We start from the raw sequence: 57,671 nt of genomic DNA on the forward strand, positions 1-57,671 counted from the left end.
ACCTACACTGAACGTAACTTCATATTCAGGACTCTCAAGTCCATTTTTATCCACAAATTTGTATGTAAAGGTGGTTTCAAAGCCATGAGGATTAGGTTGATTTATAATTAATCGAGCATGAGTGCCCGCCTTTAAATCAGCAATAGGAATAATCAAATGAGGGAAAAAATCTTGGTTTTCAGCACCGTTCTCCCAATGTAGGTTCCCGTCGGAAAGAAAGAAAAGCAAGTCGATCTCTGGCACCGGTAAGTTATTGCTAGCTACACGCTTTGTTTTATCTGTACCCTGATGCTCGACGATATCTTCGTCAATCTGGTCAGCATTGTAATCATCAGGTGAATAGCGATCTGAATTTGTCATAAATAACTCCGTTGGACAATCCGAGTTTGAGTTTCAAACACTCCCTCAGCCCTGAAGTTACGGGACATGTTGTTAAAAAAAAGTTAATGATGCGAAAAAAAATCGATGTTTTTTTCTTTTTTTAAATTAGAAAAATTTAATGTTAAGAGGGGCTTGAGGCGGCTGAAAATATTTATCAGGGCATTATCTGGGCTTTATCTGGTCAACATGAACCAGCACATGCCCAAAGTGCCTGCCCACCCACAGTGCCTGAATGCAAAGTAAATGTTACTTATGAGCGTGAGCAAAAGGGTGATCTGGCATATTTTGCGTGACGCATAGCTATGCTTATGGCTTGTTGATTTGCTGATTTGCTGATTTGCTTATTTACAAGGCACACAGCCATATACGTATGGATTAACTGTTATATAATTATGGCGGAATCATTGTGGTGACATGATTGCCACATGAGCATCACATGAGTATCACATGATTATAATGGGCACATGACTATAACGGGGCCATTAACCGCGTAATACAGCACCACAATTCTTAGCCGCCAACGCAACCACCGATGCCGATATTTTTTCAATCTCTTCATCGGTCAGCGTCGCCTTGGTCGGGCTTAGCGTGATGGTAATGGCAACCGATTTCTTACCCGCATCAATATTATCGCCCTGATAGACGTCAAAGACACGCATATCAGACAGCAAAGACCCAGCACCCGATTTCACCGCACGAAGCAAATCACCCGCCGCTACATCGGCATCAACGATAAAGGCAAAGTCACGTGAAACAGGCTGGAATACCGACATAGACAATAGGGATTTGGCTGGCCCTTTTGATTTTGGCATAGGCACATCTTCGACATGAATTTCAAAGCCAACAACAATGCCACGTAACCCAAATATCTCGGCAATACGCGGATGGAGTTCACCAAAGCTGGCCAGCTTTGTACGTCCCTGAACCAAAGCGCCAGAACGATTGGGGTGAAAATAATCAGGTGCCTCGGCTATAGTCTGAAGACCCGCAGAGCGGACACCAAGTGCCGCGAGCGCCGCTTCGGCATCGGCTTTGGCATCAAACAAATCCGTTTTGCGCATCGTGCCATGCCATTCGCGTGGCGCGGTGGCACCATGCCGGATACCGCTACAGGCTGTTCTTTGTTCATCAGGCTGGTCACCCAAAAACACTGGGCCAATTTCGAACATCGCCACATCGGATTCGCCGCGATCCTGATTACGGGCGGCGGCGGCAAGCAAATTGGGTAGGATAGATGGCCGCATAACAGACAGATCCGCACTAATCGGATTCACCAATTTCAGGTGATCCGCCCCTCCGCCAAAAGCCTGTGCGTGCGATTCGGATAGAAATGAAAATGTCACCGCTTCCATCAAACCGCATCCCGCCAATGCCCGTCGCGTGCGGAACAAACGTGCCTGAGCCGGGGATAATGACGGTTGCGCTATAACATGTTCACGCGGCAGATGCGCCATCGTCAAATTATCATATCCATGAATACGGCCAATTTCTTCGACCAGATCGGCGGCGCCATCAATATCACCACGCCAAGCTGGTGGGCTTACTTGCCAGCCGCCATCACCCGAATCATCATCACAAGCTACAATCGTAAAGCCAAGTGTTTGCAAAATCTGCTGTTGATCGGTGATTGGCACATCCATGCCGGTTAGTTTTTGGACTTTGTCATGGCTCAGGAAAATCTGCCGTTGCCAGTTAGCCCCATCACCAGCGCTGACAATATGACTGGCTTCGCCGCCGCAGATTGACAGAACCAGCCGCGCCACATGCCCCTGCACCCAATCTGGTGAGGTCACATCAAGGCCACGCTCAAAGCGATAACGGGCATCCGAATTGATATTCAGCTTACGCGCCGTGGTTGCCACCGAGATCGGGTCAAAAATCGCCACTTCAAGGAACATTTCGGTGGTGGTGTCACTAACGCCTGTGCGCGCACCGCCCATGATACCCGCAAGATCATCTGCACCATGTTCATCGGCAATGATAAACATGCTGGCATCAAGGCTATAGTGCTTTTCATTCAATGCGGTTAGCGTTTCGCCATCCTTGGCTGGACGAATGGTCAAACTGTCACCATTAATCTTGGCAACATCATAGGCATGTAACGGGCGACCAAGATCAATCATCACATAGTTGGTGATATCAACCAGCGCGCTGATCGGACGCTGACCAACAGCGTTCAAACGTCCCGCCATCCAGCTGGGGCTGTTGCCATTCTTCAGGCCGCGGAATCCACGCCCGGTAACGCGCGGGCAGAATGCCTTTGCGGCTGGATCAATGACCCACTGCACGGGACTGTCATAACGGCCGTCATGCGCCGCAAAATCAACATCTTTCAAACGGCCATAGCCAGCCGCCGCCAGATCACGCGCCACACCCCGCACCCCAAGACAATCAGCACGGTTCGGGGTGATGGCAATCTCAATAACCGGATCATCAAGACCCGCATAAGGCGCAAAGGCCGCACCAACTGGCGCATCATCGGGCAGATCGATAATGCCGTCATGTTCGTCAGATAGCTGCATCTCACGTTCCGAGCACAGCATACCATTTGACGCCTCCCCACGGATTTCGCCCACTTTGAGCGTCAGATCAATACCAGGCACATAAGCACCAGCGGGGGCAAAAACGCCTTTCATGCCAGCGCGTGCGTTTGGCGCACCACAGACCACCTGGATCGGATCACCTGATCCGGTGTTGACCATGCAGACACGTAATTTATCAGCATTCGGATGCTGCACCGCCGATACCACCTCGGCAATGGTGAACGGCGCCAGCGCCGCCGCCCGATCAGTCACCGACTCGACCTCAAGGCCAAGCATTGGCAGAATGTCGAGAATCTCATCAAAGCTACGGTCAGTATCGAGATGGTCAAATAGCCAATCACGGGTGAATTTCATCAGACACTACCTCCGACTAGGCCAGCATGAATCGACGGCGCATCAAAGGGCAAAAATCCATAATGCCGCATCCAGCGCAGATCACTGTCATAAAATGTCCGCAAATCGGGAATGCCATATTTCAGCATCGCGATGCGTTCGATGCCCATACCAAAGGCAAAACCCTGATATTTATCGGGGTCATAGCCACAATTTTCCAGCACCCGCGGATTGACCATGCCAGAGCCGAGAATTTCCAGCCAATCATCGCCAGCCCCTATTTTCAGGCCACCGCCATCACGCGTGCATCCAATATCAACTTCGGCTGACGGCTCAGTAAAGGGAAAATAGCTAGGGCGGAAACGTACTGGCAAGTCATCGACACCAAAGAATGCACGGCAGAAATCAATCAAGCATCCTTTGAGATGCCCCATATGAATGCCATCACCAATCACCAGACCTTCGCATTGATGAAACATCGGTGAATGAGTGGCGTCATGATCCGAACGATAGGTGCGGCCTGGCACGATAATCCGGATCGGCGGTGCGCTCGTTTCCATAGTGCGCACCTGCACCGGCGAGGTATGTGTCCGCAAGACCTTGCGTTTGCCATCAGCATCAGGCGGCAGATAGAAGGTGTCATGTTCTTGGCGCGCCGGATGTTCTTCGGGGATATTCAAGGCGGTAAAATTATAATAATCCGATTCGATATCAGGGCCTTCGGCGACAGCAAAGCCCATTTCGGCAAAGATAGCGACAACTTCTTCGATTGTACGGGATAATGGATGCAAGCGCGCATCAATTTGCGGACGCGACGGCAAGCTCACATCAACACGCTGGGCGGCAAGTTTTTCGGTAAGCGCCGCATCAGCCAAGATTGTCTGGCGCGTCTCAATCGCACGGGCAATCGTATCCTTGAGGACGTTCAGATCCTGTCCCGCCTGTTTGCGTGCTTCGGGTTCCATCCCGCCAAGATCACGCATCATTAAAGACACACGGCCTTTTTTACCCAATGTCTCAATGCGCACATTATCCAGCGCTTCGAGTGATTCAGCCGCATTTATAGCTGTCAGAATTTCCGATGATAGAGATTCCAGATTTTGCATAATATCCGTTCCAGCACAGTTGATATCATCACAGCAAGGGCGATAAATAATCAGTTCAAAATAGAACAGGCCGCCAGCTTGAACCACCAAATAATGATCTGGTTCCGTTCAAAACTGCGGCCTGGATATTCAGGTATGAAGCGTGTTTAGCTTGCCGCGCGTGAACGTTCCACCAGCGCGGTAAAGGCTGCTGGTTCATTCACAGCAAGATCAGCAAGCATTTTGCGGTCAATTTCGATTCCAGCCTTGATCAGACCACCCATCATTTGTGAATAGGTGATGCCATGGATGCGGGCAGCCGCATTGATCCGCTGGATCCACAAAGCGCGGAATTCCCGCTTGCGAACACGACGGTCACGATACGCATATTGACGGGCTTTATCGACCGCCTGCGTAGCTGTCCGGAAAGTATTTTTACGACGTCCATAATAGCCTTTGGCAGCCTTGATGACTTTGCCGTGACGAGCATGGGTTGTAGTGCCTCTTTTAACGCGTGCCATGTATCAGCTCCCTATGCGTATGGAATGAAACGTTTTACAATACGAGCATCGGCATCACTTAGAATCATGGTGCCACGCGCTTTGCGTTTCATTTTCTGGGAACGACGGCGGAGATTATGGCTGAGAAACGCGGCTGAGCCACGAACCTTGCCACTTGCGGTCAGGCGAAAGCGTTTTTTCGCACCGCTTTTGGTCTTCATCTTGGGCATTTTGACCTCTTTCTTCATAAAGGTGACCTGCATATGCCACCCCCATATCACAAAGCGAGGGGCGGTCAGTCAGGCGATAAGCCGGCCGGGCATGCCCTGTTGTTTCAGGCCCGGACGCGACAAGTAACGCGAAGCGGCGTTTATAAGCTGAATACGTCGGGGAATCAACCCCGCTACCACACCTATTTTTGGCGCAATGTTGAACTCTTTATTTCGGGGCGATGACCATAATCATCTGGCGGCCTTCCATCTTTGGATGGGACTCCACCTTTGCCACTTCTTCAGTTTCATCACGGACTCGCCGTAGAACATTCGCACCTAATTCCTGGTGCGCCATTTCACGGCCACGGAAGCGCAAAGTAACCTTTACCTTATCGCCCGAACCAAGAAATTTATTCACAGCCCGCATTTTGACCTGATAATCATGCTCGTCGATATTTGGCCGGAGCTTAATTTCTTTTACTTCAATGATTTTCTGTTTTTTACGCGTCTCGTTGGCGCGTTTCTGCGCTTCATATTTATATTTGCCATAATCGAGAATTTTACATACGGGAGGATCAACATTTGGCTGAACCTCGACCAGATCAAGACCAAAATCTTCGGCCTTATTGATGGCATCACGGGTATCGAGAACCCCTAGCTGCCCCCCTTCGGGATCAATGCAACGTACTTGTGGCGCTCTAATAGCGCCATTCACGCGCGGACCATCTTGTGCGGGTGGCACATTACTATGTGGACGTACTATCTAAACTTCTCCTGTTTTTGTCAAAAGGTTACGGCTTTTGCCGTTTCAATAACTATAGTGATGTTCTGTTACCATCAAAACACGCCGTATTATAGGGTTTTATTAACAAAACCAGCGTAATTTAGCTAGTTTTTTAATTTTTGTCACTTTTGCTTTGCTTTTGGCTATTGCGTTTTGCTGGATCATCCGGCCTTTAGGTCAGGTGCCACGCTTTCATCGCGCAACATTGCCAGGGCTTCTTTCATATCCAGCACGGTCTGGTCATTCGAGCCAAGGCGGCGCAAGGCAACGGTTCCGGCCTCAGCCTCGCGACCACCAACAGCCAAAATGAACGGCACCTTCATAACACTGTGTTCACGCACTTTGTAACTGATCTTCTCATTACGGAAATCACGCTCGACCCGCAGCCCCATCGCTTCGGCAGTGCGGGCAACCTGTTCGGCATAATCATTTGCACTATCGGTAATAGATGCGACAACAATCTGCACAGGCGCAAGCCAATTGGGCATACGTCCGGAATATTGTTCAATCAGAATGCCGATCCATCGTTCCATCGAACCAAGAATGGCGCGGTGCAACATAACTGGCCGATGACGATTTCCATCTTCGCCGACATATTCAGCATCGAGGCGTTCAGGTAGCACAAAATCCACCTGCAAAGTGCCGCATTGCCAGTCACGGCCAATCGCATCACGCAGAACAAATTCCAGCTTTGGCCCATAAAAGGCGCCTTCGCCAGGATTTAGTGTGGTCTCAAGCTTGGCAGCGCTACAGGCATCAGTCAGCGCGCGTTCAGCCTTGTCCCAAGTCGCATCATCTCCTGCCCGCACGTCTGGACGGTCAGAAAATTTCACCCGTATGTCGGTAAATCCAAAATCGGCATATATTGATTGCAAGAGTGCACAGAATTGAACCGATTCTTCGGTAATCTGATCTTCAGTACAAAAAATATGGGCATCATCCTGAGTAAAGGCGCGCACCCGCATGATTCCATGTAAAGCTCCTGATGGTTCATTCCGATGACAGGACCCAAATTCAGCCATACGCAATGGCAAATCACGATATGACTTTATGCCTTGGCGGAAAATCTGAACATGACAAGGACAGTTCATTGGCTTTAACGCCAAAGTGCGCTCATCTTCCGATTGCGCGGTGAACATATTCTCGCGGAATTTATCCCAATGGCCTGATTCTTCCCATAATGTACGATCAACTAGCTGGGGGGTTTTAACCTCGCCGTAACCAGCCTGTTCAAGCCGACGGCGGACATAGGATTCAATTTCACGATAGATGAACCAGCCTTTTTGATGCCAGAATACCGATCCAGCAGCTTCTTCTTGCAGGTGAAACATATCCAACTGCTTGCCAAGTTTGCGATGATCGCGCTTTTCAGCTTCTTCAAGCATATGCAGATAGGCGTTCAGTTCTTTTTCCGTCCGCCATGCCGTACCATAGATACGCTGTAGCATTGGTCGGTCTGAGTCACCACGCCAATAAGCGCCAGCCACCTTCATCAATTTGAAAGCGTGTCCAAGCTTGCCTGTTGACGGCAAATGAGGCCCACGACACAAATCAATAAAATTACCCTGCTTATAAAAAGTAACGGTTTCTTCAGCCGGAATGGCGGCAACAAGTTCAACCTTGAAAGGCTCATTATTCTTTTCGTAGAATGCAACCGCCTCATCGCGTGTCCAGACATCACGTATGATGGCTTCATCTCGATCAACGATCTCGTGCATGCGCTTTTCAATCGATGCCAGATCATCCTCGGAAAATGCCTTTTCACGGTGAAAGTCGTAATAGAACCCGTTTTCGATAGCAGGGCCAATTGTGACCTGTGTTTCCGGATATAGTTCGAGGACGGCTTCGGCCATAACATGCGCGCAATCATGCCGAAGCAAAGCTAGCGCGGCATCATCCTTGGCCGTTATCAACGCCATATTAACGTCAGTATCAACAGCACGCGTCAAATCCCACTCTTCGCCATCGACAACAGCCAACAAGGCTGCCTTGGCAAGACCGGGGCCTATAGCGGCCGCCACATCAGCCGGTGTTACCGGCGCATCAAAGGAACGAACAGATCCGTCAGGAAGGGTAATATTTGGCATGTAACCTTTTCACAATCTTTAATCTGGTGCGCCTGTGCAAGACACATAGCAATTTTACGAGCCAGATGCTAACTGTTGATGTTAGCAAACTCAAGCCAAGAGCGACAATTAGCCATTGGACATTTAGCCATTGTTAGCAAGCTGTGATTTTTGCAGAATCCGACGATATATCTTAACCGTTTCATTACACATTCGCGTTGTCGAAAAGCTACGCTCGATATGCGCACGTGACTTATCTGCCAGCACTTGGCGATTGGCACCTTGCAATTCCAATGCCTGACGGATGCAGTCAGCCAAACTTTCCGCATCCCCCGGGGTTGCCAGCCAGCCGGTCTGGCCATGCTTGATCGATTCAACGGCGCCACCATGATCAAAGGCGACAACTGGTCGTCCCATCGCCTGGGCTTCAAGGGAAATACGACCAAAAGGCTCGGGCGTTATTGAGGGCATCACAACCACATCAGCAACCATCAAGGCAGCGGGCATATCATCAACTGCATGTGCCAGACGAAACCGCCCTTCAAGTCCAAGATCGGTGCCATGTTTGGTAATTCTGTCAATAAAGGCCTGCTTACCATCGGCAGCGCCGACAAACAGACAGATAAAGGGCATATCCTTTATCAAGGCTAAGGCATCAAGCAGGATTTCATGCCCTTTCCACAATGTTGGTCGGGCAGGCAACATCACCACTGGCATTTCTTCGGGTAAGGCAACCGAATCTGCAAAATTGATGATCCGCGTCTGGTTTACTGCTTGGGGATCGAAAACATCAACATCAACACCGCGATGAATAACTGTCATGCGCTCTTCCACGCCAACAAACTGACTGGTAATCAGCTGTTTCACATATTTAGAGATGGCAATGACATGATCTACTTTGATGATTTTTCCATTATAAATTCTCTTGAGAAAGGAATGTGCATGAAACCGGCCATGAACAGTGCTGATGGTCGGAATACGAAGCGCCTTGGCCACTGGCAAAGCGATCCAAGCTGGTGCGCGCGAACGGACATGAACGATATCCGCGTCCTCATCCAGTAAAATCTTTTGTAAGCGACGACGTATAGAACCCCATTTTAAAGGATTCTTTAAATTTACAGGCAATGTATGATGCGTTGCTCCACAGCGCACAATATGTCGTTCAAGCGGCCCGCCAGCTGAAATCACTACAGCACGACCGCCAGCTTTTTCGATAGCTTGCGCCATTTCGATTGTACCACGTTCGACACCCCCGCGATCAAGAGCTGGCAGAATCTGCACAATCACGGGCCGCTGATCCCGAGGCGTATTTGTTTTGCTTAAGCGAGGCGTATTAGCCATAAATTCAATGAACTTTTCGGTCAAAATGTCTAAGATACTTCGAATTCATAACGACGATTAGAGCCAATGACAATGGATGAACCTGATTTTCTGGATATAAATGATAACCAGCGTATAGCTTATCACAAGATAGATGGACAAAAACCAGGTATCATATTTCTGTGTGGACATGGGTCTGATATGCAGGGCACCAAGTCTATTTATATGGAAAACTGGGCACGCACCCACGGACATGGATTTATCCGGTTCGATTATCGCGGCCATGGCGCGTCGGATGGCAATTTTCTTGACTTGGCGATTTCTGACTGGACCGCAGATGCGCTGGCGGTAATTGATCACCTGACTGTGGGGCCACAAATCCTTGTTGGCTCATCGCTTGGAGGCTGGATCATGTTGAACGCAGCTTGTCGCCGGCCAGAGCGCATTGCCGGCCTGATTGGCATTGCCGCCGCTCCCGATTTCACCAAAGAATTGATTTGGGACACGCTGGATAAGGATGCACAATCAGCCATGAAGCAATCCGGATTTCTATCGGTTCCCAACCCATATGCTGATGAGCCTGTCATCTATCCCTATCATCTGGTTGAAGATGGTGCGGCACATTTGCATCTACAAGGCGACACGATCAAGATCACTGCGCCAGTGCGGCTGTTGCATGGTATGCAGGATGAGGAGGTGCCGTGGCAGGTCGCCAGCCGGATTATGGAAAAGCTTGCTTCCGATGATGTGCTTCTGCATCTCGACAAAAACGCAACGCATCGTTTTTCAGAACCAGCTCAGCTTGATATGCTAGGGCAAACAATCACCGATCTGGTGCGCCGCATTCAAGATAACCAAACCAAATGACTGCGCACATAAAGCTGACTGAAACAGCCTAAAAATCGGTGTTGCTATAATAGGCTGGCGGTTTCAGACCAATCACCTGATCCGCCAGCAATTCACGGAATGACGGTCGTGACTTCATCTTAGCATACCATGTTTTGGCTTCTGGATGCTTTTCCCAATTTATGTCGCCAAGATAATCCAGAACAGAAAGATGCGCCGCCGCTGCGAGATCTGCCAACGATAACTGTTTCCCCACCAGCCAGCTTCCCTGTTCAGCAAGCCAGTCAATATATTGCATATGGATGTTCAGATTACTGAGCGCTGCCCGAATAACGGCTGAAGATGGCTGCCCTTCGCCAGAAAACCGTTTTATCACACGCTCAGACAATAAGGGGGTGCCAACCTCATTAGCAAACTTGACTTCAAACCAATGTACAAGCCGCCGAATATCTGCCCGAACCGCAATATCACCCCACAGCAAGGCCGGACTTTCGCTTTCTTCGATATATTCAGCAATGACCATCGCCCCCGCAATCACGCCATGATTATCAGAAACCATAACCGGCACATCACCAGCAGGATTAAGGCGCAGAAAATCTTCATTACGCTCCCATGGTATTTCCAGCTTTGGCAAATAGACCACATCTCGCTCGGCCAGAACCAAGCGGATAAAACGCGATGCGGCGGATAGCTGATAGTGATGCAGTACATGCATGAAATTCAGGACACCTTCATAGTCTGAAACCCGAATGGGCGTGAAGCACGATAAGCTGTAATTTTACATATAGTTATCGATTTCACCAGTTCAAAACCACCTTACAGACCATTCTGTCAAATAGAATACTACCGATGGCATTACCCAACAGGGCGGACTGCTAAATCCTGCCCCGCCAAACTAGCCAAAAAACCATCCTTGAGTTCAAAGAACTGAAGCCTATCTGGCTCTATGAAACCTGGCCATTGAACATCGTATGGCGCCGCTGGAACAAATCCAAATTTCGGATAATAATCAACTTCGCCAGATACCAGAATGGCTGGCCAATTGAAAGATTTGGCATGTGTAAGACCAGCAGACACCAATGCCTTGCCATAGCCTTTTCCCCGCAAATCAGGCCGCACAGCAAGTGGACCAAGCAACAGAATGGGGTGTGTTCCCAGCATCACTTCCCAGAACCGTAACGATCCCACCGCAATACCATTATCACGAAGGACAAAGCACATCTCAGCTATAGGGGCACCCGGACGCAGATTCCATACCGAGCGCGCATGCCGATTAAGGCCAAAGGCCTCATCCATCAAAGCATCGACAATCTTGGTGTCGGCATCAGTCTGTAGCGCAATTTCATACATAGCGACGCTCTATACATAAAAAACGCAACAAAATGCAACAACGTTTGAGACAGGCGCGGCCTAAATCACCATTTAGGCCGTTTGCTCAAGCGACTGCTCATGATCAATGGGCTTGTCCAATGTAGGAATAATCTCGGTCGGCACAACCTGCCAGAAATTTCCAATCTCAGAGTCCCATTCATTAAGTAAGCGCAAGGCAAGGGCTGACTCAGTCTGTTTGGCATGGTCTTCAACCAAGCCACGAAGCTTATCCGCCCAATGGGTATTGGAAATACGGATAATTTCAAGAGTTGCCGGATTAACCCGGTCGCGGAAGCTACCTGCCTTGTCATAAATAAACGCCATACCACCTGTCATGCCAGCCCCAAAATTATTGCCAACTTCACCAAGGATAACAACATTACCACCTGTCATATATTCACACGCATTCGAGCCGCTACCCTCAACAATAGCTGTGGCACCCGAATTACGAACACACAAGCGTTCACCAGCCCGGCCAGCGGCATAAAGTTGCCCAGAGGTCGCGCCATAAAGAACCGTGTTACCAATAATGGTATTTTCACTAGCATTGTAAGTAACTGATCCAGCTGGCCGAACCACGATCATACCGCCAGATAGGCCTTTACCGACATAGTCATTCGCATCACCAATCACATCAAGGCGCAGTCCTTGGGTGGCAAAAGCACCGATTGACTGACCCGCCGACCCACGAAGCCGGACTGAAATATGCCCAGGCTTTAGGCCCGTCATACCGAACCGGCGCACAATATGCGATGATAAGCGGGTGCCAATCGCGCGCTGGGTGTTTTCGATATTATAGGAAAGCTGCATTTTTGATCCATATTCGAGCGCCTGGCTGGCATCCTTTACCATCAAGGCATCAAGTGTGTCCGGCACTTCAGTACGTGGTTTGTCACGGGCACTAATTTCGGCCTTATCCGCATCAGCACGGACAAGAATCGGATTTAAATCCAGATCGTCAAGCGCCGCATCGCCCCGGCTTACCTGGCTTAGCAAATCAGTCCGGCCAATAACATCTTCAAGCGAGGTAAAGCCAAGTGACGCCAAGATTTCGCGCACTTCTTCGGCAAGATGTGTAAATAGCTGGACAACTTTTTCCGGCGTCCCTTCAAATTTCGCCCGCAGATCATCGCGCTGGGTACAGACACCAACTGGACAGGTGTTTGAATGGCACTGTCGCACCATAATACAGCCCATGGCGATCAGCGATGATGTGCCAATGCCATATTCATCAGCCCCCAGCATTGCCGCCATGACAATATCACGCCCTGTTTTCAATCCACCATCGGTACGCAAAACAACCTTATTGCGTAAATCATTCATCGATAGAACCTGATGCACCTCGGACAGACCCATTTCCCAAGGCAAGCCAGCATATTTGATCGAAGATTGCGGGCTAGCACCAGTGCCACCGCCATGACCCGAAACCAGAATGGCATCAGCCTTGGCCTTGGCAACACCAGCGGCAATCGTACCGATACCTGTTGACGCTACCAGCTTGACGCATACTTTTGCGTCGGGATTAATCTGTTTGAGGTCATAGATAAGCTGTGCCAGATCCTCAATCGAATAGATATCATGATGCGGCGGTGGTGAAATCAAAGTTACACCTGGCGTTGCGTGCCTTAGGCGGGCAATCAAGCTATCAACTTTGATGCCTGGCAATTGTCCACCTTCACCAGGCTTTGCCCCTTGCGCAATCTTGATCTCGATTTCCTGACAATTGTTCAAATATTCGGCAGTTACACCAAATCGACCAGACGCAATCTGTTTGATCGCACTTGACGGATTGTCACCATTTTCACGGAGTTTGAAACGGGAAGGGTCTTCGCCGCCCTCACCAGAATCTGACTTTGCGCCAATACGGTTCATCGCAATCGAAAGGGTTTCATGCGCTTCGGGGCTGAGAGCACCTAGCGAAATACCCGGTGACACCAACCTTTTGCGGATATTTGTAATCGATTCTACACTTTCGATCCCAACAGCGTCACCACCAGGCTTAAAGTCTATCAGATCACGTAAATTCACCGGCCCCTGCCCATCAACAAGGCTGGAATATTTCTTCCAGCTGGCAAAGGAACCTGTATCACAGGCATGTTGCATCGCATGGATCAGCTGGCCATCAAAAGCATGTCGCTCGCCCGATTTACGGAACCGGAAAAACCCACCAACAGGCAACGTTACATTATCATGTGCAAAGGCTTTTTGGTGCATGTCCAGAATGCGGGTGCGAATACCTGTCAATCCAAGACCAGACACGCGCGATGTCATGGTTGGAAAATATTTGGCTACCAGCGCACGCGATAGACCCAGAGCTTCAAAGTTATAGCCGCCGCGATAGGAGGCAATAATTGAGATACCCATCTTCGACATGATTTTCAGCAAGCCATCTTCAACAGCTTTGCGGTAATTACCAACCGCATCAGTAACGGTTAAGTTCGGCAGCAGACCACGTTCATGACGCTCGGCGATCGCTTCTTCAGCGATATAGGCATTGACGGTTGTGGCACCAACACCGATCAAAACGGCAAAATGATGCACATCAAGACATTCACCCGAAGCCACATTAACCGAAGCGAATGTGCGTAATTGCTGGCGGACTAGATGCGAATGAACAGCACCTGTTGCCAGTATCATAGGAATCGCAACGCGCGTTTCAGAGGCTGCGCGGTCCGTGAGCATAACATGTTCACAGCCTGACCGAACCGCTTCCTCGGCTTCTGCCTGAATACGTTCAATCGCAGTGGTGAAGTCATCTGCCTCGCCATCAGCGTCAAAGGTGCAGTCAATATGCGACGCCTTCTTACCAAGATGCAGACATAGAGCATCCCATTCAGGAATCGTCAGCACCGGAGAATTAAGTAATAGATGATCACATTGCGTTGGTGACTCATCAAGAATATTGCCAAGATTGCCAAGTCGGGTGCGCAAGCTCATCACATGGCGTTCACGAAGCGAGTCGATCGGCGGGTTTGTGACCTGCGAAAAATTCTGCCGGAAGAAATGATGTAGCCCACGATAGCGGCTCGAAAGCACCGCAAGCGGCGTATCATCACCCATTGATCCAATAGCTTCTTTGCCCGTTTCGGCCATGGGTTGTAGGACAAGTTCCATATCTTCCATAGTCCAGCCAGCCATCATCTGACGGCGGCGAGCATCCATCACCGGCAAGCGTTCTGCACCCTTACCACTAGCCTTTGCCAACACCGTATCCATCTGCTCGGCACGGCCAATCCACTTGCCATAATCATTTTGCTCAGCCAATGCGTCTTTTAATTCATCGTCACGATACAGCTTGCCTTCGGCTAGATTGATACCAATCATCTCGCCTGGACCAAGACCACCACGCTCAAGGACATTGGCGTCAGGCACAACGACCATACCTGTTTCAGACCCAGCAATTACCAGACCGTCATTGGTTACGACATAGCGCATTGGGCGCAAACCATTTCGATCCAGACCTGCAATCACCCAGTTATTGGCATAAGCGGCGATTGCCGCCGGACCATCCCATGGTTCCATAACAGAATTACAATAGGCATAAAGCTGGGCACGCTTGCTGGTACCACTGACATCAATAGCTTCAGGAATCATCATGGTTTTGACCATCGGCAAAGCACGGCCTGCATGTCCCATAAGCTCAAATACGGCATCTAGTGCCGATGAATCCGAACTGCCTTTGGCAATGACCGGTTTCAGATCTTCGATCATATCGCCAAACAGACTCGTTTCCATGCGGTCTTCGTGACATGTCATCCAGTTCTGATTACCCCGGATCGTGTTGATCTCTCCATTATGGGCAAGCACACGAAACGGTTGTGCCAGTTTCCATGTCGGCATGGTGTTGGTCGAATAGCGCTGATGATAGATCGCAAAAGATGACACAAAACGCGTATCAAGCAGATCAGGGAAAAACGCCGTGACCTGCTCGGCAAGGAACATACCCTTATAGATGATCGAGCGACTTGATAGCGAGCAGATGTAAAAGTCGCTGATCAATTCATTCAATACGGCCTTTTCAATCCGGCGACGGACAAGATAAAGCTGAATCTCTGCTTCTTCTTCGGTCATATCTGCAGGCATTGAAAACATAATCTGTTCGATTTCGGGCCGTGTCGCATTGGCTTTGTCACCAAGCGCCTGTATATCAACCGGCACCTGACGCCACCCATAAATGAAATGGCCAAATTCCAGAATTTCCTGTTCAACAATACAACGGCATCGTTCCTGAGCCGCAAGGTCAGTGCGGGGCAAGAACACCATACCAACAGCCAGGCGGCCACCATCATCGTCATGTCCAGTACGGGCGATATGTTCAATAAAGAAATCACGCGGAATTTCGATGTGAATCCCAGCCCCATCACCTGTCATGCCATCGGCATCAACCGCACCGCGATGCCAAATCGCCTGTAAAGCTTCGATAGCGGCATCAACAACAGCACGATTTGGCTTGCCATTGCGGGTTGCTACAAAACCAACACCGCACGCATCATGCTCCATCTCGGGAGCATAGACACCAGCTTCGGTAAGTTTGGCCTCATTGGCCTTGCGACGGGCAATGAAGGCGTCTGCATCAAAGTTTTTATTATCATGTGACATTGTTAGCTCCCTGATCCAACACGGCGTGGCGCATTGGCCTCTGCCTGCTGCATGATCCATGCATCAATTTGTTCAGCCGCATCGCGCCCATCGCGGACACCCCATACAACCAAGGACGCGCCGCGCACGATGTCACCAGCTGCAAATACACCTTGCTGACTGGTCATCATGGTTTTCCAATCAATGCTGATCGTGCCCCATTTAGACACGCTCAATCCATCATCACCGAACATTTTCGGCATATCCTCTGGATCAAAACCAAGCGCTTTGACAACCAGATCAGCTGGCATGTCATGCGAAGATCCTTCAATAACTTGCGGCACTTGGCGTCCAGTTGCATCTGGTTGTCCCAAATGAATTGACTGGGCTTGCACCGCAGAAACCTTATCATCCCCTAAAAAGGCCTGTGGTGCTGAAAGCCATTTGAAAACAACACCTTCTTCTTCGGCATTCTGCACTTCACGCTGCGAGCCCGGCATATTCGCCTTGTCTCGACGATACAGACAGCTGACCGATTTGGCTTTTTGACGGATTGCGGTACGGACACAATCCATCGCCGTATCACCGCCGCCAATAACCACGACATTCTTACCTGCCGCATTCAGCTGGCCATCCTCAAATGCGGGTACATCATCACCAAGGCTTTTGCGGTTTGAGGCCGTCAAATAGTCAAGTGCTGGCACAATACCACCAAGACCGCTTCCCGGCGTGCTGATATCACGGGCTTTATAAACCCCCGTTGCCACCAGAATTGCGTCATGCTTTTTGCGGATATCGCTAAAAGTAATATCAGCCCCAATATCAACATTAAGATGAAAATGCACGCCACCATCACGAAGTAATTGACCACGGCGCTCAACGATTGATTTTTCCAGCTTGAAACCGGGGATTCCGTAAATCAGCAAGCCACCGATTCTGTCGTAACGATCATAGACATGCACTTGATAGCCCCGGTGACGCAACATTTCGGCTGCCGCCAAACCGGCTGGTCCAGCGCCGATGATGCCCACAGATTCGTCAAGCTCGACACGCGGCGCGGCAGGCTTGACCCACCCTTCGGCAAAGGCGGTTTCGGTTATGTGTTTTTCAACCGCACCAATGGTGACTGATTCGAATCCCTTTTCAATAACACAACTGCCCTCACACAAACGATCCTGCGGACAAATACGGCCACAAATTTCAGGGAAATTATTGGTTTGCGACGATAATTCATAGGCTTCCTGCATCCGCCCTTCGGCTGTCATCATCAACCAATCTGGTATGTTATTATGCAAAGGGCAATTTGTTTGGCAGAATGGCACGCCACATTGTGAACAACGCGAAGCCTGTGTTTCTGCCGCCTCCACATTGAAATCATCATAGATTTCGTCAAAATCGGCAACCCGGGCATCGGCTTTGCGCTTTGACGGCATGGCTTTTTCTGTAGCCACAAATTTCAACATTTTTGATGACATCGCTGCCTCCTATAGATACCTGCACATAGATGCCTGCACATAAATTCCGACACAATCGGGCGCCACACTGTGATAGCGCGCGCCTCAGAATAAAAGTCAATAAGTATTACCTTTTTATACCTAGTATTTGACAAAGCGTCAAGCAATGCAGGTGATTAGGCTTGATATTGCTGATTTTAGTCTCAAATCGGTATTATTATGGTGATAATGGCTGTGAATGTGACTGTGAGTGTCGCTGTGAGTTGCGTAATAGAGGCAAGTTCGATAAGAACAATCTCAAAGTCCAGCGTGTCCGGTACGATTACCCGGGACGATTACCCGGGACTTTTACTGTGCAATTGCGTTTCAAACCGCCATCTAGGCAGATATGGCCCTGAAATAGAGAAGCTTAACTAATGCCAATTTTTATGATCATTCTTGTATCGCTTGTGCAGGGCGTAACTGAGTTTCTGCCTATATCATCTTCCGGGCATCTGGTTTTGCTTCCAGTTCTAACCGACCAGCCCTATCAAGGGCGAACAATCGATGTCGCCGCGCATGTTGGCACCTTCTTTGCGGTACTGTTTTTTTTACGCGCGGACATTACGCGCATCATTATCGGCATCCTTAGTTTTGGCAAACATAACCCAAATGATGCCCAGCTTGGTCTGATGCTGATGACGGCCACAATACCTGTTATTGGCGCAGGGCTATATGTTAATTATGCCAACTGGAACTGGCTGATAATGATTGAAACGCTGGCATGGTCTAATCTACTCTTTGCCGTTTTACTGTGGGGTGCTGATCGCTATGGTCTGGCGATGAAAACCATGAATGACATGCGTTTTTCGCCTGCCATATTCATTGGCTTGGCGCAGATTTGTGCGCTGGTTCCTGGCGCATCGCGTTCAGGTGTCACCATGACAGCCGCGCGCATGCTAGGCTTTGACCGCATTACCGCAGCACGGTTTTCGTTGTTATTGTCTTTGCCAACGATCGCAGGTGCCGGCATTCTAAAAACCCGCGACCTCGTCAAAGATGGCGATCTCGCGCTGGGAAGCGACGCAGCGTTGGTGGCTTTGCTTTCGGGCCTTATGGCATTCCTAGCCATGCGGGCAATGATGGCATGGCTGGCGCGCGCCAATTTCAATATTTTTGTCTATTACCGGCTGGTGCTTGGCGCCGCTTTGATTTGGGCAATCCAGAGCAACATGTTCGCATAGGTGCTCATATTCTGGCATCAATTCGCACCACAAATCAGCGCGAAAACTGCCCTCCCGGGCGAAACCGTGCAAGATAGCTTGGCAAAATTGCATCCATACTGGTCGGTGTGATGCCTAAAGCCGCCAAACCACGAGCATTCTTGGTAACAACATTGTCCATCTTCAACAGTTTGACCTGATCGACGGTAATGGGAGGTGATGGCAATAATCCGGCAAAAATAGCCCCAAAAGACATCAAGCTCAGCGGCACCGGTATCAACAAACGCCGACGGCGAATTTGCAACAAGGTAATTTCCATCAACTGTCGAAATGAATAGATGTCAGGGCCACCTAGTTCAAAAATCTTACCACGCGGATTTATCTTGGTCTTGCCTATACCAATGCAGGCTTCAATGGCAGCGACAACATCGCCGACATAAACCGGCTGCATCCGCATGTTACCACCCCCGGGCAATGGCAAGGCTGGTGCTGTCAATGCCATATTCGCAAAACGGTTAAAGAAACCATCGCGGGGGCCAAAAACAATTGAGGGACGCAAAATAACGGCATCTGGAAATGCGGCCAGCAACCCTGCTTCGCCAGCTGCTTTGGTTCGCGCATACAGACTAGGAGAGCCCACATCCGCACCAATGGCTGAAATATGCACAACATCTGCCACATCATTTTGACGCGCCAACATACCAATTCTGCCTGGCAAATCACCCTGCAAAGCCTCAAAGCGCTGGCCACCTGTTTCCGCAAGAATACCCACAAAATTAATAACGGCATCTGCTGGCTTTATGACCGAGGCCAGCGTTTCATCATTTAACGCATCACCAGATACCAGAGTGATCTGACCAACATTACCCATCGGCTTAAGGTATTTGGCGCGCTCAGCATTCCGGCATAAAACGATGACACGCATTTTGGCACGCGCCAGCATTTCAACCGTAGCGCGCCCGATAAAGCCGGAACCACCAATTACTGTTACTGTCTTTTGCATATCATCACTCTTGAACTTAATCACTATAGCCATACTGACAGGCAATGCGCTCGGCTATATTACTAACACATGCGAGCTGAAAATGGTCTACCCCCCATATGTACAATGTCGAGAGCCAATGCAACAAGCAAAAACGAAAGCTGCCATTATACCTTCAAAATCCAACCTATCCTCGGGAAAATTGTTTGACAGTTAGGCTTTTAAGACTATTCTCTCGCTCTTATTCATATCAGAATAATGATGTTAATAAATGCCCAGGTGGCGGAATTGGTAGACGCGCTGGCTTCAGGTGCCAGTGGCCGCAAGGTCGTGGAAGTTCGAGTCTTCTCCTGGGCACCATTTCCAGTTGGAATCTGTATCCGCATATTGATCCAGAAACATCCAGCCGGAATATTTAATGCATAATGAGGCAGGTAAAAGCGATGGCCGTTAATATCTATAAAGACGATCTGCCTGCAGATATTGACCTCGGTTCGATTGTCGCCATTGACACTGAAACAATGGGGTTGAAAACCCAGCGTGATCGCCTGTGTCTGGTGCAATTATCTAGTGGTGACGGCAACGCGCATCTGGTTCAGATTGCCCATCCAGCCAAGCCAAGCCCTGTTTTGGCAGCTTTACTTGCTGACCCTGGGGTAACTAAATTATTCCATTTTGCGCGGTTTGATCTTGCCGCTTTGAACCATTATATTGGCGCTGTCAAAGGCGATATTTACTGCACCAAAATTGCCTCAAAACTAGCCCGTACCTATACCGACCGGCATGGGCTTAAAGAATTATGCCGCGAGCTGTTGCAAATTGATATTTCCAAACAACAACAATCATCAGATTGGGGTGCTGAAACACTGACCATTGATCAGCAGAATTATGCGGCTGGTGATGTTTTATATCTCCATGCGATCCGCGAAAAACTCTCATACATGCTTGAGCGCGAAAATCGCATGGCACTGGCCAATGCCTGTTTTGACTTTTTGCCAGAGCGCGCGCAACTTGATCTAATCGGCTTTGGTGACGTGGATATCTTCCACCATTAAGTCATCATGCCAGATCACCTAATCGTCATTAGGGATCGAAGAGGACGTTGAATGGCATCTGATAATAATGATATATCCGACAAGAAGCTTATGCGCTTTACGCCGAAAAAGCGCGCATCGTCTGCTGAAAAACCCACCCTCTTGCGCCCTAGTGTTCTTTTAACCGGCGCCGGATTAACGGTACTTGCCGCCGCTATCGGATGGTTAGGTCTTTATACCAAAACCAGCGATGTCCGCGTCAGCATTGCAAATATCGAAGTGGCCGACGATGGTGCCACAGAATTGACCGGTGCACGTTACAAAGGCACCACTAAAACTGGTAAGACCTATGAAATCAACGCTACAAACGCTATTGAGCGAAATAACGGCAGTGGCATAATCCAATTATCTGAACCCACGGGCTTTATTACCCAGTCTGACGGCGGGCGTATTAATATTACAGCGTTAAATGGGGCGTTTTCGCAAACCGACAATCTAGTCGATCTCGCAGGCATGGTTGTTCTTGAACAAACCAAACAAAATGTGACAATGACAACCGAGGCGTTGCGCGCCAATATTGATGCTGGTGAAATGCAATCGGATGTGCCTGTCGAAGTTGTTTCGCCTGACGCGCACATAACAGGTCAGAATATTCGCGTCACCGATCATGGAAACGTTATGATGTTCGGCGGCAAAAGCAAAATGGTTTTGCATAATGTGAAGGCAATCAACTAGTCTGGTGAAGCCTCAGTCAGCACATTGACAGGATATGTTATGAAGGTTTTAAATTTTTTATCGCGCCATTTTGCGCTATTTGCGTTGCCGCTTATTATGAGTTCCGGCCTATCATCAACAGCACAAGCACAAGACCAAAAAGCCGAGACCCAAAACGCGCCTGTCACGATTGAAGCCTCAGATTTTCTGGAATGGGATCAAAATAAAGGCCTTTATCTGGCTGAGGGCGATGCCATAGCTGTGCAACGTGATATGCGCATCTCTGCAGATCGTCTGGAAGCGCAATATGACCCAGAACAAGCTGGGCGCGAAATCAATTTAATGACCGCAACAGGCAATGTTTATTTTATCGATGGAGATAACACCGCAACCGGTGCGCGGCTTGTCTATGATCTTGTATCCAGCACTTATTCGGTGTTTGGCAAAAATGCAAAAGTTACCAGCCCACGTGGCATCATGACCGCAACGAAAAAGATTGTCTATGACGAGTCCAACCCAGCAAAGGGAAAAATCAACGGCATTGGCAAAGCTAATTATACAGCTGATGATGGGCGTGTTATTTCTGGCGATGAAATCATCGCCTTTACCAATGAGGCTGGCGACCTACAAACGCTTGATGCCATCGGCAATGCCTATGTTCGCACCGTCGATAATCAGACCGCTACTGGCGACAAGGTTAATTACGATTTCAACACCTCGATTGCCATAGTGACAGGCAATGTTGAACTGATCGAAGGCCAGAATGTCATGCGGGGGTCGCGGGCGGAAGTTGATTTAGACAGCGGTGTCAGTCGGCTTCTATCTGATGGTCAGGGTGGACGCGTGACCGGCATTATGGTTCAATGACAATATTAAATTTTAAATGTGTAATTAATGAATATCTGAAGGCTAAGCATAATGGATAAATGGTCTAACCAAGATGGGTTTTCCCCATCCGCACCACGGCTGGTAAATCAGAATACGGGCTTGCAGGCAACTGGTATAGGCAAAAGCTTTGATCAGCGTCGCGTTGTTCGCAATGTTACTCTTAGCTTGCAGCGTGGTGAGGCTGTTGGCCTGTTAGGGCCAAATGGTGCTGGCAAAACCACAACCTTTTACATTCTGGCAGGATTGCTGGCAGCGGACGAAGGTAGCGTTCAAATTGATGGCCAGAATGTGACAAATATGCCGGTCTTTCAACGAGCCCGGCTTGGCATTGGATATCTGCCGCAAGAATCAAGCATATTTCGTGGTCTGACCGTCGAACAGAATATTCTGGCCGTGCTTGAAACACTTGATGAACCTGAAACTGATCGTGCATCAATGCTTGATGATCTGATGGCTGAATTTGGCATTACGCATCTTCGCAACACACCGTCGATCAACCTATCCGGCGGCGAGCGGCGGCGGCTTGAAATTGCCCGTGCTTTAGCGGCGCGCCCGACATTTCTGCTACTTGACGAACCACTTGCTGGCATTGACCCCATAGCCTTGGGAGAAATCCGCGGCCTTATCCGCCAGCTTCAGGACCATGGGCTTGGTGTTCTGATTACCGACCATAATGTTCGTGAGACGCTGGATGTTGTTGACCGTGCCTATATCATCCATGATGGTGCTGTCATGATGGAAGGCAGTCCTGAAGAAGTTGTTCAGCATAGCGGTGTCCGTGAAGTCTATCTTGGTGAGCGCTTTAGTCGCTAGCATTATAATCAATTATCCGTCTTATGTGACGATTTCAAAACATAGTCTTGACAGGAAACTTTGGCGCCACTAGGTTGCGCGACTTCTGGGATAGCTGATTATCCAGATAAAAATTTCTATGCGTTTTTGACAGGCTAATAGCCGCTTTGTAACCAGACAGGTTTTTAAATGACAGACGGCAGTTTTATCGAGCAGCAACAGATACTTGTTGGCCTAAAAGTGAACAGCAAAAAACACCTAATCGAAGCGTTGTGTGCCGAGGCTGCCAAAGCGCATAAAATCGAATCGCGCGATTTATGTGCGGCGGTGATGAAGCGTGAAAGACTTGGCAGCACAGGTGTAGGTAATGGCGTGGCTATCCCGCATGCCGCGATCAATTCTGTTGATGAGCCAATCGCTGTGATGGCTATTCTTGATAGCCCCATCGACTTTGATTCTGCTGATGGGCGTGATGTTGATATTGCCTGTCTGGTGATTGGTCCAGAAGCTAGTGATCAAGCTCAACTCCAGATGCTGTCATCCGTTTCACAGATCCTTCGCCAAGCGTCAAATTGTTCCAAACTGCGTCAAGCCCAGACAGCAGCTGAGGCGTTGATGGCCATTCAAAACATAGCGCAATCCAAAGCAGCATAATCTTTATTCATTTTTAGGATATAATGTTGCCAAAACAAAACCCCGAACCAGCTTATAACGGCTGAGACGGGGTTTTGTTTTGGTGATTTGGTGGAGCTAAGCGGGATCGAACCGCTGACCTCTACAATGCCATTGTAGCGCTCTCCCAGCTGAGCTATAGCCCCTTATCCAAATCATCTGCCGCAATAGCTTACAGCCGCGCATATGTATCGCAGGCGCTGGTGTTGGCGCAAGCAAAATTTAGCAAATACACGTAAATCATCTGATAAATCAGAAAAACAGGTGCTAGTTCTCATCTCCATCGTCAAGATTTGGAAGCAGCTCGTCACCTTCGGTGATTTCATCCTGAATAATGCCTGGCCCATCAGCGTCTTCGGCGGCGTTATCTTCCTCTTCATAATCAAGAGTTTCATCATCTACGCCAATAACAGCAGCTTGCCCGGTGTTGTCTTCATCACCATCTTCATCATCATGGATGTTATCATCCTGATCTTCCACATCATCAGGCTTTGCTGTGTGCACTTTGCTAGCAGCCGACTTTACGGCGCTTCGTCCTTTGCGGCTGGTAAGCAAATTTTCAATGCTGAATTCAGTGGAACAACCAGGGCAAATGATAGGTGTTCTTTTGAAATCATAGAATTTCATACCGCATGACAAACAAGCACGTTTTATTCCAAGATCTGCTTTAGCCATTCCTACTAACCCTTTGCATATTTTATTACAGATGGTCACACAAATTTTGATCTACGGATTTGATACAATTTACTGAGCCTGTCAAAACAAATTTTTAATCGCCCGGCATTTTTATTCACTTCTAGGCTAAACGGCGTGAACTGAAACGTTCCATGTTTCTAAACACAATTTTCACACTGATCAGAAATTTATATTTTTGCCGTGATCTATGCGGCCATATTTGCGTCACAGCTAAACATGATGCTATATGATGCTTAGTTTGATACTGAGATGGCAACCTGTGCCATACAAGCACATTATCAACCCCCTATTTGGTCGCAGGATAAAGACATGTCGATGCAGACAAATCTTAGCTTATTATCACAAAGAACAGACAATCTTGCTGGCATAGTTGATGTGCCTGGCGATAAATCAATGTCACATCGATCTTTGATACTTGGTAGCCTGGCCATCGGCACGACCAAGGTAACCGGCTTGCTTGAAGGTGCTGATGTGCTGGCAACCGCCGATGCAATGCGCGCTCTTGGTGTCGATATAACCCGCCAAGATGACGGCACCTGGGTGATTGTGGGACAAGGTCTACACGGCTTTGTTGCACCGGAAACGGCGCTGGATCTTGGCAATTCTGGTACCGGCGTTCGTCTGCTAATGGGCGTCGTTGCGGGACAGGCCATCACCGCAACATTTACCGGTGACGCGTCGCTTAGCGTTCGCCCCATGGCACGCATCACCGATCCGTTGCAGCAAATGGGAACCCGTGTCGCGAGCCGTGATGGTGGCCTGCTTCCGGTGACAATTACCGGTCAAAGCGAGCCAATGGCAATCAGCTATGAAAGTCCGGTAGCATCAGCCCAGATTAAATCAGCTATTTTGCTTGCTGGTTTGACCGCGCGCGGTGACACCGAAATCATCGAACCACATGCGTCACGCGACCATACGGAAAGTATGCTTCGTCATTTTGGCGCCACGGTCGATCAGACAGTTCGGGATGATGGCAGACATCATGTTCGGCTTCATGGCGACGCGCAACTGATTGCAGCAGATATTGCGGTACCGCGCGATCCGTCATCCGCTGCCTTTCCCATGGTTGCTGCATTGTTGACCACGGGTAGCGATATTACCCTGCCCTCGATTGGCATGAACCCGCTTCGCACCGGCTTGATTACAACTTTGATCGAAATGGGTGGTGATATCAGCATACACAACCCCCGTGATGAAGGTGGCGAACCCGTGGCAGATTTGAGAGTCCGCCAGAGTGATCTGCATGGCATTAATATACCAGCTGAACGGGCTGCGTCGATGATTGATGAATTCCCGATCCTGTCGGTCGCCGCAACACAGGCACAAGGCACAACGATTATGAATGGCGTTGCCGAACTTAGGGTAAAAGAAACTGACCGGATCAAGGTTATGGCTGATGGCCTCATTGCGGCGGGCGCCATTGTCAGCTATGACGATGACACAATGACCGTGACAGGCTGTTCAATTGCAGGCGGGATAACCGTCAACTCACAACATGATCACCGAATCGCAATGTCATTCCTGACCCTAGGTCTGATTTCAAACGCTCCAGTTAGCGTTGACGGATGCGAAACCATCAATACAAGCTTCCCTGATTTTGCCAGAATCATGCAGAATGCAGGCGCTAACATAACCGAAACTAGTTCATGATTATCGCTGTTGATGGATCAGCCGCTAGTGGCAAAGGCACGCTTGCCAAACGCCTTGCGGCACATTTTGACCTTGCTCATCTCGATACCGGCGCTTTGTACCGCATGGTAGGGCTTGCCGCGCTAGAACAGGGACTTGATGATAAATATATTAATGAAAATCAAGCTGTTAATATAATTAACACCCTTAATCTTTCGGTCACTCCTGACGATAGAATTCGTAATGACAAGGTTGCGAAAATGGCGTCAATTGTCGCGGCTATGCCACCAGTACGTGCCCGTTTGCTTGACCTGCAGCGCCACTTTGCCGCGCACCCCACTGCCGTGGGTGGTGCCATTCTTGATGGCCGTGATATAGGCAGTGTCGTTCTGCCAGATGCGGATTATAAATTCTTTGTTGATGCCAATATTGATATACGCGCAGAACGCCGCACCAAAGAGTTGCATGATAACGGACAATCCGTTATGTTCCGCCACGTTCTAGAGGATATGAAGGCACGGGATCAGCGAGATCGCAACCGCGATATTGCCCCGCTGGTGGCAACATTCGACGCCATGGTCATTGATACGTCTGACAAAGACGCAGATATGGTGCTGGCATTGGCATTGGCACATATAGCTGGATAATCTGGAACATCGTCAGATAGGTTGGCTTCCGAACGCCGCCTGTTTGTAAAAATGGCTTTAACTTTTGCTGGTATGGATCAACTGATCGCCACAAAAACCCGGTTAGAGTTTCATCGAATACCATGCCCTTAAAGCATGGCTAAACGATGGAATTGTTCGGCTAATTCGGCCCTCAAACCAGCTGAGGCACTATACCGGCGTAATTTGTTTCGTGTGTCGAAACACCGGTAGGCGATGGACGGAGATATTTTTGACACCTACAAATGTAATGGCAGCAGACGCTGCAAATGAAAACTTTGCCGACCTTCTAGCTGAAAGTTTTGGTAAAGACACCAATATTGAGGGCTCTGTAGTCCGTGGTTTCATAGTAGAAATCGAAGGCGACGCAGTTCTTATTGATGTTGGACTGAAGTCCGAAGGGCGCATCCCGCTTAAAGAACTTGTTAGCCCTGGACAGGAAGCCGATGTAAAAATTGGCGACGAAATTGAAGTTTACGTTGAGCGTATGGAAGACCGTAATGGTCAGGCCGTGCTCAGCCGTGACAAGGCACGCCGCGAAGAAGCTTGGAGTGTGCTCGAAGCATCATTCGAAAAGCAAGAGCGTGTTACCGGTATTATCTTTGGCAAGGTCAAAGGCGGCTTTACCGTCGATCTTTCAGGCGCAACCGCGTTTTTGCCAGGTAGTCAGGTTGATATTCGCCCCGTTCGCGATCTTGGCCCGTTGATGGGTTCACCGCAACCATTCCAGATTCTGAAAATCGACCGTCGCCGTGGCAACATTGTTGTATCGCGTCGTGCTGTTCTGGAAGAGTCCCGCGCCGAAGCCCGCACCGAATTGGTATCCAACCTTCAAGAAGGTCAGGTATTGCAAGGTGTGGTCAAGAACATCACCGATTACGGTGCGTTCGTTGATCTTGGCGGCGTTGACGGTCTGCTGCATGTTACCGATATCGCATGGCAGCGTATCAGCCATCCTTCGGAAGCCTTGCAGATTGGTGAAACAGTTGAAGTACAGGTTATCCGCTTTAATGCAGAAACCCAGCGTATTTCACTTGGCATGAAGCAGCTTCTGTCTGATCCATGGGAAAATGTCGAAGGCAAATTCCCAATTGGTGCCAAGATGGAAGGCCGCGTTACCAACATCACCGATTACGGTGCCTTTGTTGAGCTTGAAGCCGGTGTCGAGGGTCTTGTCCATGTGTCCGAAATGAGCTGGACCAAAAAGAATGTTCATCCAGGCAAGATTGTATCAACCAGCCAGCAGGTCGAAGTTATGGTTCTGGATGTTGATCTGTCTAAGCGCCGTATTTCACTTGGCCTCAAGCAGTGCACTGGCAACCCATGGGAAGACCTGAGTACCGCATATCCTGCTGGCTCCGAGATCGAAGGCGAGATCCGCAACATCACCGAATTTGGTCTTTTTGTTGGTCTTACTGAAGAAATCGACGGCCTTGTGCATCTATCTGATATCAGCTGGGACGTCACTGGTGAAGCTGCACTTGAAGGCTTCAATAAAGGTGACATGGTCAAAGCCAAGGTTCTGGATATTGATACTGATAAAGAGCGTATCTCGCTTGGTATCAAGCAGCTTACGGATGATCCATTTGCTGGTCAGGCTGACAATTACCGCAAAGGTGAAGTTGTCACATGTATCGTGTCGGCTGTATCCGAGAATGGCCTAGATGTGACCATTGGTGATGCCATGACGGGCTTTATCCGCCGGGCTGATCTTAGCCGTGAGCGGAACGAGCAGCGTGCTGACCGTTTTGCTGTTGGCGAAAAGGTCGATGCTGTTGTTACCAACCTTGATAAGAAGTCACGCAAACTGACATTATCAATCAAAGCCCGCGAATCTGCTGAAGAAAAGCAGGCAATGGCTGACTTTGGTTCATCAGATAGCGGCGCAAGCCTTGGTGATATTCTGGGTGCCGCGCTGGCAAAGCGTGATACCACTGACGATAAGTAAAATAAACGCGCAGGTAACCCCGGTTGCCTGCGCGCTTACTATATTTTCCATTCACAAGCGTTTTTGTTTCAAACATGAGTTGACCCCGCGTGAGTGAACAGGCATCCTAATTCAGTTAAAAATGTATGTATTAACAATGGAGTGGGTGGCGTGACACGGTCTGAACTAATTGCCCGTATGGCAGCAAAAAATCCTGCCTTGTATCACAGAGACATAGAACGTTTAGTCGGAACAATCCTTGATGAAATAAGCGGCGCTTTGGAACGCGGAGATCGCGTTGAGCTTCGTGGCTTTGGTGCCTTTTCGGTTCGTCATCGTAAAGCGCGGATAGGCCGGAACCCAAGAACAGGTACAAGCGTGCAAGTAGCTGAAAAGAAAGTTCCTTTTTTCAAAATGGGCAAGGGAATGCGTGAGCGTCTAAACCGCTAATTGGAAGAAATTTATGAAAATGATTACCCGTTTTTTGTGGGTTGTAATCACCGTCGCAATAGGTTTGTTCGCGGTATCATTTTCAACATCCAATGCTACGCTTGTTAGTCTGGCTTTATGGCCCTTTGATGTAACCTTAACCGCGCCTATATGGCTTGTGTGTCTCATATGCCTTGGTATTGGCTTGGCATTAGGCAGTGCGGTGATATCGCTACAGCTTCTTACGATTCGCGCTCGAAATTGGCGTTTACAGCAAAATTTCAACAAACTTGAAAAAAAATGCCAAGCACTTGTTGAATCACAGACTTCTCACGCCACGTCAGAAACGACTAGTAAAACACCGTTGATGAAAGTGCATAAATAACCCGAACAACCCAAGGATAGTTAGATGCCGCGTATTGATGTAAAAATTTGCGGGATTGCAACAGCTGCTGATTATGATGTCTGCGCAACAGCTGAGGCGCGCTGGATTGGTATGGTGTTTTTTCCGAAATCATCAAGGCATCTTTCCCTTGAAGCGGCCGCGGCTCTTGCCAATCACGCAGATAGTTATGAAGGTGACCGCCCAGAACGCGTAGCCCTGACCGTGGATATGGCAGATGATGCGCTAGATGCTGTCATTCAAGCCAGTCGGCCTGACTATATCCAGCTACATGGCGATGAAACACCCGATCGTGCCAAAGCTATTAAGGCACGTTTCAATGTTCCCATCATCAAGGCCTTGCGTATTGGCACGGCATCCGATCTGGATGTCTGTTCCGCATGGAACACTATTGCTGACTGGCTGCTTCTTGATGCCAAATCTGCTAACAGTGATATGCCAGGTGGCACTGGTCACAGTTTTGACTGGCGATTACTGTCCCCCTATAAAGGCATGCCCAACTGGATGCTGGCTGGCGGGCTGAATCCAGACAATGTTAGCGAGGCTATCAGCATAAGTAGCGCCCAGGCACTTGATGTATCTTCAGGCGTTGAGTCGGTGCCAGGCAAAAAAGACCATAACCTAATTCGCAGCTTTATTCACGCCGCAGAAATGGGCTAAAATAGATAACCATTCAGGAGGCTGGCCATAATGTGCCGGAAAAAAATATGACCGAAGCAAGTATGAATTCCTTTCGCAACCAGCCCGATGATGGCGGCCGTTTTGGCATCCATGGTGGACGCTTTGTTGCCGAAACGCTGATGCCGCTGATTTTGGAAGTTGAAAAGTCTTATAATGAATCACGACAGGATGATTCATTTGCCCGCGAACTGCTCTATTATCAGCAACATTATGTTGGCCGTCCAAGTCCACTATATTTTGCCGAGCGGCTGACTGCCCATTTTGGTGGCGCGAAATTATATCTAAAGCGTGATGAGCTTAACCATACAGGTGCTCATAAAATCAACAATGTTCTGGGGCAAGCCTTACTTGCTAAGCGTATGGGTAAAAAGAAAATTATTGCCGAAACCGGTGCTGGCCAACATGGCGTAGCCACGGCCACTGCCTGCGCGCTATTTGATATGGAATGCGAAGTCTTTATGGGCGAGGAAGATGTCCGCCGCCAAAAGCCTAACGTGGACCGGATGCGTCTGCTGGGTGCTAAAATTCATCCTGTCACGTCTGGCACCGGCACATTAAAAGATGCCATGAATGAAGCTTTGCGGTTCTGGGTGACCAATGCGGAAACACATTTCTACATTATTGGCACGGTTGCAGGCCCGCATCCCTATCCTCAAATGGTTCGTGATTTCCAGTCTGTTATTGGTATTGAGGCTCGTGCCCAGATTCAGGAAGCCGAAGGGCGGCTGCCTGACGCGCTGATTGCATGTATTGGCGGGGGATCAAACGCCATGGGTCTGTTTCATCCGTTTCTGGATGATGAAGATGTTGATATTTATGGCGTGGAAGCGGCTGGCAAAGGCATTGCATCTGGCCTGCATGCAGCGTCACTTACCGGTGGCATACCAGGTATTCTGCATGGCAACCGCACCTATCTTCTGCAAAATGACGATGGCCAAATCGTTGATGCGCATTCAATCTCTGCTGGCCTCGATTATCCAGGCATTGGGCCTGAGCATTCATGGTTACATGATATAAAGCGCGTCAACTATGTCAGCGCTACCGATGATGAGGCGCTGTTAGCATTCCAGCTTTGTTCACGGCTTGAGGGGATCATTCCGGCGTTGGAACCATCACATGCGCTTGCTTTCACAGGCACAATGATTGGCGATATGGATAAGGATTCTATTGTAATTCTGAATATGTGCGGACGAGGTGATAAAGATCTTGGTGCAGTTCTTCCCATTCTTGAAGAGCTTGGCAGGCTGTAAAGCAATCACCACAGATTGCATCAAAGACATAATACGAACAAAGGAAATATAATGACACGTCGTATTGAGACAGCTTTTGCCAAAGCAAAGTCAGCAGACCGGGGCGTTTTGGGCGTCTTTATCACGGCTGGCGACCCCGACCTTGAAACATCAGAAAACATATTACATGCACTTGCAGATACGGGCGTTGATTTTATCGAGTTAGGCATGCCTTTTTCTGATCCGATGGCGGATGGCCCAGCCATTCAGGCGGCGTCACTGCGGGCTTTGAAAGCTGGCATGACCTTGCAAAAGACATTAGCCATGGCCAAACGGTTTCGTGCGAAAAATGCTGACATTCCGATCATTCTGATGGGCTATTACAATCCGATTTATATTTATGGCAATGATGCCTTTTTGAAGGATGCTGTCGATGCAGGTGTAGATGGTTTGATTCTGGTTGATCTGCCCCCGGAAGAAGATGAAGAGTTGTGCATTCCCGCAAAGCAGGCTGGTCTTAGCTTTGTCCGACTTGTAACACCAACGACGAATGATAATCGTCTGCCAACGGTTCTGGCCGAGGCCAGTGGCTTTGTCTATTATGTATCAGTGACCGGCATAACAGGCACCAAAAGTGCCGCTGCCGACTCTATAGACATTGCCTATAAGCGGATTAGCAGCCACACAGATTTGCCGATTGTCACAGGTTTTGGTATCAAGACAGCCAAACAGGCAGCAGAAGTTGCAAAATTGAGTGATGGTGCGGTTGTCGGATCAGCCGTTGTTGATATTATTGCTAGCAATCTTTCACAAGATGGCAGCGGTAATGATGATATCGTCCGTAAAGTTGCCGCATTTGTGAGCGAACTTGCAAATGCCGTTAGCGGTAAATAGTTAGACGACGAAGGGATGTAAACGATGAACTGGATTACAAATTCTGTACTCCCCAAAATCAAAGCATGGGTTCAATCAGATGATGTGCCCGATAATTTGTGGGTGAAATGTAAAGCCTGCGGACAGATGATTTTCCATCGTGAATTTGAGCAAGCCTATAATTGTTGTTCTACCTGCGGTTCACACGCACCTTTACCACCGCAAAGCCGCTTTGCCATGACCTTTGATGATGGGAAGTTTGATATCATCCCCCTGCCGCAAATTATCGATGACCCTCTTAAATTCCGGGATACAAAGAAATATGTCGATCGATTGCGTGATACACGCAACCGTACTGGTCTTGACGATGCTATCGCAGTAGCTGTTGGTAAAATTGGGGGCTATGACACGGTAATGGCGGCCTTTGATTTCCGCTTTATGGGTGGATCAATGGGGCGCATGGTTGGCAACGGAATTGTGTTGGCCGCGCAAGAAGCTGTAAAACGCAAAGCCGCATTAATCACTGTGCCCTCGACTGGTGGTGCCCGTATGCAAGAAGGCGTGTTATCACTGATGCAATTACCGCGAACGATTTCTGCTGTTGATCAGGTGCGTGATGCCAATTTGCCCTATATTGTTTTGCTGGCGCATCCAACAACAGGTGGTGTGACGGCCTCTTTTGCAATGCTTGGTGACATTCAGATTGCCGAGCCTGGTGCCATTATCGGCTTTGCCGGACGCCGCGTCATTGAAGAAACTGTGCGTGAAAAGCTGCCTGACGATTTCCAGACTGCGGAATATCTGCAAGAACATGGAATGGTTGACAGTGTTGTTGCCCGCAATGAGCAAAGCGCCTATATCGGCCGCATTCTTGGATTCCTAATGGGAAATAGCAAGGCGGCCTGATGACCGACATTAATTCTGCTGATCTTGTGTCCAGCTCACGTGATGGCGAGGATGCACATGATGCTATGCGCGCGCAACATGCACTTGACCGTCTTGCCGCGCTTCATCCCAAGCTTATTGACCTAGGGCTTGATCGAACCTTTGCGCTGTTAAACCGGTTAGGTAATCCACATCACGCATTGCCCCCAACAATTCATGTGTCAGGTACAAATGGCAAAGGATCAGTTATTGCCCATATGCGCGCCATGGCCGAGGGGTGCGGGTTACGCGTTCATGTCTATAGCTCGCCTCACCTATGCCGATTTAACGAGCGTATTCGTTTAGCAGGTTCGTTGATTAGTGATGGCGCACTAGCTGATCTTCTTGAAGAGGTTGAAAATATTAATGGTACTGATGAAGTCACCTTCTTTGAAGTGACTACAGCCGCCGCTATGCTGGCTTTTTCACGTTGTGATGCAGATTTGTTATTATTGGAAACAGGACTTGGTGGCACTCTGGATTCGACTAATGTTCTAGATAGGCCGCTAGCCACAATAATCACGCCTATCGCCCGTGATCATGAGCATTTTCTAGGCAATGATCTGGCAACTATTGCATCGCAAAAGTCCGGTATCATGCGGCATAACGTGCCTTGTTTCAGCGCACAGCAAGATAACGTTGTTGCACAGCAGCTAAGCGCGCATGCAGATGAAACCGGCACCATACTTTTTACGGCTGGGGTTGATTTTAATGGGTATAAGGCCGCGGATGGACGCATCAGCATTAGTTATAACAACACTGAGCTGAGTGATGCCACGCTATCCTTGCCTGCACCCGGCCTTGCAGGAGCACATCAAATTGACAATGCCAGCCTTGCCGCCACAGCGCTTATCCATGCGCTTGGGACAAGCCACAAATTAGCACCTGTTAAAATTGGCGCTGGACTGGGCAATGCCACATGGCCAGGCCGGATTCAGAAGCTGGATAAAGGTGATCTGACCGCCCTTATGTCAGGGCAATCAATATGGCTGGATGGGGCGCATAATGCACATGGGGCAAAGGCACTGGTGGCCGCGCTTCCCGACCTTCACGATGGGCAATGGACAGTGATTTGCGGCGCTTTGAACACGCGAGATCCTGTTGAGTTTCTGGCCCCTATTAGCAAAATTGCAGGCCAAATACTGACCTTGACGATCCCAGGTCAACCTGCCTCATTAACAGCCGGTGAGCTTGCCGCTTCGGCAACATCGATGGGGTTGTCTGCCTCACCTACCCGCTCGATACAGGACGCCTTGACGATCGCTGATAGCAACCACCCTGTGATTATTTGCGGTTCACTTTATCTAGCTGGGCACATTCTGAGCGAAAATAAAACGCTACCTGTTTGAACAAGTAGCGTTCATCTGTCTGGAACCGACCAGACATATATGATGCTTAGGCGAAAGCGGGATTGTTAAATCGACTGCTCAATCCAGTTTTCCAACTGTGATTTGGGTAACGCGCCAACTTTTTCGGCCACGACCGCGCCATCTTTAAAAATGAGCAAGGTTGGAATACCACGCACATTATACTGCTGTGGGGTAAGCGGGTTTTCATCAATATTCAATTTGACGATTGAAATGCTGTCACCTTTAACTTCAGATATTTCTTCAAGAGCGGGACCAATCGCCTTGCATGGGCCACACCATTCTGCCCAGAAATCGACAAGAACCGGCTTGTCAGATTGCAAAACCTGCGTCGAGAAATCACTATCAGTCGTCTTTGTTGTCGCCATTGGCTGTTCCTACCTGTGTAAAGTGCTATGTGAATAAATTATAAACTGGTCTTAATATCACCAAACATTCGCGCAAGCGCCGAAGCGCGCATTGACGCTGTTATTTCCTGAAGCCTAGCTGTTTCCGTCCAAATGAGCCAGCACACAATTGGCTTATTAGGAAAAATTTCTCCTATTAAATCTGCATAAAGAGCCATTTGGCGTTGATATGTTTCGGGAGGGGTATCTTCATTCGCAATACCGGTTTTGAAATCTGCAATAATGATGCTGTCATCACCGATAAAAAGGCGATCAATCTGTCCAGATACACCGCGATCACGCACCATACCAGTCACTGGCACTTCGGCAAGCGCATCAGGAGCAAACAGATCGCCAAAACGCGGATCATCCAAAATTGTGAAAACCTCATTTTTAAGCTGCGCACCCTGAGCAGGCGTTAGCATATCTACCGCCGTTATCATGCGGTCTGCAACAACGTTACGCTGATTCTGAGGCACTGTTGGCAATATCTCAAATAGACGGTGCGCTAAACGCCCCCGGGTTAATGCAATGGCTTGCGTTCGGCTATCTGTTACGCCAAAGCCCAACGGATGCGGCGCATAAAGATTGACTGGCTCTGATGGTCGCAATGGACGCGAATCAGGCGGTAAATCGGGTGCAGGACGATGAAGCCAACTTGTATCAGCCGGTTCACTGGCTATTTCTGGAACGCGCATATCTGCGTCATCATCAGACTTTGTAGGGGGAACAGGGTCAGCCTCTGCAACAGTCTTGGTCACATGACGCAATACGCCATCTGCGTCTTCGACAACGTCTTTATGTTCTGCAAAATATGCTTTGATACGGCTATAGGGACTATTTTCAAGCCAGCGCGAATTGCGTTTTTCCCAACCGCCTATGACCAACCCATCGCGGGCCCGCGTTAACGCCACATAAAGCAGGCGGTTATCTTCTTCATCGCGCAGGTCGCTGGCTTTTTGGCGCGCCGTTTCAAGAAATGGTGGCCGCAAATGACTGCCCGCTTCCCAATAGATGAAACGCTGATCTTCGCCTGTTATCAGTGGGGAATAGGGCGCGCTATGCCGCAACATATCTGGCAGAATAACGATTGGCGCTTCAAGTCCTTTGGCACCGTGAATGGTCATGACACGCACCTCATCCACATTGCCAGCATCCATATCGCGCTTTACATCACCGCCACCAGCACGAACCGCTGCCAAAAATGCAGTTAGCGAAACCCCACCAGACTCACCATAGCTTTGGGCGACTGCCAAAAAATGGTCAAGTGCCTCATCAACCGACGAGCCAAGACGGGCGCGGAATTTATCACGGCCACTATCAACAAGAACCTTGCTGTAGAAAGAAAAAACCGAGCCACCATCAACCAATCTGCACCAGTCTTCCAAACGGTCGGCAATATGACCAAGTGGATCATTACTTCCCAGATAGCGCATAAGTTGCCGGAATAGACTGTGCGATCCGCGATCATGGGCAAGATCAAACAGCTGCTCTTCACTGATGCCAAATAAGGGCGATTTCAATAAGGCGGCAAGCTGTAAATCATCGTCAGGCAAAAGCGCAACGTCACCCAATGCCAGCAAATCCTGAATTTCGATCTGATCGACAAGCCGCATCCTGTCAGCACCTGCAACAGCAACACCTTGCTCTTGCAACGCGACCAGCACCTGCTCAAAGAAAACATCGCGTTTGCGAAGCAGAATAAGAATATCACCAGCCATAATCGTTCTTGGCGTATGATCATTGTCCGAGGATGGTAAAGGTCGTTTGCCGATCCAGGATTTTAACGTGCGCGCAAGATGGCTCGCGGCCACAGCAGAGGCGCCTTGCATCGATGCAATATTTGCTGGGGTGAAGCCTTCTGTCTTTTCCTCATCAACCGGCGCGTCAATGATAGGCCAGACTTCAACAAAGCCACCTTTATGACGGCGCGCAAGATCATGGCTCACAAAATCCTCAATGCCGTCAAGGTCAGGGATCAAATCATTGACCAAGCCAAGAATGGGCGCCGTTGACCGGAACGACACCGATAAAGACAAAGCCCTAAAATCAATGTCAGCCGCCACCGCTTTATTGCGAAGCAATGCACGATTCTCGCCAAGCACCTTTGGATCAGCACCCTGAAATGAATAGATTGACTGTTTAAAATCACCAACGGCAAAAACACTGCGCGGTGAGATATCCATATCGGCTGTTTCCGAAAGAACAGAGTTGGCCGCAACAGGCATGTCACTGCCGTCAAAGAATGACTCTACAAGGTGAAGCAACAAAGTCCATTGCGCGGGGCTTGTATCCTGTGCTTCATCGACCAGAACATGACCTATACCATTATCAAGTTTCCACGCGACCCATTGTGCAGCTTCGCTTCGGGCAAGAAGACGGTTGGTCACAGCGATCAAATCATCATAATCGAGCAGACCACGACTTTCTTTCAACCGCTGATAATGACGCTGGAACGCCGCCCCATAAATATATAATGCCGTGGTCAACTCGCGGCACCGATCCGTTGCCATCATATGTAAAATGGGGATCAGAATATCAATGACCGCACACTGAACATCGACAATGGGAGGGTATTCAGCACGAATGTCAGCATTGGACAGACCCCGTTCAGCACGTGGGCCCTTTGCCGTGAACAGCGCATCAACCAGCACATTCAACCTAGCAATGCGCATTTCGTCATCAAGTGCCAACCACGCAAAAAACGCGGCACCACGATCGCGCTGGGTTTCACTTTTGGCATTCTGCAAAGCCGCCGCCGCCGCGCGCAAGGCCTCATCATCGATTTTTGCCAATGCCTCTGCAATGTGCTGTGTTACAGAATCCGTCTCAGGCAAACCAAGATCATCGCGGAAATGTGCCTGTAAGCGGGATAAGATATCGATATCGTCAAGCTCAGGCACACGCCGCAAGAAAGCGGTGAGGATTTCAGTGGCTTGCCCTTCGGAACTTTGGTTGGCAATCGTTGCCACGGCCATCTGTATTGCAGGTTCATGGCTGTTCATCACCACCACTTTGGCAATTGATTTAAGACGATCCTGTTCGGCATCGTCTGCCAGCTTTGCATTGGGTGCAATGCCAGCTTCAATCGGAAAGCGACGCAAAATGGACTGACAAAATGAGTGCACAGTCTCAACACGCGGCCCATTGTCATTATCAAGTATCTTGGCAAACAGCATACGCGCCAGACGAATATTTCCCTGTGATGGCGCAACAATTCCCATTGCTTGCAGATCCTTGGTTAGATCAGCGGTCGAAATAACAGCCCACCTGGCCAGCCGCGCATAAATACGGTTACGCATTTCAGCCGCCGCCGCCCGTGTATAGGTAACGCATAGAATACCGTCAGCTTCAGCACCTGACAAAAGCAGACGCAGAACCCGATCAGTCAATAATTTGGTTTTGCCTGTTCCGGCATTAGCCGAAACAAAGACCGACGCTATCGGATCAGATGCACGCGCCTGTTCGATACTGGCACGCTGAATAAGATCATTCATCATGCCCCTCCTGTTGCCATTCACTTATCCGCGCTAGGTGCCGGTAAGGATTATAGGATAGCTTGAATTTTATGTTTGGCTCAGCCGGATAGGTGGCTTCGGGATCATCAAACAGCGTGATCAGCGACTGCATCATGTCGCGGGTGCTTTCCGGCGACCCATCATCAGGCAACACATCGTAAATATCACCAATCTTGTCTTTACGACCACTTAGTTTCCAATATTGCATCTTGGCAATATCGCAACCTGGCTTATCATCATAACCGCCATCCCATGCGATCAAGGCTTCGACCAGTAGCTGGGTAGCGCGACCTGAAGCAACCTTGGTTTTTGATGGAGCAATACCGGTTTTATAATCAATTATGTGCCATGTGCCGTCCTTGGTTTTTTCTAATCGATCAGCACGCGCCGATAATTCAACTGGGCCTGCTGGCCCCGTCAATATGGTGCTGCCTTTCTTTTCGGCATATATAAAAGCAAGATCATCACGGCGCTGCGTTTCGGTTTCAATGATCCAACCTGCAACCATCTCAAATCTAGGCCACCAGAAATAACGAATATCAGGCGTTGCCCATTGATCGGCAAAATGCGTTTTACCTATGGCTAGTAAGTCTTGATACGCGGTATCAGGCAAAGACCCAGAAGGAAATATACGGGTAAAATCGGCAAGCACATTATGAAATAATGTGCCGCGCAAAGCCGCATCCGGCGGGCGGTCAATATCATCAAGCTGACGAAGCTTTAGAATCTTCTTGGCGTAAAGCGCGTATGGATCATTGATCCACATATCGATCTCGGTAGCCGAAAACTTTCGTGGCCGCGCGCTTAGTGGCGGTTTTGGCGCCGGACGCTTTATGCGGTTTGGTATAGTTTTGGGATTTAATATCGCAAGCCATTCAAACTTTTCATCACCACGATCAAGCGCTTTGGCAATGCCAAGCGCCGATAGCACAACATTCATCCGTTGTAGCCAGCGGCTTGGGATCGTCGCCGCATCATTCTGGCGCTGCGCACGGGTGATCGTGACCTTTGGGTTGCAAATTGCCATATAGACATCATGCGCACTAAGGCTGGTACGCCAGTTATGTGGCGGCAAACCAACGGCTTTGCGCATATCGCTGTTCATCCACGGATCACTATGCGGTTGCGGTGGCCAGTTACCTTCGTTAAAGCCAGCAACTATCAAATGATCGGCGGTTTGCATCCGCGATTCCACTGCCCCCAGAATAGCCAGCCTTGGATGCGATTGCTGGACAGCATGAACTGTTATGTCCTGCATGATTTGCACTAACGTTTGCGCAAAATCCGTGGCGTTCACCGCTTGATCATGCCCATGCTCGACCATATTTTTTAACAGGTCGGCAGCGGCCTTGCCGCCTTGATTGCCCCATAGATGAAGAGCACCGTCATTCTTATCGGCGATTGGCGTTTTTGCATCCTGTCCATCAGATGACAAACACCCATGAGATAACAGACACATAGTCTGCGCTGCCATCATTTCGGCAGTCTGACCTAGCCCGCGGGCAAGGCTTGCCATGGTTGGGGCTGGCGCCTGCCACGCATCTATAAGGGGGGCAAAAGGAGCCGCAATATGGATCGCTATAAAATCCTTTAAGCCTTTGTCATCACCAATGGCACTAGCTAACCCTTCAAGACCGGGGGCTGGCCTTTGACCTCGCAGAAACAGCTTTTCAATGTGTCTAACTTTAGCACGAAAATCGGCCTGTGCCATGCCACCTGCCGCACAAGGATGCTTAAGCACACCAAGCAATGCCAATGGCGCAAAATTTTCCTGCATCGCCTCTACCAGCAACTGCAAAAACGCCCCTGCCCGATGGGTAAGAAGGGTTGTGCCTGCCGAATCATCAATCTTGATTTTCCAGCGCGCCAGTTCAGCGATCACCGCCTCGGCCAGATGTCGATCCGGCGTAATCAGTGCCGCCGTCTGGTCTTCATGCTCAAGCGTTGCCCGCAAATCAGCCGCGATCAAACCCGCTTCGGTGCGCCGGTCATGCGTTTCGATAACTTGTAGCCCTTGCAGAGCATCACGGCCAAGATCGGGCCTGTCCTCGGCCAATTGCCGCCACGTTGCTGTCGTTGATGCGGGGCGGAACACTTCACGCATCAGATCACGCCGTGCGCTTGTTGCAGGCTTGCTTTCGGGATTGGATACCCAGTTCTGAACATCCAATGGTGTGATATCCATAAAATGCAAAAGCTGTGCAAGCTGATATTGTGGATGACCGCTATCATGGCTAATTGCGTCCCATTCAGGCACCGCACCACCATCCAAGCCAGGCAAAACAACATGACCATTTGGCAAATCGGACACACAACGAATAAGTTCACGCGTCGCAATGATCGAACCTGTCGATCCAGCAATAACGATAAGATTTTCGGGTGGATTATCCTGCCATGCTTTTACACGCGCGCGGATCAGCCGGTTACGCCGATCGACACCATCCATAACATTTTCTGAATCCAAAATTGCTGGCCAGTTATCAACCAGAATAGTTAGGAGTTTGATGATATCCTGCCAATGTGCCGAATAACGTTCAGGCAACATGTCACGCAACTGATCGGGTTTGGCATCAACATTATAAAGCTGATCAAGCAATTGACCAAGCGTATGGGCAAGCATCATGGCTTGTGGGTAGGTAGGTGTTTGGCCGCCAAGTTTGAACCCACCCAGTAATTTGGCCAACATCATCTGGCGGCGCAAAGGCGAAATTGCCGGCGGCAACATCACGGTGTCTGCACCCCCATCAAGCTCTGGAAATATGTCAGCTACATCATCTGCAAGATCACCAATCGGTATCATGCGCGGCAATAATGTTGCCTGTCCTGAGGTGACATCGAGAAAAGCACTTCGTAACGCCTGTGCTGCCCGCTGGGATGGCACCATGACAATCGCACGCGCCAGATTAGTTGGGTTAGATGCGAGCTGAACAACACCCTTGGCAAGCTCTTTTGCAAAGGGGGTTCCTGCCGGAATGTTATAGACAGACGAAGCGCGCATAAAAACACTATAAAAGTAAGCGCTCTTAAATGCGAGCAAGCATTGAAAATACTGCAAGAATATTGATTATCTTGGCTTTTCTAAAGCCGTAATCGGTCTATGCGCTAGGCTTTGCAAAGAGCGTGGCAAGAGCATCAATACGAGCATCCCATCTGAGCGGGGCGCCAATCTCAACCTGCCGCATCTGGCTATCCAGCGAATCACCAACGGGATTGATGTGGATCGATAAACAATTATCGGGCAACAAGGTATCAAGCCGTTCAGGCCACTCAATCAGACAGACAGCGTCAAGTAGCGCATCCTCAATACCAAGTTCGAGCGCTTCATAAGGTGATTCTATACGATAGAGGTCAAGATGCCATAGGGGGGTGCCATCAGGCATGTCATAGGTCTGCACCAGCGTAAAGGTAGGGCTTGGAATATCAGCTTCATAGGGGCAAAGCTTGCTAATCAACGCCCGTGCCAAAGCCGATTTACCCGCACCTAGCGGCCCGTATAATGCAATCACATCACCAGCGGCTAAGTCTTGAGACAAAAACTGGCCCAACCTTTCGGTTGCGGCCAGATCTTGCAAGTCAAGTTTTACAATAGCCATCAAGCGACCTTATGAATGTATCAATAACGATATTGTTCGCTTTTGAAGGGCCCTTGCTGTTCAACGCCGATATAGTCGGCTTGATCAGGCCGTAAGGTTGTCAAAGACGCGCCAACCTTTTCCAAATGCAAGGCGGCAACCTTTTCATCAAGGTGGCGTGGCAATGTATAAACCTTGTTTTCGTATTTTTCGGCCTCGTTCCATAGTTCCATCTGCGCTAACACCTGATTGGTGAAGCTGGCAGACATCACGAATGATGGATGACCCGTCGCACAGCCAAGATTTACAAGACGGCCTTTAGCCAGCAGAATCATACGCTTGCCATCAGGAAACTCGATTTCATCAACCTGCGGCTTCACCTCTGACCAAACCATATTGTTCAGAGCTGATACCTGAATTTCATTGTCGAAATGGCCAATGTTACACACAATGGCGCGATCTTTCATTTCACGCATATGATCAACTGTGATGATATCACGGTTGCCAGTCGCGGTCACAAAGATATCTGCCTTAGGGGCGGCCTGCTCCATGGTCACAACTTCATAACCTTCCATCGCAGCCTGCAATGCGCAGATAGGGTCAACTTCGGTTACCATAACGCGCGCACCACCTTGACGAAGGGATGCTGCCGAACCTTTGCCAACGTCACCAAAACCAGCAACAACAGCAACCTTGCCAGCCAACATCACATCGGTAGCACGGCGAATAGCATCAACCAGAGATTCGCGACAGCCATAAAGATTGTCGAATTTTGACTTGGTAACCGAGTCATTCACATTGATGGCTGGAAATGGCAAGCCACCTGCTTCAGCCAACTGATAAAGGCGCAAGACGCCAGTGGTTGTTTCTTCGGATACACCTTTGATGGCATCACGCTGCTTGGTAAACCAGCCCGGGCTAGCGGCCAAACGTTTTTCAAGCTGTGCCTTTAGGTATTCTTCTTCTTCAGTTGCTGGATGTGCAAGCACGGTTTCACCTGCCTCAGCGCGTGCACCAAGCAGGATATACATGGTTGCATCGCCGCCATCATCCAAGATCATGTTGGCTGTTTCGCCATTCGACCATTGGAATGTGCGGTCAACATACTCCCAATATTCAGCTAAGGTTTCACCCTTTTTGGCAAAAACGGGAACCCCCGCTTCAGCGATAGCCGCTGCGGCCTGATCCTGAGTTGAATATATATTACATGAAGACCAGCGTACATCGGCACCAAGGGCGACCAAGGTTTCAATCAATACACCTGTTTGAATCGTCATATGCAAACAACCAGCAACGCGCGCACCTTTTAGTGGCTTTGCAGCACCAAACTCGTCGCGTAATGCCATCAGGCCAGGCATTTCAGTTTCTGCAATCGAGAGTTCTTTCCGACCCCAATCAGCCAAGCTGATATCAGTAATAATATAATCTTGCGGCATGTTAAACATCCTTTGATAAATGATTGGTTAGGATGTAACCTAATTGGTGATTTTTTAAAAGAGGTATGCTTGATTAATTGCCTAAGTATTTGTTCAGAGCGTCATTAATAAGCGTATTATGAGTGGGCATGAAGTTCACGATGTATTATCGATGCTTGATGACCATTTTCAATCAGCCACTGCCTAATATGCTCTGCTGCCCAGACAGATCGGTGTCTGCCGCCAGTACATCCGAATGCGATCGATATTTGTGCGCGACCTTCGGCCGACATCCGCGCTAGCATAGGTGCCAACATCGCCTTGAAATGCTTGATAACAGTTTGCACAGCTTCATCAGCTTTTAAAAATGAATCAATGTCATCATCCATACCTGTTTGCATACGAAGCCCTTCAGCCCAGTGTGGGTTTTGAGCGAAACGCATATCCAAAACAATATCAGCGCTTTCAGGAACACCATGTCGATAGGAAAAGCTCTGAAGCTTCACAGGTATCGGGCTATTGCTTTCAATCTCCAGTGAGATCAGCAACTGTCGCCGTAGATCAGCTGGCGCAAGGCCGGTAGTGTCAATTGAAATGTCAGCCAAAGTGGCCACCGCCTGCATGCGCTTAGCGTCATGATCGATGGCATCAGCAAGATCGAGATGCGGGGCAAGATCGAGATGCGGGGCAAGTGGATGTTGTCGCCGCGTCGCATTATAGCGCCTATTTAAATCCTGAGGCGAAGCAGTGAGAAATACCAGCCTTACAGCGTTACCAAGACGACCGCGGACATTTTCCACCAAACGTTTAACAGGATCAATATCAAAGCCGCTAGTGCGCGCGTCTAGCCCAATAGCTAGTTTCCGTCCAGCCGTTTCAACTTCCATAGCTATCAAAGGATCGATCAATGCCAAGGGTAGATTATCAACAACCGCCCATCCACTATCTTCAAGAATTTTCAGTGCCGTCGAATTGCCTGCGCCCGATACGCCCGTAACCAGAACAAGGTGAATATCAATGGATGTTTCATTCATGAGTTAAGTCTATACCAATGGCAAGGTCAGCGTAAAGCAGGCACCGCCTTTATCGCTATTTTTAGCGGTTAATGTGCCAGCATGTGCTTCGGCAATCTGCCGTGCAATCGACAAGCCAAGACCTGAATGCTCGCCAAAAACCTCACCTGATGGCCGTTCAGAATAAAAGCGGGCGAAAACGGCATCGAGCCGGTTTTCGGGAATGCCTTGTCCCTGATCGCGAATTGTTATGGCAACCTTGTTTGACGCAACAGGTGTGACAGTGATGAATATCTCGCCTTTAGGCGGGCTGAAAGACACTGCATTGGCAAGAACATTATCAATGACCTGCACAATCCGGCCTTCATGAATACGCGTCATTAATGGTTCATCATGTAGGTCAAGATGAATGCTGTGATCGGCAAAACTTTGGCGGCGCATCTGAACAAAATTCTCAACAAGCTCAATAATATTGATTTCGTGCCCCTGTCCATCAGCTATTTCTGTATCAACGCGGCTGGCTTGTGAAATATCAGTGATCAGGCGGTTGAGTCGCTCTACATCCTGCAAGATCACATTCATTAATTTTTGCTGTTGTACCGGATCAGAAATACGACTGATCGTCTCGGCGGCACTGCGCAAGGACGAAAGTGGATTTTTCAGCTCATGCGCCACATCGGCTGCAAACCCTGCTGTCGCCTGCATACGTTTTTGCAACTCATCTGTTAAATCGATAAAGGATTCGGATAATTGCCCGATTTCATCTTTGCGTTCAGGCAAGCGTTGCAAACGTGCCGACAGATTGCTACTGCGCCGTAGATTTTCAGCCGCATTGGCAAGCTGGGTTATCGGCGTCGTTATCGACCGTGCCAAATATGCACTGAGGCCTATAGTGACAAGCAGAACCGCAATGAATAGTTCAAGAAAGACAATATGCACATCGGCAAGTTCTTTTTCTATTTTGCCGCCGCCAATCGACACCAATAGAGCACCACGAACCAGACGGACATCCTGAATAGGTACAGCAACTGACAGCACCATATTGCTACGCCGATCCAGACGAAGCATCCGCATGGGTTCACCCCGCAAGGCAGACTGCACTTCACGATAATGACCAGCGTGTTGTTTGACCTGTTCAGTATAACGTGGCAACGCGCTTGAATTGTTCATCATAGCTGTCACATGCGTCATCATGTGATGGATCTGGCGTTTCATTTTTATACGCCAAGGGGTGCCATCGCGACGGCGTAAATTAGTCTGCACGCGCGCAGACCCACGTCTTACCGTATCCGCCAAAAGCGAACCATCCGGCTGAAAAACGCGCGCCCGTAATTCAGAGCCAAAACCAACCAAAGGAATAAGATGATTCATGGTGCGACGTGATAACTTGCGCCGCGCCACACCGACATCAAGCTCAGCTTCGGCAAGGGCAAGTGATCGTGCCAGCGTAAAGCCTTGACGTTCTAGGGCCGTAAATTCGGACATGATGAGCGTCGTTCGATATTGGTCAATCGAAAGTAACCCGACCAGAAACACCGCTAGCGGGAATAGCATTATGGCCATAATCCGAGCGCTCAGGCGGCTCATTCGGAACGGTGCCAAACAGAGTTTACCTAGTCGTTTAAAACATGTCTTTGCTAGACCTATTATGCTGTTCATTAAAATGAACTTACTCCCGCTCACATATTCCACACATCCAATCGCCAAAGCAAAAGTAAGCCCCTATTTGCAGGCCATAGAGCTTGGTTTCGATTCGTACTAAGCTATCTTATATTTATAGCCGATACCATACAGGGTTTCGATCCCGTCAAACGCGTTATCATGTGCCCTAATTTTACGGCGAAGTCTCTTTATGTGGCTGTCAATGGTGCGGTCATCGAGAAAAATGGATTCGCCATAAGCTGCATCCATAAGTTGATCACGGTTTTTAACCATACCAGGGCGTGATGCCAGTGCCTGCAAGATCAAAAATTCAGTAACTGTTAATTTGACCTCTTCCCCTTTCCAGCTGCACAAATGACGGTCAGGATCCATGATCAGATTGCCCTGATGAATGACATTGGGGCCGGCGGTATCCATCACACCTTCGGTTGCACGGCGCAATACCGCCCGAATACGCGCAAGCAATAGGCGCTGGGAAAAAGGCTTGGTGATATAATCGTCAGCCCCCATTCCGAAACCAAGTGCTTCGTCAAGCTCGTCATCTTTGCTGGTCAGGAAAATCACTGGAAGTTGGGAATTTTTGCGTATTTTCTGCAATAATTCGACACCATCCATACGCGGCATTTTTATGTCAAGAACAGCCAGTTCAACAGGCTGGCGCGCCAACCCCTGAAGAGCTGCTTCGCCATCATTATAACAATCAACATCAAAGCCTTCCGACTCAAGCATCAGCGAAACTGATGTCAGAATATTTTGATCATCATCAACAAGTGCAATCCGATTAGCCATCACCCACTCTCCATGCGCTCCAGTTTAGCCTCATTCCGGTCAGATATCAGCCTATCTTGGCTTGCCGGCATCTAGAAGACTTTACAGATAGCAATCGATCAAGGCTAATATGGGGCAAGTTAACAGCAGAATCAGCCTAATTTACGCCTTAATCTGCCCATTAATGCGCATCAGCCCAGCTATCGGCAATACCCGCTTCGGCAACCAATGGCACTTTCAGATCAACCACCGGTGCGGCAGCAGCTTCCATGATGCGGGTGATATGTTTCACTGCATTGTCAGCATCAGCCGCTGGCGCTTCGAAAATCAGTTCGTCATGAACCTGAAGCAGCATATCGGCCTTAATACCCGCAGCCTGCAAGGCTGGCGGGATGCGTATCATGGCGCGTTTGATAATATCCGCCGCACTGCCTTGAATAGGTGCGTTGATCGCCTGCCGTTCGGCAAAACCACGATGCGCCGCACTGCCACCTGCCATTCCGGTAATATGTATCCGGCGTCCAAATAGGGTTTCGACAAACCCGTCTTCGCGCGCTTCGGTCTTGATACGTTCCATATAGGCGCGAATACCCGGGAAATTTTCAAAATAAGAGGCTATATAATCACGTGCCTCACCTTGCGGAATGGATAATTGACGCGCTAAACCAAATGCCGAAATACCATAGATTATGCCAAAATTGATTGCCTTTGCCCGGCGGCGTGTTTCCGAATCCATATGATCCAGAGGAATGCCAAACACTTCAGACGCTGTGCGGGCATGAATATCGATACCGTCCTTGAACGCCTCAATCATACTTTGCTCGCCCGCCACATGCGCAACCAGACGTAATTCGATCTGCGAATAATCCACCGAAATCAGCTTACACCCCTCTGCCGCGATAAAGGCTGTCCGAATTTGACGCCCTTCATTGGTCCGAATTGGAATGTTTTGGACATTCGGATCAGACGAGGACAACCGGCCCGTTGACGCGCCTACCATTGAAAATGATGTATGCACGCGACCTGTTTCAGGCAGAATACATTCGACCAACGCATCCGCATAAGTTGATTTGAGTTTGGCTAGATGACGCCAATCCAAAACTTTGCTGGCAATTTCAACACCTGATGCCGCCAGGTCTTCAAGCACATCTGCCGAGGTTGAATAAGCGCCGGTTTTGGCTTTTTTACCACCTTGCAATCCCATTTTATCAAATAGAATTTCACCCAGCTGTTTAGGTGATGCGATGTTAAAATCTTCGCCAGCCAATGCCAGAATATCCTGTGCCAGCACTTCCATACGTGTGGCAAAATCATTCGACATGCGCGCCAGAATAGAGCGATCAACCCTGATGCCGTAATTTTCCATCTGCGCCAATACCGGAATAAGCGGACGTTCAAGGCGTTCATATACCGAAGCCACTTTTTCGCCTGCAAGGCGAGGTTTCAAGATCATCCATAACCGCAAGGTGATGTCAGCATCTTCAGCCGCATAATCAAGCGCCGCTTCGGGGGCGAGGTCGCTAAACAGTATCTGTTTAGCACCTTTGCCACAGACGTCAGAAAATTTAATCGTTGAATGGTCAAGCCAGTGACCTGCCAGATAATCCATCGAATGACGTTCAACACGCCCCCCATCCAGCACATATGACAGGCACATCGTGTCGTCAACAGGCGCCAGATTTATGCCGCCATTACGAGGGCGCATAAGCACATGAGCATCATATTTCAAATTATGCCCGATTTTCAGCACTGCCGGATCTTCAAAAAGAGGTTTGATTTCGGCCATGGCGGTCTCGAAATCAAGCTGCGGATAATTGGCTGGCGCATCTTCATCCGAAAAATCAAGACCACCTTGCACAGCCACGCCATTGCCCATCACGCTGTCATTTGTCGCCCCATGCCGCAACGGGACATAACAAGCCTGACCTGGTGCTATTGCCATCGATATACCAACCAGATCAACCGCCGACGCATTCAAACCCGTGGTCTCAGTATCAACTGCCAGAAAACCCTGCTTGCGCGCTTTACCCAGAAATGCCACCAAGGCTTCGCGGTCAGTGACAAGCGTGTAATTAGCCTCACTATTTCGCAAATTCTGCGCATCATGTATCGCCTCAATGGTGCTATGCTTGGCTGTCTCATCTTGATTCGCATTTGTTGGCAAGGTCCCGCCCATTGACCGCACTGCCGGAGTTGACGCCTTGTTTGTGGCATCGACGGAAGCACCAATCCGGACAAGCAGACGCTTAAAATCCTGTTCAACCAAAAACGCTTTCAGCACATCCATATTACGTGGCGGCGTTTTCATTGCGTCCATTTCTAATGGTGTTGGTGCATCTTCACGTAGCAAGACAAGCTGTCGCGAGATGCGCGCCTGTTCGGCAAAAGCAATCAAATTTTCGCGGCGTTTGGGCTGTTTTATCTCGTCTGCACGTGCAAGAAGACTTTCAAGATCACCATAGATATTGATGAGTTCGGCAGCGGTTTTCACACCGATGCCCGGAACACCAGGAACATTATCAGACGTATCACCTGCCAAGGCCTGTACATCGACAACTTTATCCGGCGTAACACCAAACTTTTCTTCGACCTCAGCTACACCAATGCGGCGCTGTTTCATCGGGTCAAGCATGGTCACATCACCGCGCACCAGCTGCATCAAATCTTTGTCAGAAGACACGATGATGGTTTCCATATTGGCATCTTCGGCTAGCGCCGCATAGGTAGCGATAAGGTCGTCAGCTTCAAAGCCAGACGCTTCCATCATTGGCAAGCTCAGCGCGGTGGTTGCCTCGCGAACAAGAGCAAATTGCGGAATCAATTCTTCAGGTGGTGCCGAGCGGTTGGCTTTATACTCTGGATAGATGTCTGAACGAAAGGTCTGCCGTGAAGTGTCAAACACCACCGCCACATGATCTGGCATCATGTCATCGACCAGCTTCATCAGCATAGAGGTAAACCCATAGACAGCATTAACCGGCGTGCCGTCAGCGCGGGTCATCATTGGCAAGGCATGATAAGCACGAAAAATATAGCCCGAACCATCAATCAGCAAAAGTCGTGCTTTCTGACCGCCTATATCATTCACTGTCCCCGTGTCATCATTCATCATCATATCCCCAGATACCGTATCTGCTGTGTGGGTTTGCCCTGTAGCGCTTAGCTATTCTCAGCCGTTGATTTTACAAAGGTGCGCGAACAATAAGGACACACGACCTTATCATCTGTGCCAAGCGTTAACCATACTAGCGGATGCCCAAGTGTACCCCCACCACCATTACAGGATACACGGTTCTGACTTGTTGGGATTACAGCCATATCTTCGGCTGTAGCTTCGGACATATTTTCTTGGTTTGACATTATAATCCTTTTCACCAGCGCAGACAGAAAATCTGGCGTGGGTATGTTTATGGAGCCTAGACCAGGCAACTGCCCTTACCACGCATGTGATGAGTGAAATCTATCGCGCGCGCCGCAACGATGCAATCACTTCACCCTGCATGACCCAATTTATTTGCAAGACCCGCATATCAAATACACAAATATAAAGGCTCAAATATAAAGGCTCAAATATAAAGGCGTCTTTGATCATATTGATCAACCCTGTTTATATCTGATGAACAGCGTCATGATTCGCAGTGGCGCATGATGTATGATCGGTCTATAAATATGGCAGTGGTTGTATCAATCTAACCAACCCCCTATTGAATTCATGCGTTCGCTTTTGGAATTATACCATGTCATCACCCATATCATCACCTATGCGAGTCCGGTTTACCGATGCCCCAGAAAATGGCATGGCGATTACGGCACGCGGGCTGGCAAAAACCTATGGCAGCACAGGCAACGATCCCAAAGAAGCGCTGAAAGGCATTGATCTGGATATTCCGGTGGGCTGCGTGTTTGGCCTATTGGGGGCGAATGGCGCGGGGAAATCAACCTTTATCAATATCATGGCGGGTACGGTCGTCAAATCAGCAGGCCATATCAGCATATGGGGCACCGATATTGATGAACATCCCCGCCAGGCGCGCGCCAATATCGGCATCGTGCCACAAGAGCTGAATGTTGATGCCTTTTTCACCCCGCGGGAAACGCTGGAACTGATGTCAGGTTTGTTTGGCGTGCCAAAATCCGAGCGCCGTGTTGATGAAATTCTGGATATGGTCAGCCTGACCGAACAGGCTGATTTTTATGCGCGGCGATTATCAGGCGGTATGCGCCGGCGCTTGCTTGTTGCCAAAGCCATGGTGCATAGCCCACCGATTCTGGTGCTTGACGAGCCCACAGCTGGCGTTGATGTATCATTGCGCCAGCGCCTGTGGGACAATATTCTGAGCTTGCGCGATAGCGGCGTGACCGTGGTGCTGACAACGCATTATCTGGAAGAAGCCGAAGCACTGTGTGACCATGTGGCGATCATCGACAAAGGTAATGTCATCACGTCAAAGCCCAAACATGAATTGATGCAGGAAACCAGCGTCAAGGATCTGCATCTGACGCTGACCTCGCCACCGCCCGATCCTTTACCCAAGGCGCTGATCCGGCTTGGAGCCATATGGCAGGATGGCATATTAAAAATCCAGTTCAACCCACGTGAAATCAGCGCTGGCGCGATCATCAGCAAAGTTACCGCTTTGGGGCTTGAAATCGGCGATGTCAGCACGCAGGAATCCGACCTTGAAGATGTGTTTCTGGCTTTGACATCATAGTCGCTGGCGTCATAGCGATTGACGGCATTATGGTTGGCGGCATTATGGTTGGCAAACAGGCCATAACCATTTTGATAGGATAGTTTTGACAAAATATTGCGGCACCTATTTCCATTGATGCTAAAAGCTTTAGTTGGGGCTTGGCTTTAGTTGGGGCTTGGCTTTGGCTGGCGCACAGTGTATGTCTTGAGCCTGTCCATATGAATGAACGCACCCGTAGCTCAGCTGGATAGAGCGCTGCCCTCCGAAGGCAGAGGTCAGAGGTTCGAATCCTCTCGGGTGCACCAATTCTTCACATGTTATCAATAGATTAAACAAGAACTGCTTTTGCGATGAAGTATAGTTTTGACTATACTACAATTTGTAGTTTGGCCGTTTTTTTCTAAAGCAACGCAAGCAAGGCATTAAAAGTGGGCACTAAACCAGTTCAAAAATGCTTTACAAAGCATCACAAAAGTTCACGCAACAGCATAACAGCGCAAAATCCCTAAAACAGGTTGTATGACGCTTAAATTGCTGTGTGCCGCTAAGCCACTTTCTCGTTACGCTTTCGCATCGCATTAACGATTAGCACATAGGCTGTACCAATCATTCCGCCCAACATAACAGCCATAACTAGCATCATCAATCGATTGCTTTTGATCTCAAACTCTGTTGCTGCAACTGTCATCACTACAGCAGAAAAGTCATCCCCCCTCATCACAGGGGTGTCAGCAAACAATACTTCAGCCCGTTCAAGCGTTTTGTCCTGCTCTAGCTGGCGTTTCTTTTTCTCTAACTCAACTAGCGCATCTAAAAACTCTTTATTTTTTTCAACACGCTGTAGTGTTCTATCTTGTTCTAAAGCTCTTTTTTTCTGCTCCAGCTCAAGCAAGCCGCTTGTAAACGCTCCCTTATCATCACGCGACTCAATTAGCTCAATCTCCTTTTCAATTGCTTCAAAACCACGCAGATAAAAGGGAGTGTCAGTTTTAACGTTGGCAACCATTCCGTTCTGAGCATTGAATGTTTGAGCCTCAATAGTGTTTTTTGCCACTCCCAATTTGCGTGCTATTGCCGCTTGCTCCCGCAAAAATGCTAATCTGTTTTTCGTAGATATTTCATAATCAACAACAACATTTTTGATTTGAGTTTGTACATCCTCAAGTTCAAACCCTTGCTTCAACTCGAACTCTTTCATTTCTTTATAAAAATCAAGTTTTGTGTTCTCAATAGCGGTTGATATGTCTTCCCTCTCAAACGTCTTCTTCTTTTGAGCTGCCGCTAGCGTTGTTGTGAAATCAGCTTTAATAATCTCTCTGACATTTTTGTTAGCATTCACTTTCACATCTGCCAGCACATTTAACCATTTTTCTTGATCATTGAACTCAAATTCTATTGTCCAATGCCTGCGGCTCTCGCCTTTAGCTGTTCCATCAACATTTATTGGGGGCAGCAAACTTATACCTGCTGCAAGTTTAACAATAGCTTTGTTGAAGTCTGTTTCTGTTTCGTAATCATTTTTGTCTAAAACATCATGCTTACGAAAGGCGTCTTCAAACAGCAATCTAGTGTCAATCTGCTCTAAGAACAAATTTCTTAAATTAGCGGGTTCAACCTCAAAAAAACCAAGAGAGTTCGATATCTGATAGGGGTTAGCCATATCAGATGTGATTGGCTTTACCTCAGTTTTTGCAATGAACGACGGCGCTGGTTGGGTGAAGAAAAAACCTAAAACACCCAAAACAGCCATCACAATGACAGCAGCGATTTTGAATTTGCCATCCCAAATAGTTTGGAAAAATTCCAATAAATCGATTTCGTCAGAATATGGCGCTTGATTTTCGTTATTCATAATTAGAGTCCCAGCACGAAAATTAAGGCTGCAAATGATAGAATGAAAATCACAACAAAACTTAAAATTAGAGCTTGTGCCCAAAAGCTATAACGAATCATTTCGCACCTCCGGATCAAAATTGTAGGAAACGGGGATGTTAAAAAAGATACTTAAATTACTAGTAATTTTTACATATATTATTTTTTGCTAAAAAATATAAACTTATTCTAATTAACTCTTGCTTCAAAAATTAAAAGCATTGGCAAAAAAAATAAAAAAGAAAGAGATTGTTGTGATAGAGAATTACAAACAGTTACTTTCAAAGCGGCGACTAAGCCCCAGCCTTTTTTTGATTGAAATAGTAGAAAAACTTTTGTGTCAGATGCCAGGGGAAACACCTTTTGGCATTACTGAGCTTTACGAAAGTTTGGCACATCCTAAGCCTACGTTTTCTAGTTATAGAAATACGTTATTCGCGCTTAAATCAGCAGATTGCATAGTAGTCCAACCCTCAAAAGAAAAAGCTTCAAAGAAGAGTGTTAGTTTAAATGAAGAATTTCGTAGTCAAATTGAGAGAGAGGTTTACGGTTAGATTTTGCTTTTCTTATCACAGAGCCTATGCGGTTAAAAACAGATAGCGATTTAGACTGCTGACTTTACAATATGCTTGTGTACGTAAAGCAGCAGCGCACAGTTCACTCTCTACCAAACAACTTAGACGAGAGGTGCAACACAGGGCTTGGCTTGAAAAAAACTTGAGGCAGTCACAGCAAGTAAGAGACAGTAGAAAAAGAGTTCTTGAGCTTTACACTGAAGCAGCATAGGTCAGCATGTCTTCTGTAATAACAACGGCGATATACTTCATCTAATACAATATGTCCGTTGCAAGTTCATTCAAGAACTTTGATCGGCTTACCTTTGCATTGACGCCTAAAGTGCCTTGATGGTGCCATCGAATTACATTTTGAACTGGAACAACATACACGTCCATACTTGGGAACTTTTCGATGTCTGTCAGGATAAAACCCATTACGCCAGAGAGTTTTTCCTGAAAGCCGCTTTCGTTGAATTTTCGACCAGAGCCGACCTGGTTACTCGGTGTGAAATAAACACCGCCTCTAGTGATCGATCTCACCTCCCATAAACCACCATTTGGATCTTTCAAATCATACCCTGCACCCTCTGATGGAGCTAGTTCCCATCCCGGGTGATCCCATTTTAAGCGCCGTTCGATTATAAAAGAAACCCTTCTTCCGTCTGTGAAATATTCTCGCACGTCTTCTTTTGTGACACGAAATGCTTCTGAGAGACTGTCTACATCCCAGTCGATTTTGAAACGATTTTCCATGGTACCCACCGTTCATGTTTAGGCAGGTAATGAAGCAATTTTTTTTCTTTAAGTCTAGCACTAGTGACGTCGCAAAAGCACAATCCTATTGGTATTCGTGCCTTTGGAACCATTATCGACACCCCAACAATTGGCAGTTTTTGTAAAATCTTGTTGGTTAACCATAACACCCAGTTTTTCAAATGGTAATCCGTTGGCAGCCGCTAAGACGAGATCCTCTAGGAAGATAGACTTGTTTCTAACCTCACCAACTTCGAAGGCAACATGTCCACCACTGCACAATATACGTGACATTTCTGCTAAAACTGAGTGAACCATTTCTGTCCACTCCTCCGCCTTTTTATGCATCGAAATTTTAACTTGCTCGGGGTCTATCCCAGCAAACCAGCATCTTAGCCAGTTATCGGCAGCATATTGAACGATATCAAGAAACGGAGGAGATGTAACAACGAGTTTCACGCTGCCGTCTTCGATTCCACTTGTATTCCACGCAGATCCTACAAAAAGGCGGCTCTTAGTCTCGCTCAGAACACAGCCGTCTCTTAAAAGAGACTTAGACTTTTTGCCTATTATATTTTTGATATCTCTTACTGGCGGACTTAAGCCTAGCTTTTCGTTTATCTTAAGTTGAGCCTTTATCGAAACCGCTTGATTTGGAGGCATCGATCTGCCTGAGAAAAAACCGGGAGAATGTCCCGACAATCTATTGATCGAAACCATTCTGATCCAATCGATTACTGGGTCAGGTTGTAAATTTGAGAGCGGGGCAAGCTTAAGCAACAAGTCCTTTAAACCCTCTAACCCAGCTAACGTCTCAGGGTGATAAAACGCCAACAATTCTTCACTGATATCGTTTTTAGGATTTATAGGCAGTCCAAGAAGTGTTTCATCAATTTGTTTCTGGCTTATTGGATGCAATCGAGGGCGTGTTAGCAACACAGAAAGTGGATTAATATCGTTCCCAAATGCTTGACGCCCCATTAGTGCTGCCTGAACAGGTGTTGTTCCTCGCCCCATGAATGGATCATGAACGGCATCGCCAGATGCAGTGAGTCTTTTGATAAAAAACTCAGGCAGTTGCGCCTTGAAGCAGGCTCTGTATGAAATCTCATGAATTGAATGGGATTGACGCTGTCCTGATGTCCAGTATTCATTTATGAAATAGTGGGTTTCGTTACGTGAAATTACCTCCGTTTCTTTCCCAAATTCCTTGAACTTTACCAAGCCACCAATGAAATCGGCTTCAGGAAGCTTAGCGTCAACTGTGTCGACTCGTTCAAACAGGTGAAGTTGGTTCATGAGTTCTCCTTAATACGAGAATTTTACCACAGAGTGCTATCGTAGGTAATAACAAACTTATGGCTTATGCGGTGGCATACACTAAGTCACGCTAGGTCGTGGGCGATACATTGTTGCTTCTGTCTTGATACCCTTGTTGGCATCAACACATGGGGGCTCTGCCTTGAGAAAATTCTCTTAACGTATTATAGCCAAAATATACACATACTATTGAAATCACTCTAAATTATTGTTAATAATTGAAAATATTTGTAATCTATTTCCTCCGAAGGCAAAGGTTAGAGGTTCGAGTCCTCTCGGGCGCGCCAATTTTTTTCAATAACTCATCTGCCATTAAGGACACAGGGCTGGCATGCAAACAATATATGACGGCAAAGACAGTTGAAAACATTTGCTAACGCATTTTCCATAATGAGAAACTGGCCAAACAAGGCATTTGTTGGCCCAACCTCATGTTTTTATGAGTGAAAAGATTGCATCCACAATGATGGAGTTGATGCACGAGCCTAACTTACCATCAACCCCCTTTACACTTATGTGATAGTCCACCGGACTAAGCAAAAATTATCTGTGGCAGTATTATCAAAAAATTCAAACCACTCATCGCTGTTTACCCTAGATTTAAAGTATACCAGCCTTAAATTAAACCTTTCAAAAGAGGCTGTTTAGCACTCACTAAAAGGTTTAATCAGCCATGTGATTATGGCATCAAGCCACCTTTTTAAAAACGTGTTTGTTATCCCCCGCCAAAGATATTTTGTATAATTTCTTTAGTATTTTAGACATGAAATTGTAACGAAAAGATTGGAAAACGAACGCCTACTAAATCAACTCACCAAAAGGTTTTCCAAATGAAACAGTTCATACTTACTGCACTTTTGAGTACCACTCTTTTATCGTCTTCACTGACTTTTACAGCAGTTGCTGATAGCCATGGCTCGCATAAAGCAATTGGGGAAACAAGCGCACTGATTCCCGAAGCTGGTCTTGCAACAAAGCCTCTAAAAGATGGTGAAAGCGCAAACACCAACTTCCCATTCGCAAACTTCAAAGCCATTGCTACTGTTGGTGAAATTGATGCCGAATCAGGGTTGGCGTTGACAGGCTATCCAGATGGTCAGGCAGCCATGCTTGCAGATGATCAAACCGTCCGGGTTGTCTATCAGAGTGAATCTTACGCAACAATGGGTCGCGCCCCGCAGCCTGAGACATACCCATGGCAGATGAAGAATGGTGTTTCCTTTACAGGTTCACATATCCACACAATTGATTATGACAGAGCAAAATTTGCAGATTTCATGAACAATAAGAATATTGCAAAGGACATGGTCATAGGTTCAGGAAAACTGTTTGACACGGTATATAACGGTTTTGGCGAAATCGTATCTGCACCGTCTTTTGACCCCGCCTACCTTTCAGGCAAATGGGGCAACCAAACGCGTCCAGATGGAACTTTAGTGCAATTCAAGCCCGACTTTCAGTTGAGTGAAGCAGATTATTTCTTCCAAAGCTTCTGCGGTGCTTGGTATGAGCAAGCCAATAAATATGGCGATGGCATTGGGTTTTCCGATGATGTATGGCT

Annotated in this window: 47 protein-coding genes and 3 tRNA genes (1 of these 50 running past the window's edge); 22 read left to right on the forward strand and 28 right to left on the reverse strand. The window is 48.4% G+C overall.

The genetic code is table 11. The features are described from left to right. The 8 genes from ACTF7Q_RS00485 to ACTF7Q_RS00520 all read right to left on the reverse strand — a co-directional run. The coding region (locus ACTF7Q_RS00485; protein ID WP_438995897.1) for a hypothetical protein at positions 1 to 360 on the reverse strand (360 nt) is incomplete at its 3' end. A 503-nt stretch (positions 361 to 863) separates the two neighbouring features. Further along, positions 864 to 3,278, reverse strand: coding sequence for a phenylalanine--tRNA ligase subunit beta (pheT, locus tag ACTF7Q_RS00490; RefSeq protein WP_438995898.1), 2,415 nt, complete (start codon positions 3,276 to 3,278; stop codon positions 864 to 866). After that, positions 3,278 to 4,363, reverse strand: coding sequence for a phenylalanine--tRNA ligase subunit alpha (pheS, locus tag ACTF7Q_RS00495; protein ID WP_438995899.1), 1,086 nt, complete (start codon positions 4,361 to 4,363; stop codon positions 3,278 to 3,280). Before pheS ends, pheT begins: the two co-directional genes overlap by 1 nt. Positions 4,364 to 4,509: 146 nt before the next feature. Next, complete coding sequence (rplT, locus tag ACTF7Q_RS00500; RefSeq protein WP_013046101.1) at positions 4,510 to 4,863, reverse strand: 50S ribosomal protein L20; 354 nt, start codon at positions 4,861 to 4,863, stop codon at positions 4,510 to 4,512. Between the two features lie 11 nt (positions 4,864 to 4,874). After that, the gene (gene rpmI, locus ACTF7Q_RS00505) at positions 4,875 to 5,072 is read right to left on the reverse strand and encodes a 50S ribosomal protein L35 (protein WP_013046102.1); all 198 of its coding nucleotides are present in this window, start codon (positions 5,070 to 5,072) and stop codon (positions 4,875 to 4,877) included. Between the two features lie 208 nt (positions 5,073 to 5,280). Further along, positions 5,281 to 5,796, reverse strand: coding sequence for a translation initiation factor IF-3 (gene infC / locus ACTF7Q_RS00510; protein ID WP_438995900.1), 516 nt, complete (start codon positions 5,794 to 5,796; stop codon positions 5,281 to 5,283). A 203-nt stretch (positions 5,797 to 5,999) separates the two neighbouring features. After that, complete coding sequence (thrS, locus tag ACTF7Q_RS00515) at positions 6,000 to 7,925, reverse strand: threonine--tRNA ligase (protein WP_438995901.1); 1,926 nt, start codon at positions 7,923 to 7,925, stop codon at positions 6,000 to 6,002. 123 nt (positions 7,926 to 8,048) lie between these two features. After that, positions 8,049 to 9,191 carry a glycosyltransferase family 4 protein gene (locus ACTF7Q_RS00520; protein ID WP_438995902.1) on the reverse strand — a complete coding sequence of 381 codons (1,143 nt, stop codon included), beginning with the start codon at positions 9,189 to 9,191 and terminating at the stop codon, positions 8,049 to 8,051. Between the two features lie 120 nt (positions 9,192 to 9,311). Between ACTF7Q_RS00520 and ACTF7Q_RS00525 the strand changes: the two genes are divergently transcribed. Then, the gene (locus ACTF7Q_RS00525; RefSeq protein ID WP_438995903.1) at positions 9,312 to 10,091 is read left to right on the forward strand and encodes an alpha/beta fold hydrolase; all 780 of its coding nucleotides are present in this window, start codon (positions 9,312 to 9,314) and stop codon (positions 10,089 to 10,091) included. A 28-nt stretch (positions 10,092 to 10,119) separates the two neighbouring features. Here ACTF7Q_RS00525 and ACTF7Q_RS00530 read toward each other — a convergent pair whose 3' ends face one another. From ACTF7Q_RS00530 to ACTF7Q_RS00545, 4 genes are all read right to left on the reverse strand, one after another. Then, positions 10,120 to 10,785: a glutathione S-transferase family protein gene (locus ACTF7Q_RS00530; RefSeq protein WP_438995904.1), complete on the reverse strand. Its 666-nt coding sequence runs from the start codon at positions 10,783 to 10,785 to the stop codon at positions 10,120 to 10,122. Between the two features lie 140 nt (positions 10,786 to 10,925). Continuing rightward, the gene (locus tag ACTF7Q_RS00535) at positions 10,926 to 11,420 is read right to left on the reverse strand and encodes a GNAT family N-acetyltransferase (RefSeq protein ID WP_438995905.1); all 495 of its coding nucleotides are present in this window, start codon (positions 11,418 to 11,420) and stop codon (positions 10,926 to 10,928) included. A 72-nt stretch (positions 11,421 to 11,492) separates the two neighbouring features. Continuing rightward, positions 11,493 to 16,040, reverse strand: a complete 4,548-nt coding sequence (gene gltB / locus ACTF7Q_RS00540; protein WP_438995906.1) for a glutamate synthase large subunit — start codon at positions 16,038 to 16,040, stop codon at positions 11,493 to 11,495. 2 nt (positions 16,041 to 16,042) lie between these two features. Beyond that, positions 16,043 to 17,494 carry an NAD(P)-dependent oxidoreductase gene (locus ACTF7Q_RS00545; protein ID WP_438995907.1) on the reverse strand — a complete coding sequence of 484 codons (1,452 nt, stop codon included), beginning with the start codon at positions 17,492 to 17,494 and terminating at the stop codon, positions 16,043 to 16,045. Positions 17,495 to 17,889: 395 nt separating this feature from the next. Here ACTF7Q_RS00545 and ACTF7Q_RS00550 point away from each other — a divergent pair, with 395 nt between their 5' ends. Next, complete coding sequence (locus tag ACTF7Q_RS00550) at positions 17,890 to 18,696, forward strand: undecaprenyl-diphosphate phosphatase (RefSeq protein WP_438995908.1); 807 nt, start codon at positions 17,890 to 17,892, stop codon at positions 18,694 to 18,696. A gap of 34 nt (positions 18,697 to 18,730) precedes the next feature. Here the strand turns inward: ACTF7Q_RS00550 and ACTF7Q_RS00555 are convergent, their stop codons facing one another. Then, positions 18,731 to 19,678 carry a complex I NDUFA9 subunit family protein gene (locus ACTF7Q_RS00555; RefSeq protein WP_438995909.1) on the reverse strand — a complete coding sequence of 316 codons (948 nt, stop codon included), beginning with the start codon at positions 19,676 to 19,678 and terminating at the stop codon, positions 18,731 to 18,733. A gap of 252 nt (positions 19,679 to 19,930) precedes the next feature. Between ACTF7Q_RS00555 and ACTF7Q_RS00560 the strand changes: the two genes are divergently transcribed. The 6 genes from ACTF7Q_RS00560 to ACTF7Q_RS00585 all read left to right on the forward strand — a co-directional run bounded on the left by ACTF7Q_RS00560 (position 19,931) and on the right by ACTF7Q_RS00585 (position 23,739). Continuing rightward, positions 19,931 to 20,017 (forward strand) — tRNA-Leu (locus ACTF7Q_RS00560). 83 nt (positions 20,018 to 20,100) lie between these two features. Then, positions 20,101 to 20,712: a ribonuclease D gene (locus tag ACTF7Q_RS00565; RefSeq protein ID WP_438995910.1), complete on the forward strand. Its 612-nt coding sequence runs from the start codon at positions 20,101 to 20,103 to the stop codon at positions 20,710 to 20,712. A gap of 51 nt (positions 20,713 to 20,763) precedes the next feature. Further along, positions 20,764 to 21,426 carry an LPS export ABC transporter periplasmic protein LptC gene (lptC, locus tag ACTF7Q_RS00570; RefSeq protein ID WP_438995911.1) on the forward strand — a complete coding sequence of 221 codons (663 nt, stop codon included), beginning with the start codon at positions 20,764 to 20,766 and terminating at the stop codon, positions 21,424 to 21,426. 39 nt (positions 21,427 to 21,465) lie between these two features. Next, entirely contained in the window at positions 21,466 to 22,272 is an 807-nt protein-coding gene (locus ACTF7Q_RS00575) for an LptA/OstA family protein (protein WP_438995912.1), read from the forward strand. 51 nt (positions 22,273 to 22,323) lie between these two features. Then, positions 22,324 to 23,106, forward strand: a complete 783-nt coding sequence (lptB, locus tag ACTF7Q_RS00580; protein ID WP_438995913.1) for an LPS export ABC transporter ATP-binding protein — start codon at positions 22,324 to 22,326, stop codon at positions 23,104 to 23,106. A 168-nt stretch (positions 23,107 to 23,274) separates the two neighbouring features. After that, on the forward strand, positions 23,275 to 23,739 hold the full coding sequence (locus tag ACTF7Q_RS00585; RefSeq protein WP_438995914.1) for a PTS sugar transporter subunit IIA: 465 nt from the start codon (positions 23,275 to 23,277) through the stop codon (positions 23,737 to 23,739). 88 nt (positions 23,740 to 23,827) lie between these two features. Here the strand turns inward: ACTF7Q_RS00585 and ACTF7Q_RS00590 are convergent. Further along, a tRNA-Ala gene (locus tag ACTF7Q_RS00590) sits at positions 23,828 to 23,903 on the reverse strand. Between the two features lie 121 nt (positions 23,904 to 24,024). After that, positions 24,025 to 24,432 (reverse strand): TIGR02300 family protein, encoded by a 408-nt coding sequence (locus ACTF7Q_RS00595; protein WP_438995915.1) that lies wholly within the window; start codon positions 24,430 to 24,432, stop codon positions 24,025 to 24,027. 330 nt (positions 24,433 to 24,762) lie between these two features. Between ACTF7Q_RS00595 and aroA the strand changes: the two genes are divergently transcribed. The 10 genes from aroA (at position 24,763) to ACTF7Q_RS00645 (ending at position 34,562) form a co-directional block, all read left to right on the forward strand. Next, complete coding sequence (gene aroA / locus ACTF7Q_RS00600; RefSeq protein WP_438995916.1) at positions 24,763 to 26,103, forward strand: 3-phosphoshikimate 1-carboxyvinyltransferase; 1,341 nt, start codon at positions 24,763 to 24,765, stop codon at positions 26,101 to 26,103. Continuing rightward, positions 26,100 to 26,729 (forward strand): (d)CMP kinase, encoded by a 630-nt coding sequence (gene cmk, locus ACTF7Q_RS00605; protein WP_438995917.1) that lies wholly within the window; start codon positions 26,100 to 26,102, stop codon positions 26,727 to 26,729. Before aroA ends, cmk begins: the two co-directional genes overlap by 4 nt. A gap of 268 nt (positions 26,730 to 26,997) precedes the next feature. Then, the gene (rpsA, locus tag ACTF7Q_RS00610) at positions 26,998 to 28,695 is read left to right on the forward strand and encodes a 30S ribosomal protein S1 (RefSeq protein ID WP_438995948.1); all 1,698 of its coding nucleotides are present in this window, start codon (positions 26,998 to 27,000) and stop codon (positions 28,693 to 28,695) included. A 150-nt stretch (positions 28,696 to 28,845) separates the two neighbouring features. Continuing rightward, positions 28,846 to 29,124 carry an integration host factor subunit beta gene (locus ACTF7Q_RS00615; RefSeq protein WP_013046123.1) on the forward strand — a complete coding sequence of 93 codons (279 nt, stop codon included), beginning with the start codon at positions 28,846 to 28,848 and terminating at the stop codon, positions 29,122 to 29,124. Between the two features lie 13 nt (positions 29,125 to 29,137). Continuing rightward, the gene (locus tag ACTF7Q_RS00620) at positions 29,138 to 29,488 is read left to right on the forward strand and encodes a LapA family protein (protein WP_438995918.1); all 351 of its coding nucleotides are present in this window, start codon (positions 29,138 to 29,140) and stop codon (positions 29,486 to 29,488) included. 24 nt (positions 29,489 to 29,512) lie between these two features. After that, on the forward strand, positions 29,513 to 30,166 hold the full coding sequence (locus ACTF7Q_RS00625; protein ID WP_438995919.1) for a phosphoribosylanthranilate isomerase: 654 nt from the start codon (positions 29,513 to 29,515) through the stop codon (positions 30,164 to 30,166). 47 nt (positions 30,167 to 30,213) lie between these two features. Next, positions 30,214 to 31,437: a tryptophan synthase subunit beta gene (trpB, locus tag ACTF7Q_RS00630; protein ID WP_438995920.1), complete on the forward strand. Its 1,224-nt coding sequence runs from the start codon at positions 30,214 to 30,216 to the stop codon at positions 31,435 to 31,437. Positions 31,438 to 31,488: 51 nt separating this feature from the next. Further along, entirely contained in the window at positions 31,489 to 32,310 is an 822-nt protein-coding gene (gene trpA / locus ACTF7Q_RS00635) for a tryptophan synthase subunit alpha (RefSeq protein WP_438995921.1), read from the forward strand. 24 nt (positions 32,311 to 32,334) lie between these two features. Beyond that, positions 32,335 to 33,195 (forward strand): acetyl-CoA carboxylase, carboxyltransferase subunit beta, encoded by an 861-nt coding sequence (accD, locus tag ACTF7Q_RS00640; RefSeq protein ID WP_438995922.1) that lies wholly within the window; start codon positions 32,335 to 32,337, stop codon positions 33,193 to 33,195. Beyond that, positions 33,195 to 34,562, forward strand: a complete 1,368-nt coding sequence (locus ACTF7Q_RS00645) for a bifunctional folylpolyglutamate synthase/dihydrofolate synthase (protein WP_438995923.1) — start codon at positions 33,195 to 33,197, stop codon at positions 34,560 to 34,562. Before accD ends, ACTF7Q_RS00645 begins: the two co-directional genes overlap by 1 nt. 65 nt (positions 34,563 to 34,627) lie before the next feature. On the opposite strand, the gene trxA is transcribed toward ACTF7Q_RS00645, so the two are convergent. The 10 genes from trxA to ACTF7Q_RS00695 all read right to left on the reverse strand — a co-directional run bounded on the left by trxA (position 34,628) and on the right by ACTF7Q_RS00695 (position 50,274). Next, complete coding sequence (trxA, locus tag ACTF7Q_RS00650) at positions 34,628 to 34,948, reverse strand: thioredoxin (protein ID WP_438995924.1); 321 nt, start codon at positions 34,946 to 34,948, stop codon at positions 34,628 to 34,630. Between the two features lie 38 nt (positions 34,949 to 34,986). Beyond that, positions 34,987 to 38,463, reverse strand: coding sequence for a double-strand break repair helicase AddA (gene addA / locus ACTF7Q_RS00655; RefSeq protein WP_438995925.1), 3,477 nt, complete (start codon positions 38,461 to 38,463; stop codon positions 34,987 to 34,989). Beyond that, complete coding sequence (gene addB / locus ACTF7Q_RS00660; protein WP_438995926.1) at positions 38,456 to 41,482, reverse strand: double-strand break repair protein AddB; 3,027 nt, start codon at positions 41,480 to 41,482, stop codon at positions 38,456 to 38,458. The genes addA and addB overlap by 8 nt, the downstream gene beginning before the upstream one ends. 97 nt (positions 41,483 to 41,579) lie before the next feature. Beyond that, positions 41,580 to 42,077, reverse strand: a complete 498-nt coding sequence (gene tsaE, locus ACTF7Q_RS00665; protein ID WP_438995927.1) for a tRNA (adenosine(37)-N6)-threonylcarbamoyltransferase complex ATPase subunit type 1 TsaE — start codon at positions 42,075 to 42,077, stop codon at positions 41,580 to 41,582. Positions 42,078 to 42,097: 20 nt separating this feature from the next. Beyond that, a complete protein-coding gene (gene ahcY, locus ACTF7Q_RS00670; RefSeq protein WP_438995928.1) occupies positions 42,098 to 43,492 on the reverse strand; it encodes an adenosylhomocysteinase in 1,395 nt (464 codons plus the stop codon). Positions 43,493 to 43,608: 116 nt separating this feature from the next. After that, a complete protein-coding gene (gene rapZ / locus ACTF7Q_RS00675) occupies positions 43,609 to 44,505 on the reverse strand; it encodes an RNase adapter RapZ (RefSeq protein WP_438995929.1) in 897 nt (298 codons plus the stop codon). 9 nt (positions 44,506 to 44,514) lie between these two features. Then, positions 44,515 to 46,071 (reverse strand): stimulus-sensing domain-containing protein, encoded by a 1,557-nt coding sequence (locus tag ACTF7Q_RS00680; RefSeq protein ID WP_438995930.1) that lies wholly within the window; start codon positions 46,069 to 46,071, stop codon positions 44,515 to 44,517. A 171-nt stretch (positions 46,072 to 46,242) separates the two neighbouring features. After that, complete coding sequence (locus ACTF7Q_RS00685; protein WP_438995931.1) at positions 46,243 to 46,935, reverse strand: response regulator transcription factor; 693 nt, start codon at positions 46,933 to 46,935, stop codon at positions 46,243 to 46,245. 160 nt (positions 46,936 to 47,095) lie between these two features. Continuing rightward, positions 47,096 to 50,026 (reverse strand): DNA polymerase I, encoded by a 2,931-nt coding sequence (polA, locus tag ACTF7Q_RS00690; RefSeq protein ID WP_438995932.1) that lies wholly within the window; start codon positions 50,024 to 50,026, stop codon positions 47,096 to 47,098. Positions 50,027 to 50,073: 47 nt separating this feature from the next. After that, entirely contained in the window at positions 50,074 to 50,274 is a 201-nt protein-coding gene (locus tag ACTF7Q_RS00695; RefSeq protein WP_438995933.1) for a zinc-finger domain-containing protein, read from the reverse strand. Between the two features lie 377 nt (positions 50,275 to 50,651). Here ACTF7Q_RS00695 and ACTF7Q_RS00700 point away from each other — a divergent pair, with 377 nt between their 5' ends. Both ACTF7Q_RS00700 and ACTF7Q_RS00705 read left to right on the forward strand, forming a co-directional pair. Then, positions 50,652 to 51,626 carry an ABC transporter ATP-binding protein gene (locus tag ACTF7Q_RS00700; protein WP_438995934.1) on the forward strand — a complete coding sequence of 325 codons (975 nt, stop codon included), beginning with the start codon at positions 50,652 to 50,654 and terminating at the stop codon, positions 51,624 to 51,626. Between the two features lie 210 nt (positions 51,627 to 51,836). Next, positions 51,837 to 51,913 (forward strand) — tRNA-Arg (locus ACTF7Q_RS00705). Positions 51,914 to 52,152: 239 nt separating this feature from the next. Here the strand turns inward: ACTF7Q_RS00705 and ACTF7Q_RS00710 are convergent. Continuing rightward, positions 52,153 to 53,460 carry a hypothetical protein gene (locus ACTF7Q_RS00710; protein WP_438995935.1) on the reverse strand — a complete coding sequence of 436 codons (1,308 nt, stop codon included), beginning with the start codon at positions 53,458 to 53,460 and terminating at the stop codon, positions 52,153 to 52,155. Between the two features lie 220 nt (positions 53,461 to 53,680). Here ACTF7Q_RS00710 and ACTF7Q_RS00715 point away from each other — a divergent pair, with 220 nt between their 5' ends. After that, positions 53,681 to 54,034 carry a hypothetical protein gene (locus ACTF7Q_RS00715; protein WP_438995936.1) on the forward strand — a complete coding sequence of 118 codons (354 nt, stop codon included), beginning with the start codon at positions 53,681 to 53,683 and terminating at the stop codon, positions 54,032 to 54,034. A gap of 273 nt (positions 54,035 to 54,307) precedes the next feature. On the opposite strand, the gene ACTF7Q_RS00720 is transcribed toward ACTF7Q_RS00715, so the two are convergent. Beyond that, positions 54,308 to 54,790, reverse strand: coding sequence for a hypothetical protein (locus ACTF7Q_RS00720; protein WP_438995937.1), 483 nt, complete (start codon positions 54,788 to 54,790; stop codon positions 54,308 to 54,310). 60 nt (positions 54,791 to 54,850) lie between these two features. After that, entirely contained in the window at positions 54,851 to 56,089 is a 1,239-nt protein-coding gene (locus tag ACTF7Q_RS00725; protein ID WP_438995938.1) for a DNA methyltransferase, read from the reverse strand. Between the two features lie 851 nt (positions 56,090 to 56,940). Here ACTF7Q_RS00725 and ACTF7Q_RS00730 point away from each other — a divergent pair. Beyond that, a protein-coding gene (locus ACTF7Q_RS00730; RefSeq protein WP_438995939.1) for a calcium-binding protein crosses the window boundary here: on the forward strand, positions 56,941 to 57,671 show its beginning. Its footprint extends 1,327 nt past the window's final position; 731 of the gene's 2,058 nt are visible here — the first part of the coding sequence; the start codon lies at positions 56,941 to 56,943; the stop codon falls past the right edge of the window.

Source organism: Puniceispirillum sp. (SeqCode) (assembly GCF_965657105.1).
Classification (GTDB): Bacteria; Pseudomonadota; Alphaproteobacteria; order Puniceispirillales; family Puniceispirillaceae; genus Puniceispirillum.

What these genes read in the sequence shown, in the direction of transcription:
- pheT (WP_438995898.1), bottom strand. Translation starts at nt 3,278, where the DNA reads ATGAAATTCACCCGTGATTGGCTATTTGACCATCTCGATACTGACCGT.
- pheS (WP_438995899.1), bottom strand. Translation starts at nt 4,363, where the DNA reads ATGCAAAATCTGGAATCTCTATCATCGGAAATTCTGACAGCTATAAAT.
- rplT (WP_013046101.1), bottom strand. Translation starts at nt 4,863, where the DNA reads ATGGCACGCGTTAAAAGAGGCACTACAACCCATGCTCGTCACGGCAAA.
- rpmI (WP_013046102.1), bottom strand. Translation starts at nt 5,072, where the DNA reads ATGCCCAAGATGAAGACCAAAAGCGGTGCGAAAAAACGCTTTCGCCTG.
- thrS (WP_438995901.1), bottom strand. Translation starts at nt 7,925, where the DNA reads ATGCCAAATATTACCCTTCCTGACGGATCTGTTCGTTCCTTTGATGCG.
- ACTF7Q_RS00525 (WP_438995903.1), top strand. Translation starts at nt 9,312, where the DNA reads ATGACAATGGATGAACCTGATTTTCTGGATATAAATGATAACCAGCGT.
- ACTF7Q_RS00530 (WP_438995904.1), bottom strand. Translation starts at nt 10,785, where the DNA reads ATGCATGTACTGCATCACTATCAGCTATCCGCCGCATCGCGTTTTATC.
- ACTF7Q_RS00535 (WP_438995905.1), bottom strand. Translation starts at nt 11,420, where the DNA reads ATGTATGAAATTGCGCTACAGACTGATGCCGACACCAAGATTGTCGAT.
- gltB (WP_438995906.1), bottom strand. Translation starts at nt 16,040, where the DNA reads ATGTCACATGATAATAAAAACTTTGATGCAGACGCCTTCATTGCCCGT.
- ACTF7Q_RS00545 (WP_438995907.1), bottom strand. Translation starts at nt 17,494, where the DNA reads ATGTCATCAAAAATGTTGAAATTTGTGGCTACAGAAAAAGCCATGCCG.
- ACTF7Q_RS00550 (WP_438995908.1), top strand. Translation starts at nt 17,890, where the DNA reads ATGCCAATTTTTATGATCATTCTTGTATCGCTTGTGCAGGGCGTAACT.
- ACTF7Q_RS00555 (WP_438995909.1), bottom strand. Translation starts at nt 19,678, where the DNA reads ATGCAAAAGACAGTAACAGTAATTGGTGGTTCCGGCTTTATCGGGCGC.
- ACTF7Q_RS00565 (WP_438995910.1), top strand. Translation starts at nt 20,101, where the DNA reads ATGGCCGTTAATATCTATAAAGACGATCTGCCTGCAGATATTGACCTC.
- lptC (WP_438995911.1), top strand. Translation starts at nt 20,764, where the DNA reads ATGGCATCTGATAATAATGATATATCCGACAAGAAGCTTATGCGCTTT.
- ACTF7Q_RS00575 (WP_438995912.1), top strand. Translation starts at nt 21,466, where the DNA reads ATGAAGGTTTTAAATTTTTTATCGCGCCATTTTGCGCTATTTGCGTTG.
- lptB (WP_438995913.1), top strand. Translation starts at nt 22,324, where the DNA reads ATGGATAAATGGTCTAACCAAGATGGGTTTTCCCCATCCGCACCACGG.
- ACTF7Q_RS00585 (WP_438995914.1), top strand. Translation starts at nt 23,275, where the DNA reads ATGACAGACGGCAGTTTTATCGAGCAGCAACAGATACTTGTTGGCCTA.
- ACTF7Q_RS00595 (WP_438995915.1), bottom strand. Translation starts at nt 24,432, where the DNA reads ATGGCTAAAGCAGATCTTGGAATAAAACGTGCTTGTTTGTCATGCGGT.
- aroA (WP_438995916.1), top strand. Translation starts at nt 24,763, where the DNA reads ATGTCGATGCAGACAAATCTTAGCTTATTATCACAAAGAACAGACAAT.
- cmk (WP_438995917.1), top strand. Translation starts at nt 26,100, where the DNA reads ATGATTATCGCTGTTGATGGATCAGCCGCTAGTGGCAAAGGCACGCTT.
- rpsA (WP_438995948.1), top strand. Translation starts at nt 26,998, where the DNA reads ATGGCAGCAGACGCTGCAAATGAAAACTTTGCCGACCTTCTAGCTGAA.
- ACTF7Q_RS00620 (WP_438995918.1), top strand. Translation starts at nt 29,138, where the DNA reads ATGAAAATGATTACCCGTTTTTTGTGGGTTGTAATCACCGTCGCAATA.
- ACTF7Q_RS00625 (WP_438995919.1), top strand. Translation starts at nt 29,513, where the DNA reads ATGCCGCGTATTGATGTAAAAATTTGCGGGATTGCAACAGCTGCTGAT.
- trpB (WP_438995920.1), top strand. Translation starts at nt 30,214, where the DNA reads ATGACCGAAGCAAGTATGAATTCCTTTCGCAACCAGCCCGATGATGGC.
- trpA (WP_438995921.1), top strand. Translation starts at nt 31,489, where the DNA reads ATGACACGTCGTATTGAGACAGCTTTTGCCAAAGCAAAGTCAGCAGAC.
- accD (WP_438995922.1), top strand. Translation starts at nt 32,335, where the DNA reads ATGAACTGGATTACAAATTCTGTACTCCCCAAAATCAAAGCATGGGTT.
- ACTF7Q_RS00645 (WP_438995923.1), top strand. Translation starts at nt 33,195, where the DNA reads ATGACCGACATTAATTCTGCTGATCTTGTGTCCAGCTCACGTGATGGC.
- trxA (WP_438995924.1), bottom strand. Translation starts at nt 34,948, where the DNA reads ATGGCGACAACAAAGACGACTGATAGTGATTTCTCGACGCAGGTTTTG.
- addA (WP_438995925.1), bottom strand. Translation starts at nt 38,463, where the DNA reads ATGAATGATCTTATTCAGCGTGCCAGTATCGAACAGGCGCGTGCATCT.
- addB (WP_438995926.1), bottom strand. Translation starts at nt 41,482, where the DNA reads ATGCGCGCTTCGTCTGTCTATAACATTCCGGCAGGAACCCCCTTTGCA.
- tsaE (WP_438995927.1), bottom strand. Translation starts at nt 42,077, where the DNA reads ATGGCTATTGTAAAACTTGACTTGCAAGATCTGGCCGCAACCGAAAGG.
- ahcY (WP_438995928.1), bottom strand. Translation starts at nt 43,492, where the DNA reads ATGCCGCAAGATTATATTATTACTGATATCAGCTTGGCTGATTGGGGT.
- rapZ (WP_438995929.1), bottom strand. Translation starts at nt 44,505, where the DNA reads ATGAATGAAACATCCATTGATATTCACCTTGTTCTGGTTACGGGCGTA.
- ACTF7Q_RS00680 (WP_438995930.1), bottom strand. Translation starts at nt 46,071, where the DNA reads ATGAGCCGCCTGAGCGCTCGGATTATGGCCATAATGCTATTCCCGCTA.
- ACTF7Q_RS00685 (WP_438995931.1), bottom strand. Translation starts at nt 46,935, where the DNA reads ATGGCTAATCGGATTGCACTTGTTGATGATGATCAAAATATTCTGACA.
- polA (WP_438995932.1), bottom strand. Translation starts at nt 50,026, where the DNA reads ATGATGAATGATGACACGGGGACAGTGAATGATATAGGCGGTCAGAAA.
- ACTF7Q_RS00695 (WP_438995933.1), bottom strand. Translation starts at nt 50,274, where the DNA reads ATGTCAAACCAAGAAAATATGTCCGAAGCTACAGCCGAAGATATGGCT.
- ACTF7Q_RS00700 (WP_438995934.1), top strand. Translation starts at nt 50,652, where the DNA reads ATGTCATCACCCATATCATCACCTATGCGAGTCCGGTTTACCGATGCC.
- ACTF7Q_RS00710 (WP_438995935.1), bottom strand. Translation starts at nt 53,460, where the DNA reads ATGAATAACGAAAATCAAGCGCCATATTCTGACGAAATCGATTTATTG.
- ACTF7Q_RS00720 (WP_438995937.1), bottom strand. Translation starts at nt 54,790, where the DNA reads ATGGAAAATCGTTTCAAAATCGACTGGGATGTAGACAGTCTCTCAGAA.
- ACTF7Q_RS00725 (WP_438995938.1), bottom strand. Translation starts at nt 56,089, where the DNA reads ATGAACCAACTTCACCTGTTTGAACGAGTCGACACAGTTGACGCTAAG.